Annotated in this window: 56 protein-coding genes, 3 tRNA genes and 1 riboswitch (1 of these 60 only partly in view); of the genes, 25 read left to right on the plus strand and 34 right to left on the minus strand. The window is 39.8% G+C overall.

Annotation, left to right across the window (positions count from 1 at the left end; genetic code table 11):
* Positions 1-107: 107 nt before the first annotated feature.
* Both GQR52_RS17075 and GQR52_RS17080 read right to left on the minus strand, forming a co-directional pair.
* Positions 108-2,285: a YgiQ family radical SAM protein gene (locus GQR52_RS17075; RefSeq protein WP_007580292.1), complete on the minus strand. Its 2,178-nt coding sequence runs from the start codon at positions 2,283-2,285 to the stop codon at positions 108-110.
* Positions 2,286-2,684: 399 nt separating this feature from the next.
* Positions 2,685-4,874 (minus strand): EAL domain-containing protein, encoded by a 2,190-nt coding sequence (locus GQR52_RS17080; protein ID WP_165729198.1) that lies wholly within the window; start codon positions 4,872-4,874, stop codon positions 2,685-2,687.
* A gap of 111 nt (positions 4,875-4,985) precedes the next feature.
* Between GQR52_RS17080 and GQR52_RS17085 the strand changes: the two genes are divergently transcribed.
* Together GQR52_RS17085 and GQR52_RS17090 are read left to right on the plus strand one after the other, a co-directional pair.
* Complete coding sequence (locus GQR52_RS17085) at positions 4,986-5,567, plus strand: SRPBCC family protein (RefSeq protein WP_007580289.1); 582 nt, start codon at positions 4,986-4,988, stop codon at positions 5,565-5,567.
* Positions 5,536-6,423, plus strand: a complete 888-nt coding sequence (locus GQR52_RS17090; protein WP_024590186.1) for a TIGR03899 family protein — start codon at positions 5,536-5,538, stop codon at positions 6,421-6,423. Before GQR52_RS17085 ends, GQR52_RS17090 begins: the two co-directional genes overlap by 32 nt.
* 33 nt (positions 6,424-6,456) lie before the next feature.
* Here GQR52_RS17090 and GQR52_RS17095 read toward each other — a convergent pair whose 3' ends face one another.
* The 10 genes from GQR52_RS17095 to GQR52_RS17140 all read right to left on the minus strand — a co-directional run bounded on the left by GQR52_RS17095 (position 6,457) and on the right by GQR52_RS17140 (position 15,332).
* Complete coding sequence (locus GQR52_RS17095) at positions 6,457-7,227, minus strand: TIGR04219 family outer membrane beta-barrel protein (protein ID WP_007580285.1); 771 nt, start codon at positions 7,225-7,227, stop codon at positions 6,457-6,459.
* Positions 7,228-7,230: 3 nt separating this feature from the next.
* The gene (locus GQR52_RS17100; protein ID WP_010554262.1) at positions 7,231-8,217 is read right to left on the minus strand and encodes a DUF2333 family protein; all 987 of its coding nucleotides are present in this window, start codon (positions 8,215-8,217) and stop codon (positions 7,231-7,233) included.
* Positions 8,218-8,225: 8 nt separating this feature from the next.
* A complete protein-coding gene (locus GQR52_RS17105; protein WP_081709148.1) occupies positions 8,226-8,738 on the minus strand; it encodes a copper chaperone PCu(A)C in 513 nt (170 codons plus the stop codon).
* Positions 8,739-8,814: 76 nt separating this feature from the next.
* The gene (locus GQR52_RS17110) at positions 8,815-9,141 is read right to left on the minus strand and encodes a hypothetical protein (protein ID WP_010554260.1); all 327 of its coding nucleotides are present in this window, start codon (positions 9,139-9,141) and stop codon (positions 8,815-8,817) included.
* Between the two features lie 172 nt (positions 9,142-9,313).
* The gene (locus GQR52_RS17115; protein WP_165729200.1) at positions 9,314-9,520 is read right to left on the minus strand and encodes a PspC domain-containing protein; all 207 of its coding nucleotides are present in this window, start codon (positions 9,518-9,520) and stop codon (positions 9,314-9,316) included.
* Between the two features lie 9 nt (positions 9,521-9,529).
* Positions 9,530-10,201: a PspA/IM30 family protein gene (locus GQR52_RS17120; RefSeq protein WP_165729207.1), complete on the minus strand. Its 672-nt coding sequence runs from the start codon at positions 10,199-10,201 to the stop codon at positions 9,530-9,532.
* Between the two features lie 243 nt (positions 10,202-10,444).
* Positions 10,445-11,377 (minus strand): tRNA dihydrouridine(20/20a) synthase DusA, encoded by a 933-nt coding sequence (gene dusA / locus GQR52_RS17125; RefSeq protein WP_024607445.1) that lies wholly within the window; start codon positions 11,375-11,377, stop codon positions 10,445-10,447.
* Between the two features lie 674 nt (positions 11,378-12,051).
* On the minus strand, positions 12,052-13,728 hold the full coding sequence (locus tag GQR52_RS17130; protein ID WP_240914490.1) for a methyl-accepting chemotaxis protein: 1,677 nt from the start codon (positions 13,726-13,728) through the stop codon (positions 12,052-12,054).
* Between the two features lie 56 nt (positions 13,729-13,784).
* Positions 13,785-14,249, minus strand: coding sequence for a hypothetical protein (locus tag GQR52_RS17135; RefSeq protein WP_165729211.1), 465 nt, complete (start codon positions 14,247-14,249; stop codon positions 13,785-13,787).
* A 462-nt stretch (positions 14,250-14,711) separates the two neighbouring features.
* A complete protein-coding gene (locus tag GQR52_RS17140; protein WP_165729212.1) occupies positions 14,712-15,332 on the minus strand; it encodes a MarC family protein in 621 nt (206 codons plus the stop codon).
* A gap of 95 nt (positions 15,333-15,427) precedes the next feature.
* Here GQR52_RS17140 and GQR52_RS17145 point away from each other — a divergent pair, with 95 nt between their 5' ends.
* From GQR52_RS17145 to GQR52_RS17155, 3 genes are all read left to right on the plus strand, one after another.
* On the plus strand, positions 15,428-15,865 hold the full coding sequence (locus tag GQR52_RS17145; protein ID WP_007580267.1) for a transcriptional repressor: 438 nt from the start codon (positions 15,428-15,430) through the stop codon (positions 15,863-15,865).
* A 75-nt stretch (positions 15,866-15,940) separates the two neighbouring features.
* Complete coding sequence (locus GQR52_RS17150; RefSeq protein ID WP_007580265.1) at positions 15,941-16,408, plus strand: chemotaxis protein CheX; 468 nt, start codon at positions 15,941-15,943, stop codon at positions 16,406-16,408.
* Positions 16,405-16,833 (plus strand): secondary thiamine-phosphate synthase enzyme YjbQ, encoded by a 429-nt coding sequence (locus tag GQR52_RS17155; RefSeq protein ID WP_165721147.1) that lies wholly within the window; start codon positions 16,405-16,407, stop codon positions 16,831-16,833. The genes GQR52_RS17150 and GQR52_RS17155 overlap by 4 nt, the downstream gene beginning before the upstream one ends.
* A 231-nt stretch (positions 16,834-17,064) precedes the next feature.
* On the opposite strand, the gene GQR52_RS17160 is transcribed toward GQR52_RS17155, so the two are convergent.
* From GQR52_RS17160 to orn, 4 genes are all read right to left on the minus strand, one after another.
* A tRNA-Gly gene (locus GQR52_RS17160) sits at positions 17,065-17,140 on the minus strand.
* A gap of 120 nt (positions 17,141-17,260) precedes the next feature.
* Positions 17,261-17,336 (minus strand) — tRNA-Gly (locus GQR52_RS17165).
* A 198-nt stretch (positions 17,337-17,534) separates the two neighbouring features.
* Positions 17,535-17,610: transfer RNA gene (locus tag GQR52_RS17170), tRNA-Gly, on the minus strand.
* Between the two features lie 183 nt (positions 17,611-17,793).
* A complete protein-coding gene (gene orn, locus GQR52_RS17175; RefSeq protein ID WP_165729214.1) occupies positions 17,794-18,339 on the minus strand; it encodes an oligoribonuclease in 546 nt (181 codons plus the stop codon).
* A gap of 121 nt (positions 18,340-18,460) precedes the next feature.
* Here orn and rsgA point away from each other — a divergent pair, with 121 nt between their 5' ends.
* Positions 18,461-19,519, plus strand: coding sequence for a small ribosomal subunit biogenesis GTPase RsgA (rsgA, locus tag GQR52_RS17180; protein WP_165729216.1), 1,059 nt, complete (start codon positions 18,461-18,463; stop codon positions 19,517-19,519).
* 15 nt (positions 19,520-19,534) lie between these two features.
* Entirely contained in the window at positions 19,535-20,401 is an 867-nt protein-coding gene (gene asd, locus GQR52_RS17185; protein ID WP_004336058.1) for an archaetidylserine decarboxylase, read from the plus strand.
* 400 nt (positions 20,402-20,801) lie between these two features.
* Here asd and GQR52_RS17190 read toward each other — a convergent pair whose 3' ends face one another.
* The 8 genes from GQR52_RS17190 to GQR52_RS17225 form a co-directional block, all read right to left on the minus strand.
* Entirely contained in the window at positions 20,802-21,551 is a 750-nt protein-coding gene (locus tag GQR52_RS17190) for a HesA/MoeB/ThiF family protein (protein ID WP_165729218.1), read from the minus strand.
* 20 nt (positions 21,552-21,571) lie between these two features.
* Positions 21,572-23,107, minus strand: a complete 1,536-nt coding sequence (thiE, locus tag GQR52_RS17195) for a thiamine phosphate synthase (protein ID WP_165729220.1) — start codon at positions 23,105-23,107, stop codon at positions 21,572-21,574.
* Between the two features lie 9 nt (positions 23,108-23,116).
* Positions 23,117-23,908 carry a thiazole synthase gene (locus GQR52_RS17200; protein ID WP_024592345.1) on the minus strand — a complete coding sequence of 264 codons (792 nt, stop codon included), beginning with the start codon at positions 23,906-23,908 and terminating at the stop codon, positions 23,117-23,119.
* 5 nt (positions 23,909-23,913) lie between these two features.
* Positions 23,914-24,108, minus strand: a complete 195-nt coding sequence (thiS, locus tag GQR52_RS17205) for a sulfur carrier protein ThiS (protein ID WP_002960781.1) — start codon at positions 24,106-24,108, stop codon at positions 23,914-23,916.
* A gap of 7 nt (positions 24,109-24,115) precedes the next feature.
* Positions 24,116-25,126 (minus strand): FAD-dependent oxidoreductase, encoded by a 1,011-nt coding sequence (locus tag GQR52_RS17210; protein ID WP_165729222.1) that lies wholly within the window; start codon positions 25,124-25,126, stop codon positions 24,116-24,118.
* 118 nt (positions 25,127-25,244) lie between these two features.
* Entirely contained in the window at positions 25,245-27,197 is a 1,953-nt protein-coding gene (gene thiC / locus GQR52_RS17215; protein ID WP_101163637.1) for a phosphomethylpyrimidine synthase ThiC, read from the minus strand.
* 143 nt (positions 27,198-27,340) lie between these two features.
* Positions 27,341-27,455, minus strand: a riboswitch (TPP riboswitch).
* A gap of 107 nt (positions 27,456-27,562) precedes the next feature.
* Complete coding sequence (locus tag GQR52_RS17220) at positions 27,563-27,961, minus strand: META domain-containing protein (protein WP_306344991.1); 399 nt, start codon at positions 27,959-27,961, stop codon at positions 27,563-27,565.
* Between the two features lie 126 nt (positions 27,962-28,087).
* Positions 28,088-28,486, minus strand: a complete 399-nt coding sequence (locus GQR52_RS17225) for an acyl-CoA thioesterase (RefSeq protein WP_165729224.1) — start codon at positions 28,484-28,486, stop codon at positions 28,088-28,090.
* An 84-nt stretch (positions 28,487-28,570) separates the two neighbouring features.
* Between GQR52_RS17225 and GQR52_RS17230 the strand changes: the two genes are divergently transcribed.
* A complete protein-coding gene (locus tag GQR52_RS17230) occupies positions 28,571-30,688 on the plus strand; it encodes a TonB-dependent receptor (RefSeq protein WP_206017538.1) in 2,118 nt (705 codons plus the stop codon).
* A gap of 394 nt (positions 30,689-31,082) precedes the next feature.
* Here the strand turns inward: GQR52_RS17230 and epmA are convergent, their stop codons facing one another.
* Positions 31,083-32,057 (minus strand): elongation factor P--(R)-beta-lysine ligase, encoded by a 975-nt coding sequence (gene epmA, locus GQR52_RS17235; protein ID WP_165729226.1) that lies wholly within the window; start codon positions 32,055-32,057, stop codon positions 31,083-31,085.
* A 59-nt stretch (positions 32,058-32,116) separates the two neighbouring features.
* Entirely contained in the window at positions 32,117-32,683 is a 567-nt protein-coding gene (gene efp / locus GQR52_RS17240) for an elongation factor P (RefSeq protein ID WP_024596699.1), read from the minus strand.
* A 41-nt stretch (positions 32,684-32,724) separates the two neighbouring features.
* On the opposite strand from efp, the gene epmB reads away from it, so the two are divergent.
* Complete coding sequence (gene epmB / locus GQR52_RS17245) at positions 32,725-33,738, plus strand: EF-P beta-lysylation protein EpmB (protein WP_165729259.1); 1,014 nt, start codon at positions 32,725-32,727, stop codon at positions 33,736-33,738.
* On the opposite strand, the gene GQR52_RS17250 is transcribed toward epmB, so the two are convergent.
* A complete protein-coding gene (locus GQR52_RS17250) occupies positions 33,735-33,944 on the minus strand; it encodes a hypothetical protein (protein WP_024600329.1) in 210 nt (69 codons plus the stop codon). The two genes, epmB and GQR52_RS17250, sit on opposite strands and share 4 nt — an antisense overlap.
* 82 nt (positions 33,945-34,026) lie before the next feature.
* Between GQR52_RS17250 and GQR52_RS17255 the strand changes: the two genes are divergently transcribed.
* Positions 34,027-34,317 (plus strand): prephenate dehydrogenase, encoded by a 291-nt coding sequence (locus GQR52_RS17255; RefSeq protein ID WP_165724764.1) that lies wholly within the window; start codon positions 34,027-34,029, stop codon positions 34,315-34,317.
* A 47-nt stretch (positions 34,318-34,364) separates the two neighbouring features.
* On the opposite strand, the gene GQR52_RS17260 is transcribed toward GQR52_RS17255, so the two are convergent.
* Positions 34,365-34,856, minus strand: a complete 492-nt coding sequence (locus GQR52_RS17260; RefSeq protein WP_165729228.1) for a DUF3016 domain-containing protein — start codon at positions 34,854-34,856, stop codon at positions 34,365-34,367.
* A 279-nt stretch (positions 34,857-35,135) separates the two neighbouring features.
* Between GQR52_RS17260 and galE the strand changes: the two genes are divergently transcribed.
* A complete protein-coding gene (gene galE / locus GQR52_RS17265; RefSeq protein WP_165729230.1) occupies positions 35,136-36,152 on the plus strand; it encodes a UDP-glucose 4-epimerase GalE in 1,017 nt (338 codons plus the stop codon).
* A gap of 649 nt (positions 36,153-36,801) precedes the next feature.
* Here the strand turns inward: galE and GQR52_RS17270 are convergent.
* Positions 36,802-37,482: a Fe2+-dependent dioxygenase gene (locus tag GQR52_RS17270; RefSeq protein ID WP_165729231.1), complete on the minus strand. Its 681-nt coding sequence runs from the start codon at positions 37,480-37,482 to the stop codon at positions 36,802-36,804.
* Between the two features lie 89 nt (positions 37,483-37,571).
* Positions 37,572-39,752, minus strand: a complete 2,181-nt coding sequence (locus GQR52_RS17275) for a TonB-dependent siderophore receptor (RefSeq protein ID WP_165729233.1) — start codon at positions 39,750-39,752, stop codon at positions 37,572-37,574.
* 217 nt (positions 39,753-39,969) lie between these two features.
* Between GQR52_RS17275 and GQR52_RS17280 the strand changes: the two genes are divergently transcribed.
* From GQR52_RS17280 to GQR52_RS17305, 6 genes are read left to right on the plus strand one after another with little or no spacing between them, the layout of a single operon-like run.
* Positions 39,970-40,743, plus strand: coding sequence for a DUF3450 family protein (locus GQR52_RS17280; protein ID WP_165729235.1), 774 nt, complete (start codon positions 39,970-39,972; stop codon positions 40,741-40,743).
* Positions 40,743-42,068 carry a MotA/TolQ/ExbB proton channel family protein gene (locus GQR52_RS17285; protein WP_165729237.1) on the plus strand — a complete coding sequence of 442 codons (1,326 nt, stop codon included), beginning with the start codon at positions 40,743-40,745 and terminating at the stop codon, positions 42,066-42,068. The genes GQR52_RS17280 and GQR52_RS17285 overlap by 1 nt, the downstream gene beginning before the upstream one ends.
* On the plus strand, positions 42,061-42,441 hold the full coding sequence (locus GQR52_RS17290; protein ID WP_002960812.1) for a MotA/TolQ/ExbB proton channel family protein: 381 nt from the start codon (positions 42,061-42,063) through the stop codon (positions 42,439-42,441). The genes GQR52_RS17285 and GQR52_RS17290 overlap by 8 nt, the downstream gene beginning before the upstream one ends.
* A 4-nt stretch (positions 42,442-42,445) precedes the next feature.
* Positions 42,446-42,850: a biopolymer transporter ExbD gene (locus tag GQR52_RS17295; protein ID WP_165729239.1), complete on the plus strand. Its 405-nt coding sequence runs from the start codon at positions 42,446-42,448 to the stop codon at positions 42,848-42,850.
* Position 42,851: 1 nt separating this feature from the next.
* Complete coding sequence (locus tag GQR52_RS17300; RefSeq protein WP_010555258.1) at positions 42,852-43,508, plus strand: energy transducer TonB; 657 nt, start codon at positions 42,852-42,854, stop codon at positions 43,506-43,508.
* 19 nt (positions 43,509-43,527) lie between these two features.
* Positions 43,528-44,949, plus strand: a complete 1,422-nt coding sequence (locus GQR52_RS17305; protein WP_165729241.1) for a tetratricopeptide repeat protein — start codon at positions 43,528-43,530, stop codon at positions 44,947-44,949.
* 475 nt (positions 44,950-45,424) lie between these two features.
* On the opposite strand, the gene zapE is transcribed toward GQR52_RS17305, so the two are convergent.
* A complete protein-coding gene (zapE, locus tag GQR52_RS17310) occupies positions 45,425-46,534 on the minus strand; it encodes a cell division protein ZapE (protein WP_165729243.1) in 1,110 nt (369 codons plus the stop codon).
* Between the two features lie 59 nt (positions 46,535-46,593).
* Here zapE and rsuA point away from each other — a divergent pair, with 59 nt between their 5' ends.
* The 3 genes from rsuA (at position 46,594) to GQR52_RS17325 (ending at position 49,108) form a co-directional block, all read left to right on the plus strand.
* Positions 46,594-47,292: a 16S rRNA pseudouridine(516) synthase RsuA gene (gene rsuA / locus GQR52_RS17315; RefSeq protein WP_165729245.1), complete on the plus strand. Its 699-nt coding sequence runs from the start codon at positions 46,594-46,596 to the stop codon at positions 47,290-47,292.
* Positions 47,293-47,411: 119 nt separating this feature from the next.
* Complete coding sequence (gene rluA / locus GQR52_RS17320) at positions 47,412-48,065, plus strand: bifunctional tRNA pseudouridine(32) synthase/23S rRNA pseudouridine(746) synthase RluA (protein WP_007585075.1); 654 nt, start codon at positions 47,412-47,414, stop codon at positions 48,063-48,065.
* A 92-nt stretch (positions 48,066-48,157) separates the two neighbouring features.
* On the plus strand, positions 48,158-49,108 hold the full coding sequence (locus tag GQR52_RS17325) for a DUF3530 family protein (protein WP_165729247.1): 951 nt from the start codon (positions 48,158-48,160) through the stop codon (positions 49,106-49,108).
* Here GQR52_RS17325 and djlA read toward each other — a convergent pair.
* From djlA to GQR52_RS17340, 3 genes are read right to left on the minus strand one after another with little or no spacing between them, the layout of a single operon-like run.
* The gene (gene djlA / locus GQR52_RS17330; protein WP_007585079.1) at positions 49,091-49,957 is read right to left on the minus strand and encodes a co-chaperone DjlA; all 867 of its coding nucleotides are present in this window, start codon (positions 49,955-49,957) and stop codon (positions 49,091-49,093) included. The two genes, GQR52_RS17325 and djlA, sit on opposite strands and share 18 nt — an antisense overlap.
* Before the next feature lie 31 nt (positions 49,958-49,988).
* Positions 49,989-50,645, minus strand: a complete 657-nt coding sequence (gene murU, locus GQR52_RS17335; RefSeq protein ID WP_165729249.1) for an N-acetylmuramate alpha-1-phosphate uridylyltransferase MurU — start codon at positions 50,643-50,645, stop codon at positions 49,989-49,991.
* Complete coding sequence (locus tag GQR52_RS17340) at positions 50,642-51,643, minus strand: phosphotransferase (RefSeq protein WP_165729251.1); 1,002 nt, start codon at positions 51,641-51,643, stop codon at positions 50,642-50,644. The genes murU and GQR52_RS17340 overlap by 4 nt, the downstream gene beginning before the upstream one ends.
* Before the next feature lie 111 nt (positions 51,644-51,754).
* Between GQR52_RS17340 and lptD the strand changes: the two genes are divergently transcribed.
* The 5 genes in view from lptD to apaG are tightly spaced (at most 30 nt apart) and all read left to right on the plus strand, a layout consistent with a single transcriptional unit that may run on beyond the window.
* Positions 51,755-54,007, plus strand: coding sequence for an LPS assembly protein LptD (gene lptD, locus GQR52_RS17345; RefSeq protein ID WP_165729253.1), 2,253 nt, complete (start codon positions 51,755-51,757; stop codon positions 54,005-54,007).
* Positions 54,008-54,037: 30 nt separating this feature from the next.
* Positions 54,038-55,333, plus strand: coding sequence for a peptidylprolyl isomerase SurA (surA, locus tag GQR52_RS17350; protein WP_007585086.1), 1,296 nt, complete (start codon positions 54,038-54,040; stop codon positions 55,331-55,333).
* A 2-nt stretch (positions 55,334-55,335) separates the two neighbouring features.
* On the plus strand, positions 55,336-56,328 hold the full coding sequence (gene pdxA, locus GQR52_RS17355) for a 4-hydroxythreonine-4-phosphate dehydrogenase PdxA (protein ID WP_007585088.1): 993 nt from the start codon (positions 55,336-55,338) through the stop codon (positions 56,326-56,328).
* Positions 56,325-57,131, plus strand: a complete 807-nt coding sequence (gene rsmA / locus GQR52_RS17360) for a 16S rRNA (adenine(1518)-N(6)/adenine(1519)-N(6))-dimethyltransferase RsmA (RefSeq protein ID WP_007585090.1) — start codon at positions 56,325-56,327, stop codon at positions 57,129-57,131. Before pdxA ends, rsmA begins: the two co-directional genes overlap by 4 nt.
* A protein-coding gene (gene apaG / locus GQR52_RS17365) for a Co2+/Mg2+ efflux protein ApaG (RefSeq protein WP_007585091.1) crosses the window boundary here: on the plus strand, positions 57,115-57,423 show its 5' portion. It continues 81 nt past the right edge of the window; the window shows 309 of its 390 coding nt (coding positions 1-309); the start codon lies at positions 57,115-57,117; the stop codon falls past the right edge of the window. Before rsmA ends, apaG begins: the two co-directional genes overlap by 17 nt.

Consider the following 57,423-nt stretch of genomic DNA (forward strand, 5'->3'; position numbering starts at 1 on the left):
GGGAATAACCACACTACATAGGCTCCGCCTTGCCTAAAAACCAAACATACTGCTGCAAATTCACCCACCAAAGATCAACACGCCCTAGTTATTAATAGATTGAATCACTAACGTGTACTTTGACGATTACCGCCTACTTTTGGTTTAGTGTTTGCCTTTTTAAATTGGCTAAAACCGGTATGTCGCGTTAGTGCAGGACGTCCGCCTTTACTGCCACCTTTACCTGCTTTTTCATCACGCCCTTCTTCAGGCACTAAACAGTTAGGCCCTTTACCAATTAAATTAGCTTTACCCATTTTACGCAGTGCTTCACGTATCATCGGCCAACCTGCTGCATCATGGTAACGTAAAATAGCTTTATGTAATCTACGTTGGCGAGCACCTTTAGGTACTGGAACAACTTCTGTATTGTTTTTTATATTACGTAAAGAGTTCATTTCTGTGTGGTAAATAGTCGTCGCATTAGCCATCGGTGATGGGTAAAAATTTTGTACCTGATCAAGCTTAAAGTCGTTTGATTTAAGCCATAAAGCCATGTTTACCATGTCTTCATCTTTTGTCCCTGGGTGAGCAGATATAAAGTAAGGAATTAAATACTGCTTTTTACCGGCTTCTTTAGAGTACTTATCAAATAATTCTTTAAATTGATCGTACGCCCCCATACCTGGTTTCATCATTTTTGATAATGGACCATCCTCTGTATGCTCTGGCGCTATTTTTAAGTAGCCACCTACATGATGCGTTACTAATTCTTTAACGTAACGCGGGTCGCGTACAGCTAAGTCGTAACGAACACCAGAAGCAATCAATACCTTTTTGATACCCTTAACTTCACGTGCTTTTTTGTATAAGTCTATTGTTGGCGTATGATCTGTATCCATATGCTTACAAATTTCAGGGTACACACATGATAAACGTCTACAGGTACTTTCTGCCTTTTTGCTCGTACAACGCAGTTTATACATATTTGCCGTTGGACCACCTAAATCAGAAATAACTCCAGTAAAACCGGGTACTTTATCTCTAATCTGTTCAATTTCTTCAATAATTGATTCTTGCGAACGGCTTTGAATAATACGCCCTTCATGCTCCGTAATTGAGCAAAACGAACAACCTCCAAAACAGCCGCGCATAATATTAACTGACGTTTTTATCATGTCGTAAGCAGGAATTTTAGAGTCGCCGTAACTTGGGTGAGGAATACGCTGATACGGTAAACCAAACACAGCATCCATCTCATGTGTTTCTAATGGGTATGCTGGCGGGTTTACCCAAATAGAACGATCGCCGTGTCGCTGAAACAGTGCTCTTGCACAACCAGGATTTGTTTCTTGATGTAGAATACGCGAAGCGTGGGCGTATAGAGGTTTGTTAACACTTACTTGCTCATAAGCAGGTAACTTAACGTAAGTTTTTTCCCATGGCTTAGGTCGCGCAGGCTGAACCATAATCGGTTTTGCAGCTTCTGCCTTTAAGTCTATACCCGCTTGTTTAAATTCAGATTTACTACAGCCAACATCATCAGCACCGTATGGATTTGGAATTGGATCAATTTTACCAATTTTATCTATAGCGGTGGAGTCACTTCCACGCCAGCCTGGTAAAGGTTCTTTTCTGATAACAGCCGTGCCGCGAATATCTTGAATAGTATCCATTGTTTCGCCTGCGGCAATACGGTGTGCAACTTCAACTAACGGACGCTCTGCGTTACCGTAAATTAAAATATCAGCTTTTGCATCAAACAAAATACTACGACGTACTTTTTCTTGCCAATAGTCGTAATGAGCTATACGACGAAGACTCGCTTCAATACCGCCAATAACAATTGGGATACCTTTGTATGCTTCACGGCATTTTTGCGAGTAAATCATTACGGCGCGATCTGGACGTTTACCACCTACGTTATCTGGCGTGTAAGCATCATCGTGGCGCATACGCTTTTCAGCTGTATAGCGGTTAATCATCGAATCCATGTTGCCAGCTGTTACACCAAAAAATAAATTCGGTCTGCCTAGTTCCATAAATGCATCTTTAGAGTCCCATGCTGGCTGGGCAATAATCCCCACTCTAAAGCCTTGCGCTTCAAGTACACGGCCAATTACCGCCATACCAAAACTAGGATGATCGACGTACGCGTCACCACTAATTATTATTATGTCACAGCTATCCCAGCCAAGTGCATCCATTTCTTCACGTGTAGTTGGTAAAAATGGCGCGGTGCCATAACATTCAGCCCAGTATTTAGGGTATGAAAATAAGGCGCGCTTAGCTTTGAGTGTGCTCATAATTGTGGCCGTAGAATAACAAAAGGCGCGAATTATACCCTACTAAATTGTTTATATATACAAAGTAGTCAAAGCATATCGCGCCTTAAATTCTAAATCGTTCATTAGGGCGTGTTGATCTTTGTGGATTGAAATTTGTTCAATCTAGGGGCGATTTAATCGCGGCGCGAGGTTTGTAACCTAGCGGGCTAAGTAAAAACCGAGCAACAAAGAGTTAATCGTCCCTAGAAAGAACCCAAAGGGCAGCGCATGTTTGGCATTTATGCTGCGTTATCGCCTATTTATGGGGAACAACCACACTACATAGGCTCTGCCTTGCCTAAATACCAAACAATCTGCTGCAAAATTAATCACAAAAGTTCAACACGCCCTAACTTAAATAATAATAAGTTAATCTTTTTAGCGTTTATTTATAAATTCTATTAATTCATTTTCAGGCATGGGTTTAGCATACATAAAACCTTGTACTTCATCGCATCCTAAATTTTTTAAGAACTGGGCTTGCTCTTGTGTTTCGACCCCTTCAGCAATCGTTTTTAAGCCCAACTTAGCACCAAGAGATATAACTAAGGCAGCAATAGCGCCAGTGTCGTCATTTGGTAAATCTTTAATAAATGCACGATCTATTTTCAACCGATCCAAAGGTAAACTTTGAATGTAACTCAGCGACGAAAAACCAGTACCAAAGTCATCAATAGCAACTTCCATTCCGAGTTCTTTTAGCTCGCTTAGCGTACTAATAACTGTTTCCAGCTCATCCATTACTACGCTCTCGGTGATTTCTAGTTCTATGTTTTTTGGCTTAACACCATATTTTAACAATGTATTTTTAACAGTTTGCGCATAACCTTTTACTTTAAACTGTGGAACAGACACATTAACAGCAATACAAATTTCTGTGCCCATATTTTCTAGGCGCTTTTGCTGTTGGCAAGCTTGTTCTAATACCCACTGCCCTATATCAACAATTAAGCCCGCATCCTCTGCAAGTGGCACAAACACAGCCGGCGATATATACACGCCATCACCTGCCGGCCAGCGTAATAATGCCTCACATCCAATTAGTGATAAGTCATCTAGTGAAAGTTGAGGTTGGTACCATACCTCTAATTTATTTCGAGCAAAGTCATGACGTAACTGCCTAATGATCCCTATCCGCCAAGCCATCTTATCTTGCATATCAATATTGTAATAAACACCTTCTTTATGCTTTGCTTTTTTAGCTTGGTCAAGTGCAATATAAGCAACTTTCAGTGTATCAATACCGCTACTTTGAAAGTCTTGTTGTTGGCATAAGCCCACTCTAAAATCGATAGGGAGTAAATGTTCTTCTGCGTAAAATGAAATACCTAATTGCTCATTCAACTTTTTTAAGTCAAATTCGTCTTGGCGAATAATAAAACCAAAAACATCAGCGCCAATACGTGATAGTAATTTAGCTGTTGGGTAATTTTCTCTTAACCTTTGCACAATGCCAATTAATACTTTATTGCCGACCTCTTGCCCTAAGCCGTTATTAATATCTGCAAAATTAACTACATCAAGTAATACAAATACATGATCGTTCACGTGTGGCTTTTGATAACTCACCACCCGCTCAATAAAGTTCGTACGATTTGAAATACCAGTAAGCACATCTTTATAAGCAGCATCTCTTAACTTTACAAATAACCTTATGTTATCAAGTGCTACACTTACATTAGTTAAGAAAATTTCAGCAAATTGCAGCTGTGCTTGTAAGGGAATGTGGTCGCACTCTATATATAAAGCCGCTTGTCGATGCTTACTTTTTAATATAAATGTTGAACTTGAGTCTATATGTTGGTGCTTTGACAAACCAAAACACGACTCAACTTGTTCAAATACTTTGCTATCAACATTAATTAATTTTTTACCAAAATAGCTTTCGTAATGCCCGCAACCACCTAAAACTTGAATAAAGTCATCGCCATCTAACTTACTGCAAACAAGCCCTCTAGGTGAACATTTTAAAATAATACTCATGTGCTTAATGATTTCTTTGCATAATTGCTTAACATCAGTAAGTCCTAAAATAGACTTTGATGCTGAAACAATCGTGTTCATTGCATCACTTTGATATTCAAGCTGACATACCTGCTCGTATGAGCGAATAGCGGTTATAAGCGAAGTTACTAACTTAGAACGAGTCAGCTCTGTTTTCGTTTTATAGTCATTTATGTCGTATTCTCGTATTACTTTTTCTTCTGGTGTAATACCTGCTTGCCCTGTTCTTAAAATAATTCTTACATGCTGATTATTTAATTCGTCACGCACCCTTTTTACAACCTGTAAACCGGCATCGTCAGTTTCCATAACAACGTCTAAAAAAATAACCGAAATATTTTTATTTTTAGCTAGCACTTCTATTGCTTCTGCACCCGAATAAGCATCGTGAAATCGCAAGCCAGCCCCTAAAAACTCAACGCCAGACAAAGCTAATTTTGTTACAGAATGAATCTCAGGTTCGTCATCAACAATTAAAATATCCCAAAACTTAGTCTGCTCAACAACAGCATCGTCTTCAAAATCTTGTTCAAAAAATAAAAAATCGTTTTGATCTGACGACATTCGCTCTCCTAAGTAGCAATCAATAAATTATTTTTGGTTTATAATCTAATTCATACTATAGTCGATTAATAAAAAGTTGTTGTATTTCAACTTGAAAAACTAATAAAAGGTGTGCTTATTAAACCATTAAAAATATTAATCAAATGCGTACTGTTATTACTATTAGTATTGGCACTGGTAGGGCTAATACTGCCTCAAAGTTATAGTGTAAATAAAACAATCGAAATTAATGCCAATCTTAAAGTAATAAAGCCGCTTATCACCGACTTTAGCCAATGGCAAAAATGGTCTCCATGGGAAAAAGTAGACCCCAGCATACGTTTTACTTTGGGCGAACCCAGTTCTGGCCTAGGGGCTCATCAGTCTTGGAAAGGAAAATGGGGGTATGGTGAAATGATCATAACTTCGGTAAGCCAAAATAAAGTCAGCTTCAACATACTTTTAAATGCTGAACATATTATTAGAGGCACTTTTAACCTTAGCGAGCAAAACGGTATAGTTACGTTAATATGTAATATTAAAGGTCAAACAACTGCTCCTTTAATATCTGGTTACACTGCAATTTTGAGCGAGTACGTACTCAGTAATACAGTTTCACTGGGTTTAAATAACCTTCAAACTGTTGCACAGCTTAGTGATCCACAAAGGATAATGCACAGTCATGACAGTCAAAACAGCACAGGCGAGAATTAATCTTGCCAACATCATCGAGTCCTTGCTTGGTTACCCTATAACAAAAGTAGGTAGTAACGGTGTACTACCTACTAACGAGCAAAGTTACGATATTAAGGGCAAAATTAAGCCGCTTTATCATATCAACAGTGAAAACTCTGTTTTAGCTCGCGCTCAAAAGCGCCAAGATTTATTACTCATTAAACAACAACAAAATATAGAATCAATTTTAGCAGTAGCTATGGGATTTTGCCCTGATGTAGCAAGTAGTAAACAGCCCGATGTTGATTGGGTAGAGCATTTTATAGCTCTGTGTGAAGATACTTCTAATGAATCAATGCAAATTTTATGGGCAAAAATTTTAACAGGAGAAACACTCAATCCTGGTACGTTTTCAATTAAAAGCCTACAAACTTTAAAGCATATGACACAGCGAGAAGCAGACTCTTTGCAAAAATGTGTGTCGCTCTCAGGCTATAACGAAAAAGACGACAGCCACTTTATATTACTCGGCTTTTACAAAAAACCATCGTTGTTTGATTTGCTACGAAAAGGCAATAAAGTATCTTTAAATTTAGGAAAAACGGGTATTAGCTTTCCTGATATTTTAACGCTCATGGATCTTAATTTACTGTATAGAAAAGAAATTGAATCTGCAGTGCTTAAAGCGGGGCAAGAACTTACCCTTTCATTTTTATCGCAAAAAGTAACGTTAAAAGCAAAGAGTAGTGATTTGGTATTAAGCTATTACAAATTTACTCAAACAGGTGATGAGCTATCTAAACTCATTAATTTCCCTGTCAATAAGGTCTATAAGCAGTTGATTAATAATGCGCTAGAGGGAGAGTTTGATTTAGCGTGGCACGCAATAAAATAATATGCCACGCTTCATTTAATTAGAAAATACTAATTAAAAATGAACCTGAATACCCGCAAATGGGCCAGATGCATCAATATCAGTAGTAATATCATCTACATCATCAAGTTCTAATACCATAGAGCGGTAACCGGCTTTAACAGCAACATCTACTGCTAGGTTATCAATAAGTTCCCACGCTACGCCTACTTGATAATCTTGTACTTTACTGTCGTCAATAGCCAAAAAGCTACCTTCAAAAAATACACTTAAACCAGTAAATGGTAAGCCAGCTTCGGCACGGCCGTATGCAAGAGGAACAAAACCAGAGAAGTCTTTGGTTTCGGTAAAGTTAGTACCACCATTTTGGGTAGTGCCGCTTACAACAATATCACCGTCAAACTGTTTAGCATTTAAACCTAGGTCTATTGAAATTAAGTCATTATCAAAAATTTCATAATAAAAAATATAATCAATATGCGTTAAATCACTTACCGTATTTACAGTAGAACCAACAACATAATCAGAACCATTAAAGCTAAATGTATCTGTAAGCAGCGCAGAACCATTTAACTCAAGCTCTGTATACTTTAATTTGATATTTGGTACTAACGGCACTGGGTGCTCAAGCGCCGCGTAATAACTTACAAAAGTCTCATCTTCAAAATTAAAATCTTGAGATGCATTATTTTTGTAAGAAAATTGGCCATCGTTATCTGACTTCCATCCATCAACACCTACGTATAAACCTAGTAGAGTGTCAGCTTGCGCTGCTGGTGCTAAACATGCCATTGAAAGGGCTGCTGCTAAACAATACTTTTTCATTTTTTATCCTTGAGCTAGTAGTTCGCTAAGTTCGATTAAAGCCGCATTGGCTCTAGAAATATAATTTGCCATAACTAAAGAGTGGTTAGCAACATAGCCAAAACCATTCCCGTTTAAAATAAGTGGGCTCCATACTGTTTCTTGAGTTGCCTCAAGTTCACGTATGATTTGTTGAACGCTTACACGTGCATTTTTCTTTTCAAGTACATCATTAAAGTCATACTCTATCGCTTGTAAAAAATGCAGTAACGCCCAAGTAGCACCGCGCGACTCGTAAAACACGTCGTCGATTTCTAACCACGGTGTTCTTACTTGCTGCTGCAGTGGAGCAAGAGTTGCTTGTTTATTAGATGAATTACCCGCTAAATCGGTGTTCACTTTTTCTTGGCCTACACTGGCACTTAAACGCTGACTTAAGCTACCTAAACGTTTTTCAGCTTCTTTAAGCCAACTACGTAAGTTATCTGCTCGTGCGTAAAATTGGCTATCGCGCTCATGCTCGTTAGCAATTTGTCCACGATATACCATTAAATAATCAATACCTTTTTGATACTCACCTTCAGCACTTGGCCATGCCCATGCTTCAGAGCTTATATTAAACTGTGGCTGCGCCTTTTTAAGTGCTTCATGCTCAGTAGACTGTGATTGCGAACGGCTAAAATCTTTTCGCATAGAAAGCGACAAATCACGCACCATTTCTAGCGCGCCATATTCCCACGCCGGCATATCATCCATAATAATACTTGGTGGTATTACATCATTTGATAAGTAGCCACCGGGTTTATCTAGTAAGGTATTTGCTACTGTAATTAATGTAGAAGTCGTTACATAACCCGTAACTATTTTTTCATTACGAAGCTGCGCTTGCTCTTTGGCGTTTGCAACAACATCAAAACGTGAAGGCTCAGTGCTCCAATAAACAGCAATTGCGTAAAATATGATAAGCAGTAAAACAACTATTCCTGCTATTTTTCCTTTGTGTTGCGACATGTGTACTCCTAGTGATGAGCGTGTTGAGTAGATGGTTTTGACTGCGTAGCTTGCGCTTCAAGCGACACGACTTGAGCATTAGTGAACAAGCGATTACCGTCACTAAAATATAGCGTGAGTTTGCGTTCTTGCCCTACTTTTAATGGCTCTTGTGGTTCAAATACCATTAAATGATAACCCCCAGGTTGAAAACTGACACTTTCGTGCGCTTTAATTTCAACTGATTCAACTTGTTGCATTTTCATCATGCCGTCTACATGTGAATGCTCGTGTATTTCAACACGCCCTAAGCCATCAATAGTTGCCTTAGTTAAAGTTGCTGCGGCTCCACTGTGATTTATCAGCGTTAAATAACCTACAGTTGAAGTACTGCCAGGTAAAAACTCTCTAATTTGCGCGTTAGTTACTTCGAGCACAGCCACATCAGAACCATGATCATGCCCTGAGTGCGCCGCCAACGATGACGAAAAAAAACTAAATATTAATGCAGAAGCCATCGAAAAACATAGTTTCGTCATCATTCTTATCCTTATGAAAACTTTAAATTACAGGCTAAATTTAACATAGTTAACCTATAATAGTCAGTCAAATTAAGGATTAAGAGGCTACTTTTTTGTTATCGGCAACAAGCCAGCACAACACTGCAACAAATAGTAACGGCCATGCAATCATTATAGATCCGAATAAAAGCGCTAAAACAGTCCCTGCTAATGCCACTACACCCGCACCAACTAATCCCATAGTAATTAAAGCCACTACAGCAACTACAGCAACAATTGCGGCCAAAGCACCTACAAGCTCAAGCCCAGCCCAGCTAATATCAGCAATCCATAACGGCAACTGCCAAGAATCAATCTGCACAAACGTTATTAAATCAGTAAACAGTAATAAATAGATAATTACACATACTGCCAAAGCTTTCATAGTAATTCTCCTTATACCAACCGGCTTATATATGAGGTCGATTTAACGATAAGAAAATTGCGCTATAACTAGGCAAAAATTTTTATATCTAGTTGTTCTAAATAAAAATTTTTAACAACGTTATAGAGTGATTTAATTCGTTAAATTGTTCAAATATTTATGCCTATTGGTATTAATACTCTTTATTTTCAAGGCAGCAATGCGCTATAAAATAACCAAGTGCAATTGCAAACGGAAAACTCAAAAATAATAAAATAGTAAATACGCGTGTTGCCCATACAGGAAAGTCCAATCTATGAGCTAAACCACTACACACACCCGATATTTTTTTATTTAGCGTATCTTTATACCAACCTCGTTGACGATTAAAGCTGTTCATAGCAATCTCCTAAGCAGTTTGTTTTAAATTAGTATTTAAGTCCGCTTTTAAGCGAGCCAGTTCAGCATCAATTTTTTCATTTTTAACTAACGACTCAATTTGGGCACTCATAGAGCTTGCTGTATCAGTCAGCTCATAAGCCTCTACTTGAGCTTCAACACGCTGCTCTATTTGTTCAAAACGAGACAACGCATGAGCTACTTTATCGCTTTGTAGTTGCGTACTGATTCGCCCTCTAGCAATAGCAACATTATGACGCTGCATTAACTGAGCTTGCTTAGTTTTAGCCATAGCCATTTTTTGCTGCAGACGCTCACAATCAGACTTAATTTTTGCAATAGACTCTTGCAGTGTTTCTAGTTGAGTTTGCTTCTTTTCAATGCTTTCGTTAACGCGCTGCTTTTCAAGTAAGGCAGACTTAGCAAGGTCATCACTGCCCTTCTCAACCGCACGTTCTGCTTTAATTTGCCAAGCTGCTAATTCTGTTTTTTTAGTATCAATTTGGCGATTAATTATTTTCTCTTCACACAATAAAGCGGCTGCTGTACTACGGCACTCATTCAACGCATCTTGCATCTCGGTAAGCATCAAGTTTAAAAGTTTTTCTGGGTCTTCTGCTTTATCAAGCATAGCGACAATGTTTGATTGAATTACATCATTTACGCGGTTAAATATTCCCATGGTATTCTCCTGTTGATTTTTAATTAATTTCAACAAGGAGAGTCCAAGAGTTGTGCCAAGTTCATCAAAAAAAAATAAAGCATTTAAAATCATAGTGGTAAATAACAAGCACTCTAGTTTTTAGTGACTTCCAGCTGAACAGCATAGAGTGTAATTGGCCAATAAATTATGCTTTTGACTAATATTTAGGATCAAAAAAGCCACTCGAAAGTGGCTTAAATTTAGAACTTTTAAAGCTTAGCTTTATTCTGGTACAAAGCTTAATGCTTTATCCATTACCGATAAATCAGCTTGCTTACCATGACCACTTTCAGAAAGATGGCGTCTAAAACCTCGTGCACCAGGCTGCCCCTGAAAAATACCGAGCATGTGACGTGCAATATGCCAAAAATTAGCACCCAAACGCATTTCTTCTTCAATGTAGCTGTACATTGAGCGCACTACGTCGTGGCGTGATTGTGTGTTTGCAGCATCACCATAAATTTTCTCATCAACGTCATTGAGCATAAATGGGTTACTGTAAGCTTCACGCCCAATCATTACACCATCAATATGTTGTAGATGTTCTAGGCTCTGCTCAATTGTTTTAACGCCGCCATTTAGGCTTAAGTCTAGCTGCGGATAATCTTTTTTAAGTTGATAAACACGTGGGTAATCAAGCGGTGGGACTTCACGATTTTCTTTTGGGCTTAAACCATTAAGCCATGCTTTACGAGCATGAATAATAAAATCATCACATCCTACTTTATGAGACGCTTCAATAAGCGCACATAAAAACTCATACGAATCTTGCTCATCAATACCAATACGCGTTTTAACAGTTACAGGAATACTTACTTCGTTTTTCATTGCTGCAACACACTCAGCAACTAATTGAGGCTCAGCCATTAAGCATGCGCCAAATCGACCATTTTGAACTCTGTCTGACGGGCAACCTACATTTAAATTTATTTCGTCATAGCCACGCTCACCTGCCAGTTTTGCACATTGCGCAAGCGCTTTAGGATCAGAGCCACCAAGTTGCAGTGCAACTGGGCCTTCGTGTTTATTAAAATGTAAGTAGTCGCCTCGACCAAATAAAATAGCCCCTGTGGTTATCATTTCTGTATAAAGCACAGTATGTTTAGTCATTTTGCGATGAAAAGTACGACAATGGCGATCAGTCCAATCAAGCATTGGTGCCACAGAAAAGCGTCTATCCAAAGTACATTTATTCAAAGCAAACCTCAGGGTATTAAAGTTATTAAGCACAGCTTAAAAGGCGCTGCATTTTACACAAAAGCCTAGCGAGCATCAATGTAAAGAAAACACCTAAAAACCAAAATAATAATCTACACCAATTAAAATAAACCATATGACTCTGCTAAAGCCCATTTACCTGTGAGGTTAAACTTTCAACAGCTATGTTTATTTTTAGGTAAGGCAAAGTCTACGTGATGTGGCTACCCCTATAAATAGGCGATAACGCAGTATAAATACCAAACAGATGTTGCCCTTTGGATTCGCCTTTGGGGCGATTTACCTTTGTAGCCTACATAGGTTTAGATTAGGGACATTAACAGAACACAAAAACTTTGCCCCGTTTTTTAGCGAGCCCACAAGGTTACAAACCTCACGCCGCGATTAATTCCCCTAGATAAAACAAATCTTAAAACTGAATATTTAACAGGCTCAATATATTAACGCGACTATTATTGATTAATTTGTCTGTGCGGCAATAATGAAACTAATACAACTGCAGCAAGACAAGCACATAACCATATTTCATAAAGCGATTATCTACCTTAGGGATATATTTTTTGACGAGCAATAATTCGATTCCATTAACGCCGCTAAGCCAAAAATATAATTTAAACTTTAAATTTATTTAAATTCACTCTTAAATTTGCGATGTATCGGGCAATACTTTCATTCGCTTCTGATGTATTTTTTGCACCTGTAGACGTTTCTATTGCAATGTTAGTAATATTAATCAGGTTTTGATTTATTTCACTTACAACAGCAGATTGCTCTTCTGCTGCGGTAGCAATCTGTAAGTTTAAGTCTGTAATTTCATTAACAGCGATGGCTGAGTTGGCAAATATTTCTGACGTTTGAGTACTTTTTTGCAGGCACTCGTCAGCACTATTAATGCCTTTATTCATACTAATAACCGCATTTTTAGCTTCGCTTTGTAAGCGAGTAACCAGTCCTTGTATATCAATGGTTGAAACCTGCGTTCGTTGAGCAAGCGCTCTCACTTCATCCGCAACTACTGCAAAGCCTCTACCAGTATCACCAGCGCGTGCAGCTTCTATAGCCGCATTTAAAGCAAGTAAGTTAGTCTGTTCGGCAATGCTTTGTATTGTGTCTAAAACACTACCAATGCTGTTCGTTTCAGTAACAAGGCACTCTATTACAGTGCTTGCTTCATCTATTTCTTGAGCTAAACGCTGAATAACAACTTTTGCTTGTGAAGCTTCTAATTTCCCCTTTGATACACGCTCTTTAACTGCTTCAGTTACGTCCGATGTATTTTGGGTATTACTAGCAACCTCTTGGGTAGTACAATTCATTTCCTCTACAGCGGTTGAAACCATTTCTGTCTCAGCTCTTTGCATTTCAACATTAACGACTGTTTCTTGCATTACAGTTACAGCAAACTTTGATGATTCATCTAATTGGGAGAGGTGTATATTAGCCTCGTTTATTGTTTCTCTTAGCATTAGTAAAAATTTATTAAATGCTCTCGCTGTATCTCCAGTTTCATCACCAGCGCTCTCGTCAAGTTTTAAAGTTAAATCACCATCGCCATCAGCTATTTCAATCAATCTATTTTTTAGCTTATTCACTGGTAAAGCAATTGCTCGACTGATCAAATATGATAAAGCAACGCCAACAATGACGGAGAATATAAATATATAAAGAATAAAATGAATACCTTGTTTTTCATCATTTTCAGCTTGGAGCGCTGAATTTAAGGTAAATTTTTGGATCTGGGACAGTAAAGCTATAAGCTTTTTATCGAATTTATCTTCCGCAACCTCTATTGATTTTACTTTATTACTCACACTAGAAACGGTCTGCGTTTTAGTCATCTCAATAACATCACTAATACTCACAGCAATACTTTGATACTCTTTATTTAAAAGCTTTAAATCGCTCGCGAGAGACTTAAAACTCAATTTCGCTTTTTCACTATGCAATTTATCAATTGAGTCAGTGACAAATTTTTCTGACTTATCAAATTCACTCTTAATTTTCTGTGTTAATGAAGTGAGTTTTTGCTCAATTTCTGCATTGTCACCCTCTGGATTTAAACTTACCTGTAATAAAGCTCGCTGAAATAATATTGTCTGTTCTAATTTATGCTCAGACATTTTAGAAAGCATATTGCTAAGCGGTATATCTCGCTCAGCTATATCAACTAGCTCTATACCAATTTTATTCATTTGTATTAAAGATATAACTCCGATCACAAACATTAGTAGTATTTGTGATACCCCTAGAAGGTATATTTTACTTGTAATAGACAATTTATTTAACATTTCAGACCTCTTAATAATTTAGGTTTAACCTAACTCTACAGTTACAAGTCAACACATTAAAAAGGTCTGGTAATAGCTAAACCCACAACAATTGCTTCTTCATTATCAATAAAATCAACAGCTATAGTGGGTGCAATTCCAAAATCTCCTATATGAAAATCATAAGCAGAACTTATGCGGTATAAATTTTCATTATGAGGGTGAGCTCCGCCAATTCTCTCCTCACCATAGCCCACACCTAAACGTATACTTTTGGTTGGATGATAATAAAGCGAAGCCAAAGCTACAGCAGTACCATCGCCATGATGAGCATCGTTTGTACGCTCAAATATCACCCCAGCGCCCCAACCTTGAGTAAACTTATATTCATATTCAACACCAAACGTAAACTCAGTCTCACTATCAAAATGTGTAGTACCAATAAAAAAACCAGGAATATGCTTTACCTCATCACTGGCTTGAGCAATTGGAGCTAAAAAAGTTAATAAACATACCGTGAGCTTTACAGTTTTATTTTTCATAATTTTCTCTTTTAAATAAGGAAACAAAAAAACTCCCACACTACATCACCGTCAGTATTCCTTATAACAAAGCTAAAATGTAATAACTAAATAAACTGTTAAAAAAAATTTATTTCATATGTGGGGCAATATCACTAGTAAATATAGGAAGGGTTGCTTACTTAGTAAAATTTTTTATGAAATCATTCAAGACTATAAATGACGCAGTTTTATTTATATGAAACATGCTTATTTTTGCTGGGTGGGGTAACTCTTATCACTAATCACGATAGCAACATAGATTGAGGGCTATATTAATACCTATTCTCTGTACAGCACTCTATAGAAAGAAGTAAGGGAACACTTAAAAAACGTTGAGAGGAAGCTACGAAGATATTAAGTCGTCATTAGATCATAATGATCGCCAAAAACCCAGAACAGCAATATAGCGTAACGCCTTGCACCTCTAAGTAGGGACTACTTTTAATTAAATACCTGCAAGCCAAAATAATGGGCTATGCCATTTAAAATATTGGTAATCGCAACCGAGCTTAAAATAAGCCCCATAATTCTACTTATTATACTTGCACCACTATCACCAATTAATTTATGTACATGCGTTGCAAGCAGTAACAAAACCAGTACAACCGCTAATACAGCAAGCATCATTGAAGACGTTAGTAATTGCTCAACCCAGGTATATTCTTCATTACGAGTCATTAATACGGCGCCTAACATAGCGCCAGGGCTCGCGATAGACGGAATCGCAAGCGGAAAAATAGCGGTTTCAGTGCTGTCGCGTACACTTTTAATTTCGGCTTCAGGTTTACTTTCACCAAATATCATTGAAAGCGCAAAAATAAGTAATATGATACCGCCGGCTATTTGAAAAGCCGAAAGTGGAATTTCAATTGCGTTAAGTAATTGCTCACCTGCGAGTACAAAAAATAAGAGCACTAATGCAGATACGCCTACCGCTTTAAATATAACTTTACGTTTAAATTTCTCATCATCACCACGTGTGACTGCAATAAATACAGGTACAGTGCCAATGGGGTCAATAACCGCAAAAAAGAAAATAAATATAGCCAATAGTTCGTGCATTACTGGGTTTCCTAGGTAAAAAGCGCTTAATAAAAACGCTGCAACTACAACACAGTATGTTAGTATATCACGGTAGCATAAGGATAAGAGTAATGATGAATATAGAATCACTCGTAAGTAAAGCAAAACAAGTTTGTGACAACCGTGGTGCGCGTTTTACGCCTATCCGCGAGAAAGTATTTCGTCTATTAGCCAGTGCACAAGGTGGTGTTGGTGCATACGATTTGCTTGAGCAATTAAAAGTAACTGAAACAGGTGCTAAACCTGCAACTATTTATCGTGCATTAGACTTTTTAGCTGAACTAGGTTTTATTCATAAAATTGAAAGCACAAATGCATTTATGCTGTGCCATCATTTTGATCATATTCACCCGGTACAATTATTAATTTGCGATACATGTGGCTTTGTTAAAGAATTACACTCGAGTGTAATTTCGCATGAACTTAATAATCTAGCTGCCGAAGGTGGCTTTGTCGTATCAGGGCAAACAATAGAAGCACATGGTAAATGTGAATCTTGCAGAGCATCATAATCCTTCAAAGTTATCCTTAGTGACTATACTCAAACTATATAGTCATTTCACAGAACAAATTTAAGAGTAGCCACTATGAATGTAGAATTCATCAATCCTTTTTTATCTTCTTTAATTAATGTTTTAAGCACTATGGCTCAAACTCAATTGAAGCCGGGTAAACCTCGCATTAAAACTGATGAGATAGCCTGTGGTGATGTATCAGGTTTGATTGGTATGGTTGGCCCGCAAACGCGAGGATCATTTTCAATTACATTTGATGAAGGATTAGCATTAACCATCATGGAGCGTATGCTTGGCGAACGCCCTGATACCATAGATGAAGAAGTTACCGATATGGTTGGCGAAATAACCAACATGGTAACTGGTGGTGCTAAAAATTTACTTGGCGAGAAAGGCTTCGACTTTGATATGGCAACGCCTATTGTGGTATCGGGTAAAGGTCATACAATTACTCATAAAAGCCAAGGTAAAAAGATCATCATGCCATTTAGCTGTGACGCAGGTAATGCAAACATTGAAGTTAGCTTCGATAAACTATGAGTTGGCAGCAAAAGCAAATTACATTAAAACCTCGCCTGCGAGGTTTTCATATAATTGATGGCGAAATATTATCTCAACTTCCTGAACTGGCGAGTTACAAAATAGGCTTGTTACATTTATTTATTCAGCATACCTCAGCGAGCCTTACAATAAACGAAAATGCAGATCCCACTGTTCGTATGGACATGGAAAGCCATTTCAATAAATTCGTTCCTGAGCGTCAACCTTACTACCGCCACGATTATGAAGGTGATGACGACATGCCCGCGCATATTAAAACCAGTACGTTAGGCTGCGAGCTAAGTATTCCTATTTCAAATGGTTATTTAGCGTTAGGTACATGGCAAGGCATTTATTTAGGTGAACATCGTAACTCAGGCGGAGCTAGACGTATTATAGCAACTATTCAGGGGGAGCTATTTTAACAAAAGCTTCAGGTTTCAAAGTATTAGCTCTTCTGTACCTCACTCATACCTCATAACTTCAAAGTACGACACCTTTCTTGTGGCGCTGAGCTCGCGCGAAGCGATAGCTTCTAACAACCAAAACTTCAATGCTGAATATTGCACATAGAATAAAGTAGATAAGAGAGATTTTAAATTATAATTTTATTTATGATTTTTAATATAGAAAATTTTGAAAGGATATAAAAAGATTGGAGCGGTACACGAGGCTCGAACTCGTGACCTCGACCTTGGCAAGGTCGCGCTCTACCAACTGAGCTAGTACCGCATTTTTACTTCTTTAGTTATTTTACGCTTAAGCGCGACAGGTCGCGTTCAACATTCTAGCAACTGAGCTAGTACCGCATTATATTTTCATTCAACACTACAATTTCTTTTGGTTAGAAATTGGAGCGGTACACGAGGCTCGAACTCGTGACCTCGACCTTGGCAAGGTCGCGCTCTACCAACTGAGCTAGTACCGCATTTTTTATTTCTTCAGTTATTTTACGTTGGTGCGCGACGGGTCGCGTTCAACATTCTAGCAACTGAGCTAGTACCGCATTTTTACTTCTTCAGTTATTTTACGTTGGTGCGCGACAGGTCGCGTTCAACATTCTAGCAACTGAGCTAGTACCGCATTATATTTTCATTCAACACTTCAATTTCTTTTGGTTAGAAATTGGAGCGGTACACGAGGCTCGAACTCGTGACCTCGACCTTGGCAAGGTCGCGCTCTACCAACTGAGCTAGTACCGCATTTTTTATTTCTTCAGTTATTTTACGCTTAAGCGCGACAGGTCGCGTTCAACATTCTAGCAACTGAGCTAGTACCGCATTTATTGATGGTAATTCAATCACTCAAACACACTAACCCCGCGTGGGTTATCGTCTTGAGCGGGGCAGGATTCTACAATAATACAGTCTGTTTGCAAGTGTTTTTTACAAATTAAAGAAAATTTCTCTATAGACTTTTAATTCCATAATCGAATCTTTAATGTCATCCAAAGCAAGGTGTGAGCCTTTTTTGTTCACTTTTGCAAGCACTTCTGGTTTCCAGCGACGTGCTAATTCTTTAATAGTACTCACATCAAGATTTCTGTAATGAAAGAAGTCTTCAAGCTCGCGCATATATTTATTCATAAAGCGGCGGTCTTGACCAATTGAATTACCACACATTGGCGAAGTGCCTGCTGGTACCCACTGCTTTAAAAACGCTAAAGTTTGCTCTACAGCATAGGCTTCATCAAAGGTACTTGCTTTGCAGCGAGCTGTTAAACCCGACTTACCATGTTGAGTAGTACACCACTCGTCCATGCCATTTAGTAATTCATCACTTTGATGAATAGCTATAGTTGGCCCTTCGGCTAATATATTCAGGTCTGCGTCAGTGACAACCGTCGCAATTTCGAGTATTTTATCGGTCTCTGGTTCGAGCCCTGTCATTTCAAGATCGAGCCAAATTAAATTTGATTTATTAATAGTCATAATTACCTAAGCGGTGCTTTCCTTTAGATCCAACGCATTTCGATATATCATATTAGCATCAACCGTCGAGCTAAAGCTTTTTTTAGGAAAAGCGACATTTAACTAAGGTTATAGGCCTCCAGTGGCAAAACAAAAAAAATTAAGTAAAGGCCAATCGCGTCAGATCAAGGCCAATCACCAAAAGCGCATTAATAGCGCAGACTCAAGACCGGCTAAAAAAGGGGCGCAAGAATGGCAAACCGATAACTTAGGTCAGGTCGAGAGCGCAATTGTGATCAGTCGTTTTGGCCAACACGCCGATGTCGAAACACAAAATGGCGATGTACTTCGCTGTAATATACGCCGTACTGTGTCTAATTTAGTATGTGGTGATGAAGTATTATTTCGCCGTGCCAAAGTAAGTGAGGGTGATTTAGCCGGTGTAATTGAAGCCACGCAAGAGCGTCGCTCGCAACTTACCCGCCCTGACTTTTACGACGGTGTTAAAGTTATTGCAGCCAACATTGACCAAATACTCATGGTATCGGCTGTATTACCCGAGTTTACACCCAGTATTATCGACCGTTATTTAATAGCCTGTGAAGATATGGGCATTGAGCCAATTTTAGTGCTCAATAAAACCGATTTAATTGACGAAGCAGGCCTTAACGAAATACAAAAAGTTCTCGATATCTATCGTAAACTTGATTACCAAGTACTCCTTGTTAGTAATATATCAGGCGATGGTATTGATAAATTAAAAGAAGTACTTGTTGATAAAAATAATATTTTTGTTGGCCAAAGTGGTGTGGGGAAATCAACCCTCGTTAATACTGTATTGCCTAACGCTGAAATATTAACTAAAGAAGTATCTGAAAACAGCGGCTTAGGCCAGCACACAACAACTGTTTCGCGACTTCACCATTTACCAAGTGGCGGTAACCTAATCGACTCGCCAGGTATTCGTGAGTTTGGTTTATGGCATTTAGATGTTGAGCGTGTAACGTGGTGCTTTAAAGAGTTTAGAGAATTTATAGGCGGGTGCCGCTTTAGAGACTGTAAACATTTAAACGATCCGGGTTGCATCGTTAAAGAAGCAGTAGCCGATGGAAGAATTTCTCAATTGCGCTTTGACAGCTACCACCGAATTTTAGAAACAATGGCCGATGGCCGTGCAGGCGCCCGTGCGCCTCGCGTATAATTTAGGAAAAATACTGTGAGTTTAGACAAATTTAAAATCGCAATGCAGTACGCAATGCCAAAACATTTTATTTCACGCGTAGTCGGCAAATTAGCTGCTGCAAAAGCGGGTGCTTTAACAACGACTTTAATTAAACTATTTATTAAGCAATATAAAGTAGATATGAGCGAAGCCCAATACCCAGATCCGGCTCATTATAAAAGCTTTAATGAATTTTTTACTCGCCCTTTAAAAGACGGCATGCGCCCAATGGTAGAAGATAGCAATATCATCATTCATCCAGTGGATGGCGCAATCAGCCAGCTAGGCGATATTGTTGACGGACAGCTAATACAAGCTAAAGGCCACGATTACAGCTTACAAGCGCTACTAGGCGGCTCACAAGATGATACAACACCATTTTTAGGCGGTAAGTTTGCCACTATTTATTTAGCGCCTAAAGATTACCACCGTATTCATATGCCAATTGATGGCACACTAAGCAAAATGATTTACGTGCCAGGTGATTTATTTTCAGTAAACCCACTTACAGCGCAAAACGTGCCTAACTTGTTTGCACGTAACGAACGTGTGGTAGCAATTTTTGAAACTGAGATTGGTCCGCTTGCAATGGTACTTGTTGGCGCAACAATTGTAGCCAGCATAGAAACTATTTGGGCAGGCACTGTCACGCCACCAGCAGGTAGCGATGTATTTAGTTGGAAATACCCAACCACTGGCGATAACGCTATCACGCTTAAAAAGGGTGAAGAAATGGGTCGCTTTAAATTAGGCTCTACTGTGGTACTAGCATGGGGTGCTGATAAAGCTGAAATACTGGATGACCAACTACCAGAAGTGGTTACTCGCTTAGGTACTGCGTTTGCAAAAATTAACGATTAAAATAAATCGTTAATTAGAAATAAAAAAACCGCGTTTATTTAAACGCGTTTTTTTTATTTTTGTAGGCGTAAAGCCTGCTTACGCGTAAAGCGCCGCTTTTAATATTTATAACTGATACTTTACTTACTTATTGGCTTCTCTAAAGCGCAGCGCCCTCTAAACCTCTTTGTGAATAAATCACTTAAAATCTTATTGCACTAAGAGAAGCAAAAGAGATGTAAATGAGAAGACATCTGGCATAGAAATTACGAGCTTTGCTCGTCACGCCAGCAAGCTGTGCATCTACAAGTTTGGTGTAAGAATTTTGATGTACTGTAGGCGTGAAGCTTGCTCACGCGAAAAGCGCAGCTTTTAATTCTTTAACGCCACATGTAATAACAGGCACAAGCCCCTCAAAAACCTATTTACCACACTCTTTACACTCTGAATCTTTAATCACTTTAAAGTGCTGCTGCTTTAAAGTAAGCGCATCAAACGTTATAAATACACATCCCTCTGCATGCCCCATTAATAAGTTGAGCGTAAGTTGCGCCTGCATAGAGCCTATTACACCAAGTAGCGGGCTAATTACTCCTGCGTTACTGCAATTTATAACCGGTGTAGCTTCGCTTTGTGGAAAAACACAGCCATAGCACGGGCTATCACTTTGCCTAAAATCAAAGCCCATTAACTGACCTTTAGTTACCAATGCAGCACCAGAAATTAACGGTGTTTTATTAGCAATACAATAACGATTAATACTATAGCGAGTACTAAAGTTATCAGAGCAATCAAGTACGATGTCGGCACCTTTTAGCATGTTAGCTGCATTATTCTCATCTAACTTTTGGCAATGCGTTACTATTTCTATTTGATTATTAAGACTCGCTAATACTTTACCCGCCGCAGCGACCTTGTTTTGCCCTAAGTGGTTTATTTTATAAAGCACTTGGCGCTGTAAATTTGAAAGTTCAACTTCGTCATCGTCAATTAAAATAAGCGTTCCAATGCCCGCCGCAGCTAAATACAAAAGTGCTGGGCTACCTAAACCACCAGCCCCCACTACTGCAACCGTTGAGGATTTAAGTGCTAACTGCCCTTCAAGCCCAACTTCTTCAAGCAACAAATGGCGGCTATAACGAAGGGTTTCTTTTTCGCTTAGCTCATTCACGTTTACCAGCCTTGTTAGTATTAATTTGCACTGCTTATGGCTACTTGCAGAGCACTTATAGCCTCTACGTAATTATCAGCCTCGGTAATCGCACGCACTACGGCAACACTGCCTACGCCGGTTTTCGCTACCTGCTCAGCACGGCTTAAGTCAATACCGCCTATTGCCACTGTTGGATAGCTTTGCATAAGCGGTACAAATTTGATCAGCTTTTCAAGACCTTGTATTTGCCCTGTCATGTCTTTTGTTGTGGTTGGGTAAATAGCACCAAATGCCATATAACTAGGGCGATAATTATGCGCACGCAGCATTTCATAAAAGCCATGAGTAGAAAGCCCAAGCCTTAACCCAGCGTCTTTAATTGCCGCTAAATTAGCAATCTCTAAATCCTCTTGCCCTAAATGCACACCATACGCACCATGCTTAATAGCTAGCTGCCAGTAATCGTTTATAAATACCTGTGCATTGTATTGCTTGCCCAGCTCAACAGCTAGCTTAATGAGCTCATCCAGCTCGTCTTGCGTTTTATTTTTAACGCGTAACTGCGCTGTTTTAATGCCTTGTTGTAAGCATTTTTCTAACCAATCGGTGCTATCAACAACCGCATATAAGCCCAGCGATTTACTTTCACAAGGTGCAAAATCAGCAGCCATATTAAAATCAAGCGGCACATCAAAATCTAGTTCATCGCCCAGCCAGCTACCGGGCTCAATTACTTGTGGGTAGTCAGCTAAATTAGTGGGGAACGATGTATGAGCAACCGGTCCAATCCCCTCGCCGTATCGAACAGACTGTTTTAGCCCTTGGTTTATATATGCCTTAGCTAAAATAAAGGCATCTTTTAATGGGTAGTCTTTAGCTAAACACGCAGCAATTACCGAAGCCATGCTACACCCGGTGCCGTGGTTATGCGGTGTTTGTATTTTTTGATTGCCTAACCAATATTCTTCACCACTTTGCGTATTACTATCAATACAATAATCAATGCAGTAGCCACTTGGGTAATCCCAATGTCCGCCTTTAATAACAACGGCTTTAGCGCCCCAACTTAATAGCTTATTAGCCGCTTCTTTTATTGCAGCTGGACCAATTAAATACACACCGGTTAATAACTGTGTTTCGTGTGTATTTGGAGTTATTACATCCACCAGCGGCAGTAAGCACTCTTTTATTGCGCTGACGGTATCTTCTTCTGTTAGTAAGTCACCGCTTGAGGCAATAGCGACAGGGTCATATACAATAACGGGAGGCACAGGCCACTTAGTTTTATAATGACTTATATGTTCGCTGATCAACTGAATTTGCTGCACATTGGCTAACATGCCAATTTTTATCACTTTGGCTTTCATATCTTTTTCAAGCGCTAGTAACTGCGATTCAATAATATCGGTAGACACTGCATTAATAGCCTCTACGCCTAAACTATTTTGTGCAGTAAGCGCCGTAATTGCCGTGCAGCCATGTACACCAAAACTTTGCATTGCTTTTATATCTGCTTGAATACCTGCACCGCCGCCAGAATCAGAACCGGCAATTGTCCATACTACGTTATTCATATTCTTTCCTTACTGCTGATGCCAAAATGGCATACCCATTGTTGGGGTTGATGGGGCTGCAACGTCTTTTTCAGGCATTGCTTTTGCTTGATATGCAAAGCGCCCTGCTTCAACTGCGGCTTTAAATGCGCGGCTCATAGTAATTGGGCAACCCGCCCCTGCAATGGCTGAATTTAATAATACCGCATCATACCCCATTTCGAGTGCTTGGCAGGCATGCGATGGCAAACCTAAACCGGCATCTACTATTAATGTGGTATCGGGTAAGCGCTCTCGAATAGTTTTTAAATTATAGCTATTTAACAAGCCTTTACCGGTGCCTATTGGCGCCCCCCACGGCATAAGCACCTCACACCCTAGCTCATTTAAGCGCTGGCAAAGTACTAAGTCATCGGTGCAATAAGGCAATACTTTAAAGCCATCATTAATTAATATTTTTGTGGCTTCAAGTAGCGCAAAAGGGTCAGGCTGTAAATTGTAATCATCGCCAATCAGCTCTAGCTTAATCCAGTCGGTGGCAAATACCTCTCGGCACATTTTTGCAAGCGTTATCGCTTCTTTAACACTGTGGCACCCTGCAGTATTAGGGAGTATTTTTAAACCGGTATTTTTTATTAACTGCCAAAAATCATCACCTGCCGCTGCACTTTGTTGGCGCCTAAGCGACACGGTTACAATTTCAGCGCCAGAGGCGACTATCGATTGGGTCATAATGTCGGGCGACGGATAAAGTGCAGAGCCTATTAATAAACGACTCTTTATTTGCTCTCCATAAATAGTTAAACAGTCTTTAGTTTGCATGAGCTTTATCCGCCTTGAATGGGTGACAGCAACTCAACACTGTCGCCTTCATTAAGTACATAGTTACTGTGCCGACTTTGTGGAATAAATTCGCCATTAACAGCCACAGCAAAAGGCGCGACTGCACCAAAACTTTGAAGTACCTCAACGAGTGCTTTACTATTAACATTAAGTAGCTCGCCATTAATTGTAATATTCATTCTACTCTCACTCTATTCGTGAAACTGCTTGCGCCACTAATGCCGGCGCCAACATATAACCATGTCGATACAAACCGTTAATGCTAATTACATTACCAACTTGTGATACTTCTGGGCGGTTATCGCTAAATGCAGGGCGTAATCCGGTTTGAATACTAAGTAGTCGTGCTTCGGCAAACCCGCTGTGTACGGTATAAGCCGCTGAAAGTAACTCAAGAGTTGAGCGCACTGTTGCGGCACCATTGTCTTGTGACTCTATTTCAGTCGCACCAATTACATATTCATGATTAGGTTTAGGCGCTATATAAATTGGATAACGCGGGTGCATTAAACGCACGGGCCTGATTAAACTTACCTCTGGTGCGTATAACCTTGCTACTTCGCCGCGCACACCTCTAAGCGGTTTATCATCTTGAGTATTTTTAGCACCAAGCCCACGGCAATCAATAATGTAATCAAATGGTCGATTGTTTATTTTATTGTCGCTAATGGTTACGCGCTGATTAAATACAAATTTTACTTTGCGTTTGTTGAGCTGTGCAAAGCTGGCTTTATAAAATGCTTGGTTATCAATTTGCCCCTCGCAGGGTAAAAATAAGCCTTGATTAAAGCGCCCTGCAAGTTCAGGTTCAAGCATTGTAATTTGCTGAGCATTTATATGCTCGGCAGTGTGATCAGCTAGCGGTTTTATACGCTGTGCAAAGCTTTGTAAATCGCCTTTGTCCTGCTGATGCGCAATGACCAACGTGCCTTGCTGCTGAAAAAAAACGTCACTTTCAAGCTCGGCAATAATGCTGGGCCAGCGCTTCATTGAATCAAGACCCATTAAAGCTAAATCAGCCTCACATAACACCGACTCAGCAAGCGGGGCAAGCATTGCTGCAGCCACTTTACCGGCGCTATTTGGGGTTTGCTCATCGTCTGCTTCAAACACAGTTACATGATGCAACTTACTCAGCGTAAGCGCAGCTAACCTGCCCGCTAAACCAAACCCAACCACCGCAATGTTATAAGACACGAAAACCTCCAAAGCAGTTATTAGTAGGTGCGAATTTACTTCGCACTTCTTCAATTTTTAAAGAAGCGAGGTATAAAACCTCACCTACGTCTGCATCTAACTTCTAGCGATAATTACTTTATACCGCTTTATGGTAAATCTCTGAGCCTGTTTGCTTAAACTCAGCTGACTTAGCTTTCATTTCGGCTTCTACATCAACCATTTTTATTTCAATAGCGTCGCCAGCGTTATTAGGATCAATACCACGTGTTTCTAAATCTTTAGCGTAATCGCGTACTTCTTGGCTAATTTTCATAGAGCAAAATTTAGGACCACACATAGAGCAAAAGTGAGCCACTTTGCCTGATTCTTGCGGCAGGGTTTCGTCGTGATACTCGCGAGCTCGGTCTGGATCTAAACCAATATTAAATTGGTCATGCCATCTAAACTCAAAGCGTGCTTTTGATAAGGCGTTATCGCGCTCTTGCGCGCCAGGATGCCCTTTTGCTAAATCGGCGGCATGTGCAGCTATTTTGTAGGTAATTAAGCCTTCTTTAACATCTTCTTTATTTGGCAGACCTAAATGCTCTTTAGGTGTTACATAGCAAAGCATTGCACAGCCGTACCATGCTATTTGAGCGGCACCAATACCAGAAGTAATATGGTCATACCCTGGTGCAATATCGGTCGTTAACGGGCCTAAAGTATAAAATGGCGCTTCGTCACAATGTTTTAATTGCTCGTCCATATTGGCTTTAATCATGTGCATTGGCACATGTCCAGGGCCTTCAATAAATACTTGTACGTCGTGCTTCCACGCAATTTTAGTCAGTTCACCTAATGTGCGCAGCTCACTAAACTGTGCTTCATCGTTGGCGTCAGCAATCGAACCAGGGCGAAGTCCATCACCGAGTGAAAAACACACATCGTATTGTTTTAAAATTTCACAAATGTCTTCAAAGTGTGTGTATAAAAAGTTTTCTTTATGATGCGCTAAACACCATTTAGCCATAATTGAGCCACCACGCGACACAATACCGGTTACACGTTTAGCGGTCATTGGTACGTAACGAAGCAGTACACCCGCATGAATAGTAAAGTAATCAACACCCTGCTCGGCTTGTTCAATAAGCGTATCGCGGAAAATTTCCCACGTTAAATCTTCAGCCACACCATTTACTTTTTCAAGCGCTTGATAAATCGGTACTGTGCCAATAGGTACAGGCGAGTTACGTACAACCCATTCGCGCGTTTCGTGAATGTAACGGCCCGTTGATAAGTCCATCACGGTGTCTGCACCCCAGCGGGTAGACCACACCATTTTTTCTACTTCTTCTTCAATAGATGAACTAACCGATGAATTGCCAATATTGGCATTAACTTTTACTAAAAAGTTACGACCTACAATCATAGGCTCTGTTTCTGGATGGTTTATATTATTTGGTAAAATAGCGCGTCCACGGGCTATTTCGTCGCGTACAAATCCTGGAGTGATAAATTCAGGAATACTCGCACCAAACGACTCGCCTTTATGCTGCGCCGCAAGTAATTCTTTACGAATCTCTGCACGCCCCATATTTTCGCGAACGGCTACGTATTCCATTTCAGGAGTAATAATCCCTTGGCGTGCGTAGTGCATTTGCGTTACGTTTTTGCCCGCGATACCACGGCGAATTTTTGGAAGGTGATCAAAGCGAATATGATCCAGCCCTTCATCTGCCATGCGTTGCTGCGAGAACTGCGACGTAACAGATTCAAGAACTTCGGTGTCACCACGGCTTTCAATCCATTGTTCACGAAATTTTGGTAAGCCTTTGCGTACATCTAGTTCAAAATTAGGATCGGTATACGGGCCCGACGTATCGTAAACACGTAGCGGATCATTTGACTCATAAACAGGGTTTTCATCTGTGCCACCAATAAACGTATCACTTAACGTAATTTCACGCATACCAACACGCACACCAGGTTGAGTGCCTTCAACGTATACTTTATGAGAATTTGGAAACGGTTGACCCGTTAAGTTATAAATATATTCAGACGCGGCAGCACGAGTTTCTCGGCGTGACGCTTTATTTGTAGTATTTGACATGACTTGCCTCATTGCTTAAGGGTTGTCTTGTCAGATATTCCGAGGAATAGAGAAAGATCGTAAAGTAGCGTACATACTACTTTGCAGCCTAAAATAAACAAAATCACTTTATTGTGCGCATAAAAAAAGACGCACAAGCGTCCCATTTTAGGCAGCTTGTTCCCTACGCAGGTATTAACCTGATCAGGTTCACGGATCCCGCTTTCGCGATCTCAGCCAAAAACTAATTACTTAGCTTTGGCACTCCGACAAGTATTGATATATAAATTCTGTTCGTTAATTTGAAGGTGTTACCCAACAAATCTGCGCTGAGTGTACGTCAGTTAAAAACTGCCCGCAAGGGGCTGTTTTTCAAAAACTTAAAATTATTTAGGGATAAACACAAATGTTTGCTCGCCTTGCATGACTAATTGCTGGCCTTGCATTTTAAGCTCGGCACCTTGCTTTAAGGCTTGTAATAACTGCTGCTCAAACTCATCAAGGTCTTCGCCGCACGACTTGCGCGTCATTCCTAATTTACTTACGGTAAGGTTACTTTCTTCAAGCGAGCCTTCACCAAAAAATTTGTTACAGCCAGCAAAACCGTTTACTTGCAGTGCTTCAATAAAGCTCATTGATGCATTAAACGAAGGTGGAATTGCTAAACCATCAACACGTGATAATTGCCATTGGGTGTATTTAAGCTGCTCACTGGTAACCGTCCCTGTTGATGCGCAACCAACACATAAACCGACTATAAGCATCGGTATTGCTGCTAATTTCATGCTACTACTAACTAATTGTCTAATTAATGTAATTGTAACAATATTTATGCCCTTTATCCGTTAAAAATGCATGTTTTAAATGTAAATTTTTGTTCTATGATAGTTCAAAAGTTATGCGATTAAGTACTAAGTTGCAGTTTTAAATACGTTATCTATTTGCTCAGGTAAAAACGGTCTACCTTTTTCATTAACAGACGTTCCTATAACCAGTGCATTAAGCATTACTTTTTCATCCCTTTTACGTATAACCGTTTGCTTAAACGCAAATTTTAAACGACTAATACGCTGCGGCTCCACAGCCACATAAAATTCATCACCTGGTAATAGTGAATGTTTATAGTCCATTTCGCTGCGCATCACGACTAGGTTAATTTTATCTTTCGCTAATTGAGCAAAATCAATACCGTGTGCGTACAAAAATTCATGGCGAGCATGCTCTAAATAATTAAAATAAACACTGTTATTTACGATACCTTGTAAGTCACATTCGTAATCACGTACTTTGAAGTCAACTTTAAAGGTCATATTAGTAATCCTGATTATTTAACGTATAATTGCCGCGTTTATAGCACATGTGTTTAAATAATTGCTACCATACGAGTCCCTAAAATGGAGTTAAGTAACCCAATGAACTTACGTTTGTCTTTAATTACTGCCGCACTTTTACCGCTGCTTGGTGCACCAATTGCAGCTAACGCTGATGATAGCGACCTAGAAAGAATTGTTGTAACCGGCGATTTTCAGCGCGAAAGCATTCAAACTTTAAGCGCGAGTGCGAGCTTATTCAGCGAAGATGAAATTAATCAACGTGGTGCAAGTTACTTAGACGAAATGTTAGGCAGTACCGCCAATGTAAATTTTGCATCTGGTGCGTCGCGTGGTCGTTACATCCAAATTCGTGGCGTGGGACTTCGCTCACAATTTGTAGACCCTATTAATCCATCTGTAGGCTTAGTTATTGATGGTATTAACTATTCTGGTCTTGGTGGCAGCTCATTATTATTTGATATAGACCAAGTAGAAATTTATCGTGGCCCACAAGGTACACGCTTTGGCGCAGACGGTATGGCCGGTATGATCCAAATGGGTTCAGCTAAAGCCACAAGCGATCCAAGCTTAAAATTACAAGTAGGTGCTGGCACATACAACACCCGCGAAGCAGGCATTGCAGCAAGCACAGGCTTAACAGATGACACTAGCGCACGCGTTAGCTACTTTCGCAGAAAGTCAGACGGTTACGTAGATAACCTGTACTTAAATGACGAAACACAAAATCAAGACGAACAAGTAGCGCGTTTTAAATTAAACAGCCAGCTTACAAAGCATTTAAATACTGAGTTAAACCTTCACTATATTGACATAAACAACAGCTACGATGCGTTTACGCTTGATAACAGCCGCAATAGTGTTGCTGATGAACCAGGGCAAGATAATCAAGAAAGCTACGCAATAGGTGTTAAGAATACTTATACGGGTTTTGACGCTTTTGATGTAAATCTAAACCTATCGGCTATCGATACCGAATTACTTTACAGCTTTGACGAAGACTGGGTATGTAACGATACAAGTGAGCCAAAGTTATGTGCTGCTGGCTTACATCCAGATGGATACAGCTCAACCGATCTTTACAGCCGCGATCGCGACGATCAGTCTGTAGATTTACAGTTTAATTCTAAAACGGGTAACTGGGTTGCGGGTATTTATTACCAAAACCGTGACGTTGATTTAGAGCGCCAATACACATGGTTAGCAAGCCCGTTTTCTTCAACTTACGAAACGAGTAACGTTGCAGTATATGGTCAAGTAGCGACTCCAATTGGCCCTAAAACAACATTAATTACAGGTTTACGTGTAGAGCAATACCAAGGCGACTACACCGATAGTAATGGCTTTATACAAGACACTGACGACGTAATGGTTGGCGGTAAAATAGCACTTGAATATCAAGTGATTGATCGCACTATGATCTACACCAGCATTACGCGTGGCTACAAAGCTGGCGGTATTAACTCAGAAGCGCTTGCTAAAGCCAAAGATGAAGGCTTAAACCTAAGCGCTGATTTTTTCCAGCAACACACCAGTTTCGACCCTGAATATTTATGGAGTGGCGAATTTGGTGTTAAAGGCTCATCGCTTGATGACAAATTTACGCTTCGCTTAGCTGCATTTTACATGCACCGCGACGATATTCAGTTAAAAGCATGGCAAGTAGAAGGTCAGCAATTTACCGGTTATGTTGATAACGCAAGTTCTGGTAGCAACTACGGATTAGAAGTTGAAGGTAGTTACCAACTAACTGATAATCTATTTTTAACGGGTAGTGCTGGTTACCTAAATACAGAAATAGACGACTTTGTAACGCAGTCAGGCTTAAACCAAGACGGCCGCGAACAAGCACAATCGCCTAAATATCAATATGCATTTACTGCTCGTTATAACTTTACCAGTGAGCTTTACGGTATGGTGGGTGTTGAAGGTAAAGACGATTACTATTTCTCAGATAGCCATAACTCACAAGCACCAAGCAGCAACTTAGTTAATTTAAGCTTTGGCTACGAAGCAGACATGTGGGCAGTTCGCGCATGGGCTCGTAACGTGTTTGACGAAACAGTCCCAACACGTGGTTTTGAATTTGGTAATGACCCACAAGATAGTTATGCAACGCATACATACACACAGCTAGGCGAGCCTCGTGTAGCAGGTGTTACGTTTACACTTAATCTGTAAAGCACAGCCGTTGGCTTTCAAATGAAAGCTTTCTGCAAGCAAATAAAAACACCGCGTTTAAATTAAACGCGGTGTTTTTATTTGTAGGTGAGGTTTTATACCTCGCTTTTTATAAAGTTAAATTACATGAACGCGAAATAAATTCGCACCTACAGGTTTGGCGTATATTGTTGGGTTTGATGTTTATTGTAAGTGAGGTTTTATACCTCTCTTTTTTATAAAGTTAAATTACACGAGCGCGAAATAAATTCGCACCTACAGGTTTAGCGTATGTTGTTGGGGTTGATTTTTATTGTAGGTGAGGTTTTATACCTCGCTTTTATAAAGTTAAATTACACGAGCGCGAAATAAATTCGCACCTACAAATATTCTACCTACGCCTACAGGCTAAGCATCACGCTCTTTGAACATCAAAAGCTATTACGTCTTTAATTTTCTCTTTATTTGTTGCGAGCATTACAAGCCTATCTATACCCAAAGCCACCCCTGCGCATTGTGGTAATCCATGATCTAGCGCTTTAATTAAACGCGTATCCATTGGCACTTGCTTTAAACCGTTGTTAGCGCGGTATGTGTTATCATCATTAAAACGTTTAGCTTGCTCACTGGCATTTGTTAGTTCGTTAAAGCCGTTAGCTAATTCCATATTTTTATAATAAAGCTCAAAGCGCCCTGCTACTCGCTCATCGTGTTCACAAATTTGCGCTAGTGCCGCTTGAGAAGCTGGAAAGTGATACACAAAGCATGGCTTATCTTGTCCTATTGTTGGCTCCACTTTCATACAAAATAATAATTGCAGTAAGGTATCTTTATGCGTTTCATTTTGGGCTATATCAGCAAACCCATGCTCACACGCAAGTTGCTTTAACTGCTCTATGTTCGCTGTTAGCGGGTCAAGCCCGAGTGCTTGTTCAAACGCTTTTTGATAGGTAAATCTAGTTGCAGGTTCAACATCTAAAACAAGCTGCATTAGCTCATCCATTTCATCCATAAGTGCAAATTCGTCAAAGCCTGGGCGATACCATTCCAGTATTGTAAATTCGGGATTGTGATGTCTACCCGCTTCTTCATTTCTAAATGCTTTACAAAGCTGAAAAATAGCGCCTGAGCCTGCTGCTAACAAGCGTTTCATAGCAAACTCTGGAGATGTTTGTAAAAACAGAGGAAGACCACCAGCATGGCCAGGGCCTACAAATGTGGTATTAAAACTGGCTAAGTGCACATCGGTTACACTGGCAGCACTTAAGCTTGGAGTTTCTACCTCTAAAACATCACGTGCATAAAAAAATTCACGGATGCTACGTAATATCGCTGCGCGTTGTTTTAGTGTTTCAATGCTTGCGCTTGGGGCCCAAAGATCTGCTGACATATTTTCTCCAAAAAAAATCCCAGCATTAAAGCCAGGATTTTATTAAACAACGTTAAAACTTACTTAACGCGGCTTACGTATTCACCATTACGAGTGTCTACTTTAATTACTTCGCCAATTTGTACGAATAATGGAACTCGTACCACAGCACCTGTGCTAAGCGTTGCTGGTTTACCACCAGTACCGGCTGTATCACCTTTAAGGCCAGGATCTGTTTCAGTGATCTCAAGCTCAACAAAGTTAGGTGGTGTAACAGCAATAGGGCTGCCGTTCCATAATGTAATTGTGCATAAGTCATTTTCAACTAACCATTTAACTGCATCGCCTAGTGCTTTTTCGTCAGCAGCAATTTGCTCAAATGTTTCGTTGTTCATGAAATGCCAAAATTCGCCGTCTGTGTATAGATACGCTAAATCTGTATCCATTACATCAGCACCTTCAACTGATTCACCCGATTTAAAGGTTTTTTCAAGCACCTTACCAGAGATAAGTTTACGGATACGAACACGGTTAAACGCCTGACCTTTACCAGGTTTTACCATTTCATTTTCTAAGATACTGCAAGGCTCGCCGTCCATCATAATTTTTAGGCCGCCCTTGAACTCGTTGGTGCTATAATTCGCCATCGTTTCCTCTATTTATATTTTTTCGAGTAATCTACATGCCAATGATACAAAGAAATGAAGCAAATTTGCATAAAAACTGGCAAAAAGAATTAGCAAATGTAGTTACCTGCCCAAAAACCTTGCTTAAAATGGTCGGTTTATCGAGCCAAGTCCATGAAAACGACCTAAAAGCCCGCAGTTTATTTCCGGTACGGGTGCCTATCCCTTTTATAAAAAAAATTCGTAAAGGTGACGCAAACGATCCGTTACTGCTACAAGTTATGCCACGCCATCAAGAATTTTTAACTAAATCAGGTTTTAATAAAGATCCCCTACTCGAGCAAGATAACGACCAACCAGGCCTGTTACACAAGTATAAATCGCGTGTTTTAGTGATGTTTAAAACCGGCTGTGCTGTAAATTGTCGTTACTGCTTTAGAAGGCATTTTCCGTATCAAGAAAACCAACTCAATAAAAAAAGTCTGCTAGAAACACTGAGCTATATAAAATCAGATAGCAATATAAACGAAGTGATTTTAAGTGGTGGCGATCCACTGATGGCCAAAGACGATGCAATAAGCTGGTTTTTGGATGAGCTTGAGCAATTACCACAAATTAAACGAATGCGAATACATAGCCGTTTGCCGGTAGTTATACCTGCGCGAGTGACCGATGAGTTATGTGAACGACTCGCAAAATCGCCGTTAAAGATTATTTTTATTAATCATATTAACCACGCCAACGAAATAGACGCTGACTTTAAAGCAGCCATGCAAAAGCTAAAACAAGCAAATGTCACGCTATTAAACCAAGCCGTTATTTTAAAAGATGTGAATGATACTGTTGATGCGCAAATAAACTTAAGCGAAGCGCTATTTGACGCAGACGTACTGCCGTATTATTTGTATTTGCTAGATAAAGTTGAAGGGGCGAGCCACTTTGATATTAATGAAGCGCAAGCAATAAAAATAATGGCAGAGCTATTAAAAGCTCTGCCCGGATTTTTAGTGCCTAAATTAGTAAGAGAGATCGGTGGTCAAAAAAGTAAAACACCTATCGATCTTAAGCTAATTTAAACATATATATTTACGTTATTACCCAGTGATGCAGTCGCCGATTTAGCCGGCGTTTGCGCACTTGACGATTGCGCTGCACCTTCAATAAGTGCAAGCGCTGCAGCGCCATCAGCTAATTGCTGTTTTTTAGACAAAGCAGCAGTGTAAAGCTCGCTGCCTTGGCCTGAACCAGACATAGCTGGTAAATTTCCACCTGATATATTCATAATTATAAGCCTTAATCAACCTGACTTTTAAATGTAATCCACGTATTATGTCGGCCATGCAGCACAAAGCTTTAGGAAAACCATGGATTCTATAATTGAACAACTCAATGCCAACTTAAAAATTGTTTATCGTCAGGCACTTGATGCTGACAAAAAACTCGACGAGCTTCAACAGCAAGGTCACGGTAAGTTTAAAGCCTTATTTACTGCCGATTCAGGCTTTAGCTTTGAAGCTAAACGTTTTAAGCCTTATGTTCTTGATGTAGCCGCTGATGTTGAAAGCTTATCTAACGATGGTTTTGATGAAGAAAAACTTAAAACAACCGTTATTAAGTTACAGCAAATACTCACGTTGTTAGCTACCTTTAAGTAAAGCTTAAAAACGAAAATGCCGCTATTTAGCGGCATTATTATTTTGAGTTAATCTAAACTTGGTAATATTTGCTCACCAAACCATTCTGTTAGTAAGCGTTTTTCGTAATAAAATGATTCGTCGCGACCCATTTTAATTTTATCCATAAAGCCCATGTCTTTAAGCTCTACGTCACTACCTTTACTTAATACTGTACCGTCGTTATCGGTTAACGAATAATTTAGCTTAATGCGTGGAAAGTAAATCGGTTTTACTACACGAATTTCGTCCATACCGCCATAACGTACATCACCTGCTAAATCTAAATCAGTAAACTCTACATTTAATTTATAATCTTTTGGCAATTGCTCAGCTAATTTAGCCATATGTTTTTCAAAACTTGCCGCAATATTTTTATGATATGAGCTCTTAGTTTGGTTTGACGCTCGCACATCACGATAATCATTAAAGTCATGCCATTTAACAACAGACTCACCCGCATGGGCAAGTGCAGGCAATGCAATACACATTGTTGCTGCTATTTTTTTAACTAAATTCATATCTTTCTCCAAAGAGGTAGACCAATCACAAAAGTGTAGACTGGAGTAAACCTAGCATTAGCTATTACTAGACTCATTTTAGCACTTGTTTATTAACTATAACTTAATCTTAAGTATAAAGTGTTACTTGTACTGAGTAAAATATAATCAAAAGTGCTTGATTTACCGTTATTAAAAAAAGATGTTATTTAAACTATAGAAATTACAGATAAAGCATGTAAATCACCTCTATTTATGGTGAAATTAACTCAATTGATAAAAGGTACCCACGGAGCTTTCATGACTATTTTAGTAACCGGTGGCGCTGGCTATATTGGCTCGCACACTGTTTTAGAACTTTTACAGCAAGGTAACGATGTTGTTGTTATTGATAATTTAAGTAACTCATCACAAGAATCTCTTGCACGCGTAAAAAAAATCACAGGTAAAGAAGCTACTTTTTACCAAGGCGATATTCTCGATAAACCCTTTTTAGATTCAGTATTTGCAAAACACACGGTTGATAGTGTTATACATTTTGCGGGTTTAAAATCAGTGGGTGAGTCGGTTGCAAAGCCCGTTGAATACTATCAAAACAATGTACAAGGTACACTTACGCTTGTTGATGCAATGCGCGACGCGGGTGTATTCAAGTTAGTATTTAGCTCGTCAGCCACGGTATACGGCGACCCTGCAAGCTTACCGATTAAAGAAGACTTCCCTGTAGGCGGTACTACTAACCCGTACGGCACATCTAAACTAATGGTTGAAATGATGCTACAAGATATCGCTAAATCAGATGAGCGCTTTGCGTTTGCTATTTTGCGTTACTTTAATCCAGTAGGTGCACATGAGTCGGGCTTAATTGGTGAAGACCCTAATGGTATTCCAAATAACCTTTTACCGTTTATTGCACAAGTAGCGGTAGGTAAATTAAAGCAACTCGCTGTATTTGGTGATGATTACGATACCATTGATGGCACAGGTGTACGCGACTATATACATGTAGTCGATTTAGCAATGGGTCATTTAAAAGCGCTTGATAAAATAGCCACTAGCACAGGCGCATTAGTTTATAACCTAGGTACTGGTAATGGTTACTCTGTACTACAAATGGTTAATGCATTTATTAAAGCAAGCGATCAGGCTGTACCCTACCAGGTTTCACCTCGCCGCCCTGGTGATATTGCTGCATGTTATGCAGCGCCAGAAAAAGCACTTAATGAACTTGGCTGGGAAGCAGTGCGCGGTATTGATGAAATGATGCAAGATACATGGCGTTGGCAGTCAAATAACCCTAACGGTTATAAGGGTTAAGTAAAGCAAGCTTCAAACTTAAAGTAAGTGCGCGGTATAAAACCGCGCCTACAGAGTACTTTAAATACCGAGTTCAATTTTATAGCTGTGTTGTAGGCGTAGAGCGCAGCTTTTAATATTTAAAACTGATTGTTACTTACTTTTGGCTTCTCTAAAGCGCAGCGCCCTCTTAGCCTCTTTGTGAATAAATTACTTAAAATCTTTTTGCACAAAGAGAAGTAAATGATAAGACACCAAAGCATATAAATTACGAGCTTCGCTCGTCACGCCAGCAAGCAGCGCGTCTACAAGTAATTTAACCACAGCGTAAATTTTGGCTGTAGGCGTTTAGCTTGCTCACGCGAAAAGCGCAGCTTTTAATATTTATAACTGATTGTTACTTACTCTTGGCTTCTCTAAAGCGCAGCGCCCTCTTAGCCTCTTTGTGAATAAATCACTTAAAATCTTATTGCACAAAGAGAAGAAAAAGAGGAGTAAATGAGAAGAGACCAAAACATAGAAATTACGAGCTTCGCTCGTCACGCCAGCAAGCTGCGCGTCTACAAGTAATTTCAGCACAGCGTTAAGTTTTGGCTGTAGGCGAAGAGCTTGCTCTCGCGAAAAGCGCAGCTTTTAATTACTTGCATCTAACATCTAACAAATTTCTTTGTTATGTCTGCGCCCACTGCCTTAACAAATTATGATAAACACCCGTTAACTGAATAATCTCTGGGCTATCTTCTACTTTGCTGCGCAAACTTTGAATCGACATATCTAAATCAAATAACAAACCACGTTTTTCGTCGCTGTTAATCATGCTCTGTAACCAAAAGAATGAGGCTAATCTGCGCCCACTCGTTACTGGCATTACACGATGTAAGCTCGTTGAAGGGTACAACACCATACTGCCTGCTGGCAGCTTTACGCTATGTGAGCCATAAGTGTCTTCAATAACAAGTTCACCGCCCTCATAGTCTTCGGGGTCATTAATAAATAACGTCATTGATACATCTGTACGAATTTTCACAGGCGTACCCGGCACTTGCCTGATTGCATTATCTACATGCACACCAAACGATTGCCCGCCTTGATAACAGTTAAATAACGGAGGAAAAATTTTTGCAGGAAGTGCTGCCGACATAAACAAATTACTGCGCGCAAGTGCTGCCATAATAATGTCGCCGAGCTCTTGGCATTCAGGGCTATTTTCAGGTAGCTGTAAGTTATTTTTTGCTTTGGTTGATTGATGCCCTGCGGTAATACTGCCATCGGCCCACTGCGCTTTAAGCAAAACCTCATGACAATAAGCCACTTCTTCTTTTGTTAATAGCTCTGGAATTTTAACTAGCATGTGCGCCCTCTCACATTTTTATCAAATAATTAAGGGCAGGTAATAGGCCTGCCCTTATATTTACTCATACTTTTTAATTTGTTTTAAAATTAAAAAGAGTAGCTTGCTGTTAGGCTAAACTTACGACCATCACCTGGTACAAAGTGCCCGCCACCTAGCTGATCAACGTAATCTTTATCACCTAAGTTTTCACCGTTAAACTGCAGGCTCAAATCTTTTGATATGTCGTACGCAACCATCAGGTCAAAAATAGTATAACCCGGTGCACGAGAACGTGTTGACGTAGTCCCGTTGTAACGCTCACCTACATATTGCGCACCTAAACCAAACGATAATTTATCCGACATATCGTACGTAGTCCAAACACTTGCGCTATTTTTAGGCGTACGAGCAAGCTCGTTACCAATTTGAGTTGCGTCGTCGCCTAATGCTTTAGTTACTTCGCTATCTTGGTAAGTGTATGAAGCAATTACAGTCCACTCTTTAGTAATTAGTCCAGTTGCTGAAAGCTCTAAACCTTGTACACGCTGTTCACCACCGAGTATTTCGTCACTTGAGCTATCTGCAAATGGGTCATCAGTACGGGCATTGGTTTTTTCAGTACGGAAAAGTGCAGCATTAGTTTGCAGGCGGCCATCCATTAGGCTCCATTTAGTTCCTAATTCATAACTGCGGCTTTCTTCTGCATCTAAATCAGCTGCATTTGAACGCGTAGATACCGTTAGGCTTTCAGCCGATGGGTTAAATGAATTACCTGCGCCTAAATATACACTGCCATTTTCTGTAGGTTTATAAACTACAGCTGCATTCCAGCTAAATAAGTCGTCACTTGTAGAAATTAAAGCGCTTGGGTCATTGTAATCGTTGTGATAATCCGTAGTGAAGCTATCAAAGCGAATTCCGCCTGTAACTTCCCATTGCTTGTTAAGTGTCACTGTATCAAATGCATAAATAGCTTGGTTTTTAGCTTTAGCTTCAATGCTTGTACCGTCACGGCCATACACACCCGTAAATGCAATTGTTGCATCAGGATTGTATAAGTCGTTGCGTATTCCATCTTCAATTAGGTTATCAGGTGTAGTTGCAACAAAGTTATGGCGTGTAAACGTTTCGTTTGCAAGTTCAACACCCACTACAACATCGTGAGTAAAGCCAGCAAATTCATAGTTACCAATTAAATCAACTTGAAGTGCAGCAAGTGAATTTTCTGTATCACGTGTTTTTTCATCTGCAAAGGTAATGTCAGTGTCTGTTGTAACCGAGAAATAACGCGGTGCAGTTGTTACCGATTCACGTTTAACTTTACCTAAACGACCTTGCACACGTAACGTAGTATTTTGAGAAAAATCATACTCATAACGAGCTGTTGTTGAGTAGGCTTCAATATCTTCATAATCACGGTAAATATTACCGTAAAAGTTATCAAAATCGACAGGAGAAGGTGAGCGCGCGCTATCTGCAAGTTCAGCTACTGGCGTATCACTGTAAACCCAAGGAATACCGTAATCTGGTAAATTGTCTTGGCGCTGATACTCTAGGTTTAAATCAAAACGGCTGTTTGTACCAAGCCCTGTTGCAAATGCAAACGCAACAGCATTTGTTTCATTCTCAACATGGTCACGACCTGCAACATCACCTTTATCAGTAAGAAGATTGATACGTAGTGCGCTTGTGTCGTTTACTTGAATGTTAGTATCAAAACGACCACGGTAATCGTTTTCTGTACCTAAACGTAGCGAAACGTCGTTAAAGTTGTCTAACTTCGCCTTTTTACTTTCTAAATTAACACTACCACCTGCTGCGCCACGACCAGAAACCGCTGAGCCTGGGCCTTTTGCAACTTCAACGGCTTCAATGTTGTAAATATCACGTGTGTAACCTGCAACATCACGAATACCATCTACAAAAATATCATTTGTTGCACTAAAACCACGAATCGACATGCTATCGCCAGTAGGTGAGCCACCCTCACCTGCAGCTAAAGAAATACCAGACACATTGCGTAAAGCATCACGTAAGCTATCTACGTTTCTATCTTTCATTACCGCTTGGTTAATTACCGTTACAGTTTTAGCTGTATCGAGTAGCGGTTGAGTGTATTTATGAGACGTTGATTTTTCAACAACATAGCTAGACTCAGTTTTAGTTTCTGCTTTAGTTACCGATAGTTCTTGAACATCCTGTGCACTTGCCCAAGTTGAAAGCGTTGCCGTAACAACCGCTGCAATTGGCTTTATGTAGGCATTTCCTTTATTCGATGGCTTACTCATGGTTACTCCGTAGTTTTTATTAAGCACTTAACTATTGTTAATTTAAGGTACATATTTAATTTCGGCGAAATCCTACCACCCAAACAACGCAATGTAAACGATAACTGTTATCAATTGCATTGTTATGTAAATTCCTATATTGTATACACACTCAAAAATTAACAGTAATTACGTCCTTGTAATTGCTTGTAGTAACTTTCAGGATTGTTGTTAAGTAATGCGAAGCTTAATTAAACCAATTAGCGTAGTTATCGCGCTTTGTAGCACTATGGCAGTAAAAGCCGACACTGTTAGTGAGCTAGAACAACTCGTTAATAAATGGCTACAAATAGAAAATCAAAACACAGAATTAAATACTCATTGGCTTGAACAAAAAAGCAGCATGGAGCAAACCTTAACGCTTCTAAATGCTGAGCAGCAGCAACTTAGCGAGCTTAATCAGCGTAGAAAAAAAAACACCAGTGAGCTTGCCCAAAAACGCGAACAGCTTGTTACCAAGCAATCAGAGCTTGAAAATGATCAACAGCAATTAAATGATCAACTAGCGCGTATTTCTCAGCAATTACTTTCATTACAAGTGCAACTCCCCCCGCCACTTTTAAGTAGTTGGAAAAACACCGGTGATTTAAGCGACTCACAGCTCAGTACAACTGACAAATTACAAACAGCGCTAAAAATGCTGACTCTACTTAATGATTTTCAACAACGTATTTCTATTCACGAAATGGCTATTAAGCATCCTGATGGGCAAGAAGTATGGGTAAAGCAGCTTTACTTAGGTGCAGCTCAAGCATGGTTTGTAAGCGAAGATTTAAGTTATGTAGGTATTGGTTTTCCAAATGACTTAGGTTGGCAGTGGGAATTTGACCCAAGCATTAATGCTGAACAAGTTGCACTGGGTATTGCTGTACAGCAAAAAAAGCGCGCTGCTGATTGGGTAACACTCCCAATATTAAGTTATGTAAATAAAAACCAGCAAGGGGCTAAATAATGGCTACTAACAGCATAATTGCAGTATTTAGCGCCACGGTTTTACTTTTTAGCGCAAACATTTCTTTTGCAGCCAGCAGTGATGATGCTAAACAAAGTATTTTAAGTGATATTAAAACAGCGCAACGCACTCTAAATAAAACTCAAAATAGTATTTCAAAAGAGCAAGCTACTCTTGCAAAGCAAATTTTTACCAAGCAGCAATCGCTCAGTAAATTGCGCGAACAAGCAGCCGTTAATCGCCGCCTAGCTGACGAAAACACATTAAGCCTTGATCAGTTACAAACCCGATTAGACACTTGGCAACAACAACAGCAATATCAATTAAACTTACTTAGCCGTTTTGTGCGCCAAAATACCAGCAATAGTGCTAGCAGTAACGAGTCGACTAATAACCAAAACGAGTTATTAAGCCGCGTTATATCGCAAATTAATAATCAAGAACAGGCACTTTATCCACAGTTTAAAAAACAATCGGTTGTGCTAAGTAATGGCGAATTAAGCCAAGCTAGTACCCTTCAAGTAGGGCCTGTTGCATGGTTTAGTACGCAAACACCTAAACTTATGGGTTTATTAAATTTGGATGATGAATCTAATGCATTAAAGGTAGCGTTAGTACAATCAACAAGTGACGATAACCCACTCGATAATACTTTAAAGCAAAACGGTGTAGGCTCTACATTACTTACTTTTGATCCTAGTTTAACGCACTTAGTGACTAGCCAAGCCCAACAAGAAAGTCCGCTTGAACACTTAGAAAAAGGCGGTTTATGGGCTATCCCTATTATTTTATTTGCCTGCTTTGCACTAACCATTGCGCTATTAAAAGCCGCGCAATTACTGCGTTTAAGTAAAATTAAAATGCACTCTCAAATGCAATTACAGCAATTTTTTAAAGCTGAAAATAGCAATGAATTTGCAGGCATGCAGCAGCAGTTATTTAACTTAACGCTGCAAAGCGAAAAAGGCCAAGTACGAGACGATCAATTATTTAATCAGTTAATTCACGATAAGCATAAACTCGATAACTTTATTGGCGCTATTGCCGTTACGGCTGCAGTAGCACCACTACTTGGCTTGTTAGGTACTGTTAGCGGCATGATTGAAACATTTAAAATGATGACCTTGTTTGGCTCAGGCGACCCAGAAGTTGTATCGGGCGGTATTGCACAAGCACTTATAACAACTGAATTAGGTTTAGTCGTTGCCATACCAGCTCTGGTATTAAATGCACTGTTATCGCGTAAAGCAAAAGCGTATTACAGCCAACTAGAAGGCTTTGCATTACAGCTAAGCCAACTAGAAAAAGGAGAAACCAATGTTTGAAAAAATCGTTAGTAACCCTATTTGCTGGTGTATTCTTTTACTCGCTTTATTTGTATACCAGTTAATTTTTCATGACTTACTGCACCTTAAACAATACCAAGCGCAGCGCAAAGGCTACTGGCAAGAGGTTAGCTCTATTTTAACGGCTGCTCTTCCGCTACTTGGTTTATTAGGTACCATTGTTGGTTTGCTTGATACATTTAAAGTAATGGCGCTGGGCCATAACGAGTTAATGAGTGACGCCATTGGTGATGCATTACTAACAACTCAATTGGGCCTTGTGTGCGCTATTCCTGCATGGTTAATGCAAGCTTACTTAGCGTATTCGCAGCGTAATCCTAAATTACATACGTTAAGTAAACAGTTAGGGTAACACTATGCAATCACGATTAAAGCACAAACTAGATCAAGAAGCGGGGCAACATATCGATATGTCGCCACTACTTGATGTGGTATTTATATTGCTAATATTTTTTATTGTTACAACCGTATTTGTACGCGAAAGCGGCGTTGAAGTTGATAAACCACAAGCCGTATCGGCCAGTCGCCTTGAGCAGCAAGTTATATTTTTAGCAATAACCGACTCTCAACAAGTATTTTTTGATGGTAGCCAAATTGGTGTCGCTGGTGTACGTAGTAGTGTCGAGCAAATGCTCAAACAGCAACAACGCCCTGTGGTTATTCAAGCTGATAAAACAGTACCTACAGAGTTACTTGTTCAAGTAATTGACGAAGCAAAGCTGGCAGGCGCGGCGCAAGTTAACTTAGCTACGAAGCAATAATATGCACACGATTGACTCGCCTCAAAAAACAAAAAACAATCGCCATCCACTTTTTGCATTTGGCCTTAGCCTCATTGTACTTAGTGCTGCATTACTACTTTTATGGCTTGGACAACTTGCAGAGCATCATATACAAGACAAAGTGGTTGTACGTGAGATTGCCATGGTGGCACTGCCACCTCCTCCTCCGCCATCAATATCGCAACAGCAAACAAGTGAGCCAATGCAAAGCTTAGCGGTAGAAGGTGCAGGCGCGTCTATTCAAGCCGTAAAAATTAAGATCAACAGCAATTTAAGTATTGTAAAACCCGATACACCTAGCGTAAAAGTAAGCGCGCCACAATGGCAATCAATGAGTGTAAATTGGGATGCATTTAGCTTAAATCAACTCGATGGTCTCCCCACTTTGCTTACTCCCGTCAAGGCCGTTTTACCAAAAAGCTTAACCCGCCGAGGTGTTGATGTATTTACTGTAAAACTCGATGTATTTATTGATGAAAGTGGCAAGGTAAGTTTAATTGAGGTAGTGCAAAATCCATATCCTGAACTTAAACCAGCTATCGACAAAATTATTAAACAAAGCCGCTTTAGTGCACCTAAAAAAGAAGGTGAAACCGTACGCGCTCGCTTTATTTGGCCAATCGAATTTAAACCTTAAGCCTATTAAAATGAAAAATATGAATATATTTAAAACGCTAAAACCATTAACTTCCGCACTGTTGACGACTGTAATGTGTTCATTACCTTTAGTAAGTGCAAGTAGCGTACATGCAAGCGCTGCCAGTGATACTAATGCGCCACTAAAAGTAACGTTATCGCCTAGCGATCCAACATGGCAGTTGGCTATAAATAATAAATTACTGGGTCCTACAGAGGTCCTTATTGAGCCGACCGAGCGCGGTTTTGCTCGCCAAGTGCAACCACTGTTACAAGCAGGTAATTACAGTGAAGTCGCTGCGCTATTTAAAGGTCGTGATATAAGCCAAGATAGCACTGCTTTAAACTTGTTACGTGCACAAGTTTTGCTTTCAACAAAGGACTTTAATAACGCTGAACTGGCTTACTTGGCGTGTTTAAAAGCTTCACCTGATTTAGTAAAAGCACACCAAGGTTTGAGCCTTTTATACATGCAACAAGCAAAGTATGACAAAGCACAAACACACTTAGTACGCACTATTGAACTTGGTCAGGCTGATGCACAAAGTTATGCGCAACTTGCTTATATACACGTGCAGCACAGCCAACCTTGGAGCGCAGTAGCGGCCTACCGCCAAGCGCTGATGCTAGCGCCAGAAACAAGCCAATATCAACAAGGGCTATTGTTTGCGTTAATTGAATCGGGTGATTTAAATCAAGCTAACGCATTACTAAAAGAATTACTCAATAAAAGCCCTGATAAAGCTGAACTTTGGTTGCAACGTGCACAAATAGCGTTACAACTTGATCAAAAAAAGCAAGCGCTTGCTGCTATTGAAGTGGCCTTAAAACTCAACCCTAAAGATACCAGCAACCAGCTTTTAGCAGCCCAGTTGCATTTAAGTGAAGGTAGCACTGAACGCGCTGTTAGTTTATTAAAGCAAAGTTTAAAACACGCCACTAAACAGCAGCAAGTTGAGGTTATTAATACCTCGATGCAAACTTTAGGCTGGCTTGTATCTCAACAAAAATGGGATTTAGCTAAAGATCTAATAGGCAGCGCAAAAAGATTAACTAAGCAACTACCCCGTGATGAACAAGCGCAGTTTTCTGTATACAGCGCACAAATTGCTATGCAACAAGGTAATACTAAACGTGCTCTTAAAAGCTTAAATAACGCACTTAAAATAAACCCGAATTTAGGTGATGCCCTACTTAGTTTAGCGAGTATTTATCGCAGTAAAAGCCAACTTACCCAAGCTAAACTTATGTATGTTCGTGCACAAGCCCTACCTGATTACCAACTATCGGCGTGGCTTGGATTATCGCAAATAGCGATTGATTCTAAAGACTACCCGAGCGCGCTAAAGCACCTTAGAAAAGCATTGCAAGCCAACCCACAACGCCAGGACTTAATTACTAATATTCGCGCCCTTGAGAATATAGTGCGCCAAGAGGGGTAAGTTTAAGCCGTGGCTAAACTTTCTTGTAGACACAACTTGCTGGCGTGATGGGCAAAGCTCGTAATTTCTATGCTTTAATGTTTTCTCATTTACTCCTCTTTGTGCAATAAGATCTTAACTGATTTATTCACAAAGAGGTTTAGAGGGCGCTGCGCTTTAGAGAAGTAAAAATACATAATTACTATTGTTTTATGTTTTCTCATTTACTCCTCTTTTGCTTCTCTTTGTGCAATAAGATTTTAAGTGATTTATTCACAAAGAGGCTAAGAGGGCGCTGCGCTTTAGAGAAGTAAAAATACATAATTACTATTGTTTTATGTTTTCTCATTTACTCCTCTTTTGCTTCTCTTTGTGCAATAAGATTTTAAGTGATTTATTCGCAAGGATTTTAAGAGGCATTGCATTTTAATAAGGCAATGAATAGCTATCAGCGCTTCTCACTTGAGCAAGCTCGTTTACAATATATATTAAAGCGTTACCAATTTTGCATTTCGACTATGCGTGATTGCGTGCGCGCATATTCAAAGCTCAACTTTTTACCTTTATACAAATGTTCAATGTCGGTTTGCGCATTTATCACTAGCAATTTATGGCAATCGTAAAACTCATCTACTAAGGCAATAAAGCGCCGTGCTTCATCGTCAAAAGTATGCTCATCAAGCATTTGTTTTTCGCGTTGGTAGCTATCTTCAATGCCATGCACAATAACTTTACCCGTTGCTTTAGCACCCATTTGCGGCACGTTCGATACATATAACACATCAAATTGCGTTGCTAAAAACATATAGTCGTTAGCACTGCGTGGGCCTGAACATAGCGCCATAAAATCAATCATCAAGGCATTATCGGCTCTTAATAAATAAGGTAAATTGCGCCCATGCACACTAACTGTGTTGCTGCATGTTACAGCCGGATACGAAGCTAAAAACCTACTTTCAAAATCGTGATTTGATAAATTAATAAAATAGTGACGACTGTTTTTACCATATCTAAAACGGTGATCGTCCTCCCCTGCCACGTTAATTATATGGCAATGGTTATTAATTAAATCGATAGTAGGTAAAAATCGCGCCCGTTGCAGGCCGTTGTAATAAAGTTGCTCTGGCTTTGCGTTCGATGTGGCCACCAGCACAACACCTTGTTCAAACAAGGCATTGAACAATCTGGCCATAATCATGGCATCGCCAATGTCGCTTACAAAAAACTCGTCAAAACATAGTACTCGAATATTTTTAGCCCACTGTTTTGCAATTAGGATTAGTGGATTTTTTTGACCTTGTAGCTGCGAAAGCTGGGCATGCACTTGTGCTATAAAATGATGAAAATGCAGCCGCTGCTTTTGCTCAATAGGTAGGTTTTTATAAAATAAATCCATTAACATGGATTTACCACGCCCTACGGGTCCGTATAAATAAACACCTTTTATTAAAGTCGATTTTTGCCACCACGATGTGTGAGCTTGAAGTTGCTCGCTTAGCGTATTTAAAGCTTCCACTGCATTTTGCTGCGCAGCATCAAAACACAGTTCACCTGTGTCTATTTTTGCTTGGTAAAGGCTTAAAATTTGTGTGCTGTGCACTGTCATGGTATTTCACTATCGGCTATAATCGCGCCCATTGTAGCCGACTAAAAATGTGAACCAAAATGAAATTCCCTTGCCGCTTAGATAAATTTATTAGCCACTTAGCTGAAATACCGCGTACCCAAGCTCGCGCGAGTATTAAGCGAAAAGAAGTAAGCGTTAATGGCGAAATAATTACCTCACATAATTTTCAGCTAGCCCAGCAAGATGAAGTACTGCACCAAGGTACGCCTTTGGTATTTTTAGGTAAGCGCTATTACATGCTAAATAAACCTGTTGGCTATGTATGTGCTAACAGTGACGAGCTACATAAAACCGTTTTTGACTTACTTGATGAGCCAAATATGAGCGACTTTCATGTGGCAGGTCGCCTTGATATAGATACCACAGGGTTAGTTATTATTACTAATGATGGCGATTGGTCACATAAAATTACGGCACCTAAAAGCAATAAATTTAAAACCTACCTCGTCGAAACCCAAGAGCCGATTACCGATGAAGCGCTTGAGCAATTACGAACAGGTGTCATGCTGCATAACGAAAAAGATTTAACCCGCCCAGCTATAGCAGAGAAGCTTGCTAATTACGGCCTGCGTTTATCAATAAGTGAAGGCAAGTATCATCAAGTTAAGCGTATGCTTTACGCGGTAGATAACAAAGTAGTTGAGCTGCATCGCGAGCAGATTGCGGGAATTACCCTAGATGAAAACTTGGCCAGTGGTGAATATCGATTATTAACAGCGCAAGAAATTAAGCTATAAAAGTGCTTTAAAGGAGCTAAGGCTTGGATTATTAGTTAAAACAATATAGCCAAACTTTTACTTGAGCCTTTTAACTTGCTCCACTAAAATAGCGCCCTTCAAAATTACTAAGGTCGGCCGTGTTAGTTAACTACAACCCCCCTATGAATCCGTATTTAACAATACTTTTTCAGGATGACGACTTACTGATAGTTAATAAGCCAAGTGAGTTATTAACTGTCCCAGGTAAAGATCCTAAACATGCCGACAGCTTAATTAATCGTGTTAATCGTGTTTTTCCAACAGCGAGAATAGTGCACCGCTTAGATATGGCAACTTCTGGCATACTGTGCCTTGCCATGAATAAAGCAGCGCACAGACATTTAAGTATGCAGTTTCAAGAGCGCGAAACAGCTAAACGTTACATAGCACGTGTATACGGACAACTTGAAGCTGAAACAGGATCAGTAGATTTACCCCTTATTTGTGATTGGCCTAATCGCCCAAAACAAATGGTTGATCACGACAGAGGTAAACCTTCGCTTACGCATTTCAAAATACTTGAGCGTGAAGAAAATGCAACCCGTGTAGAGCTAACTCCCATCACTGGTCGCTCGCATCAACTACGTGTGCATATGTTAAGCCTTGGTCATCCTATTTTAGGTGATAGACTTTACGCCCACAAAGAGGCACTTGCTGCCGCTCCTCGCTTACAATTACATGCACAAATGCTGCAATTAAAGCACCCAGTAACTGAGCAAGTACTTACTTTTGAAGCCGAATTAGAGTTTTAACAGGTTTAAATTTACTAGCTAATTCGCTCTATACATTAAACTTTTAGATAACCTTGCCGATACCTAACTAATTGTCATTAGTTAGGTGCGTTATGCTATTTCCACGGTTTTTAAAAGGGGCTTTTTATATACAGCTCAGCTGTGCCCTACTTTTAGCTAACCCCATCAGCGCAGCTGAACATATTGCTCCACCTAGCCTATCAAGTATTGAAAATAGCGATATTGAGCGACTACTTCCAAGCGATGAAATAAAGCCTATATTGGCGGGTGAAACAGAATTTTTAAGCCTTTACAGCGAGTATATGAGTAGTAATTTTAGAGGTATCGTAATACTTATACCCGACTGGCATTCTTCACCTACCAATAATTCAGGTATGAGCTACTTGCGCAAAGAGCTTAATAATTTAGGTTACAGCACCTACGCAATGACAGTACCCGACATTGACTGGCAAGCAAGTAAAATGGCCGAAGCAATGCCCAGCGAAGCCGAAGCTGCGCCTAGTAAAGCCGATGAACCTGCATCACCCGACACAGCAACAAGCGCACAATCACAGCCTGCAAAAATAAAAGAAGAACCTCATTACGTTAATGCAATTGAAAAAGTAACTGATGACGTGCTCGATAACTACAAAATAAATCTCATTTCTCGTTTTAATGCGCTGTATCAAACTGCAATGGAAGACTCGAGTAATATAGTGGTTATTGCACAAGGTACGAGTGCGGGTGTGTTGTTGGAGTACTATGCAGATTTTCCGGACGAGAGAGTTGAGGCGTTTATAAGTTTAAGTAGTTACCTGCCTAACACAAAGCGTAACGAAAGCTTGAGCCAAACGGCTTCACTTGTTACACCTGCCTTGCTTGATATTTACTATGCAAATGACAGCACAGACATCTTAATGAGTCTTAAAAATCGTCAGCGCTGGGTTAACCGAAATGCAAAGTTTGATTACCGCCAACGCCAGTTGTTTGGCCTGCGCGATCAACCCGATCAACACGCACGCCTAACAAAAGAAATAGACGGTTTTTTACGCCGACTTTTTTAAATACTCATAAGCAGCTTGAATATCTTGGCTCTTTTTAACAGCTAATTCCATCATGTGTTTTGGTAAACCTTGCGATACTAATTTATCTGGATGATGTTGCGACATAAGTTTACGGTACGCTACTTTTATATCACGCTGCGTTGCATCGCTACTTAAGCCTAATAACGCCAATGCTTGCGCACGGTTCATATTATTATTTGGCGGTACATGGTGGCCAGAACCTTCACGGTAACTACTACTTTGACCTTGGTTTTGTTGCTGCTGATTAAAGCGCTGTTGTTGCTTTCTAAAGTTAAACTCAGCTTGGTAACGTTTTAATACAAATGCAAAGTGTGTTTTAGAAATGCCTAGCTGTTTACTTACTTCTGCTAATAGTTGCTTTTCTTGCTCGGCTAGCACGCCATCAGAAAATGCCATCTGAATTTGTATTTCTAAAAATAACTGTATTAAATCGTTTCGTTTAGCAAAGCGTTCTTTAAAATCGTGTACTGTTTCTTTAAGTGAAAAGTCACTCTCTTTACCTGATTGAAATGCATGCTGTGCTTCACGGCGTTCTTCGCCTTTTAAGCCCATTTCATCCATAAACAAGTTAGCCGCTTTTATATGTACTTCGCTAACTCGACCATTCGATTTAGCAATGTGCCCCATGACAGCAAAGCAGCTTGAAAAGAATAAAGCTTGGCGCTCGTGAACATCGTCACCACTAAATAGACTAGAAAAGCCGCCTGCTTTATCAAAGTTATTTTTTAAGCTTTTATCAAATAAATGACCTAGGTATAAACCTAAAATGGCACCAAATATTTTGCCAAACATAAAGCCAAAACAAAAACCGAGAATTTTTCCCCACATCTATAATACTGCCTTTTTAAAAATTGAGTTATTACGCCTCAAGGCGCGTGTTTAATTGGTTTAAACGCTCTGGTGTACCAATATCATCCCACTGCCCTATATAGAGCTCAGTAGAGACTAAATGTTTATTTAGCTTTTCACGTAAAATAGGCCCTAAAGGGCGAATACCTTGCGTTAATCCTTTAAAAAAATCAGCCTGATACCGGCCAATCCCTGAAAATGTATATTTTTGGCTCTCGGCCGATAAATGGCTCAATGCAAAGTCGCCATCTGGATTGTGTGGCGGGTTTTCTATCAGCACTATGTGCGCCTCACCGGGTTGTAAATGAAGTTGCATTAGCGAACTTACATCGTAGTCGGTGTATACATCACCATTTACTACAATGAACGAGTCACCCAATAACGGTAATGCTTCAATTATACCGCCAGCCGTTTCAAGTCCACCTTCAACTTCTTGGCTGTAAAGTATGTTTACGCCAAACTGACTGCCATCGTTAAAGTAGTCTTTTATTTTATCACCTTGCCACGCAAGGTTTATTACAATATCGGTAATTCCGGCAGCTTTGAGGTTATTTATATGGTGCTCAATAAGTGGTTTTTCTGCCACTTTTAACATTGGCTTTGGCATATTTTGCGTTAGCGGCATCATACGTTTTCCGCGCCCTGCAGCTAAAATCATCGCTTTCATGAGCGCTCCTTTGCCAACTTTTCAGTCACTTTTGGCACTATGGTATTTTTTGTCCACTCACTCAATGCTTTAAGCTCTGGGTAAATTGCTGCTACTTCAATAATGTAATCAAGTGTCGGTAAAATATTATCTAAATAACCTGTTTTACCATCGCGTAAATACAATCGACAAAATATACCTGCAGCCTTTAAGTGGCGCTGTAATCCGGTTAAATCAAACCAATATTTAAACTCATCGAATGAAGTGTTAGCCAGTAAATTTTGAGCCGTAAATTCCTGATAAGCAAAATCAAGCAAGCTTGTTAACTCTTTTTGAGGCAGTTTAAAGTAGCAATCGCGTAGTAGCGATACTAAATCGTAGCAAAGCGGCCCGCGTAAAGCATCTTGATAATCTATAATTGCCCACTGGCCGTTACTGTTCATAATATTACGGCTATGGTAATCGCGATGAACGGTAACAGTGGGTTGCTCAAGCATGGCCTTTATTAATAGCTCTGAACTTGTGTTCCACATTACGTTTTGCTCTGCGCTTAGTGGCTCATTAATAAAGTCACTCACTAACCACTGGCTAAATATATCAAGCTCTAGTGTTATAAAATCTTCGTTGTACGCTTGCATAGCTGAAGCTGCCGGCGTTTTAGCCCACTGGGCGCTTAAGCTTATTAATGCTTTATAGTGCTCGGTGCGGTTTGCATCATCAAGCATATCGGCTAGGTGCGTACTCCCTAAATCACTCAGAACAAAAAAGCCCTGCTTTTCATCACTTGCAATAATAGTAGGAAGTAAAAAACCTTGCTCAACAAACACCTGATTTAGCGAAATGTAAGGTTCGTTATTCACTTTTTGCGGATCTGAGTCCATCACTATTAAATGCTTATTATCGTGATTTAAACGGTAATAACGGCGAAAGCTAGCATCACCTGTGATCGCGTTTAAAGTATGCGACTTGGCATTAAGGTGTATGTTTATAAATTGTTGTAAATTCTCAAAGCGTGTCATTTTATAAGATATCTATTTTTCACTAAGTTAATTAGGTCAATTACTGTAATTGCCATTATTTTCCTTTATTATGTGTATATTATATTAAACACACAGTATTAAGGTCGATAAATGAGCAAAACCTGGGGCATATTGATGCTAAGCGTAGTTAGCGCACCATCGCTTGCCGAAACTGAACTGGCACACAACCTTTGTGGCATTTCAATGCAAACCAGAGCTTGGCAACCGCTTGAAGGCCTTAACCTTGGTGAAGTTGATATTCAAGCTGATGATGTTGAGCTGCTTGGCACTCAAAGCGCTGAATTTACCGGCAATGTTGATATTAACACCCTTAAGATGAGTTTGTCCGCACAAACTGCGTTGATAGACAAACAGCGTGGTTTATTAAATGCAACGGGGCCAATTACTTATCAAGATTACGTGAGTAAAGTAAACAGCACCGGATTAAATGCCGATTTAAATAATTCAGAAGTCAGTTTATTAGGCGCCGACTACAGCCTAACCGAACAACAAGGTAAAGGCGGCGCTGAAAAGCTCACTGTTAATCAGTCTGGCCTATTACTCATGAATGCAAGCTTTACTACTTGCCCAAGTGACACCCCAGTATGGGAAATTGAGGCTGACGAAATAAACCTTTCACGCGAAGAAGGCTGGGGCGAAACATATAACGCCGTATTACGCATTCTCGATACACCGGTTTTATATTTACCTTATTTTACATTCCCATTAGATGAACGCCGTAAATCGGGGTTACTTACTCCAACTATTTCAAGCTCAGATAAATATGGCCTTGAAACAATTACGCCGTATTACTTAAATATTGCGCCTAATTTTGATGCCACTATTACGCCTCGTTATATGTCTAATAAAGGGCTGCAATTACAAACAGAATTTAGATACCTAACAGAGCAACACGAAGGCTTAGTAGGAATTGAATATTTAGATAGTGATGATTCAGAGCCAGACTTAAATGAACGCTATATGTTTCATTGGCAACAGCAAAGTTACCTAGGTGAAAACTGGCGCGCAAACGTTGATGTAACCAATGTAAGCGATGATAACTACATCACCGATTTAAGCTCAAATTACGCAAGTAAAACCGATACACAGCTGTATCGTACTGGCTCACTTACTCATTTGGGTGATACATGGCGCACCGATATTAAAGTACAAAACTTTGAAGTATTGGGCGATCACTTAGAGTCATATACTGCAATACCACAAGTTAATTTTACGCAAACTGCGCCTTGGCGTTTTGATAATTTTGATTTTAGTGTGTCTGGGGAGATTAGCCATTTTACTAATGATTCATCAGAAGTGGCCATAGACAACGCAACTCGTGTACACATAGAGCCAAAAGCCCGCTACAACTACGCAACGCATGCGTGGTCATTTTTATCTGAAGTGAGCTTGTTGCAAACTAATTATAAGCAAAGCGGAAACTTAACAGGCACGCAATACAGCGATACCGTATCGCGTACTATTCCTAAAGTACGTTTGTATTCTCAGCTTAATTTTGAGCGTGACGCATCTTACTTTTTTGAAGATGCTATACAAACGCTAGAGCCGCAAATTCAATATTTATATACACCTAATAAAGACCAATCAGACATTGGCTTGTTTGATACAACCAAGCTACAAGACGATTATTATGGTTTATTTAGAGACGTGCGCTTTTCAGGTGTTGACCGCATAGCAGCAGCGAATCAGTTTACTTTAGGTGCTACAACGCGCCTATTTGATAAAAAACAAGAAGAAGTATTTAATTTTAGTGCCGGCCAAATATTTTATTTAAGTGACGATGCCAAGCCAACAGAGCAAGGATTGAACTCAGACACTAATTATAATGCACTATTTGCAGCTCAAACCATGTTACATTGGCACCGCCGTTGGTACCTCGCTGGAGGTATTCAATACGATACAGATGGCAAGCAAATGGTACAGTCAAATGTAACACTTGATTATAAAGGTGATAATAATCAGCTAGTACAATTGAACCATCGCTATGCAAATGATGTCTCAGGAAATACAATCGAGCAAGCAGGTGTATTTACAAGTATTCCTATTAGCGACGAATGGCAATTTATTGCAAGCTATCATCGAGATCTTGAAAACAACAGAAGTATCGAAGTATTGAGCGGATTACAGTATGAATCATGCTGTTGGGCTATCCAAATTACTGGGCACCGCCAAATTGAAACAGATTTAAATCAATCAATAGGCCAAGAACAAGCAACTTTTGATTCAGGTATTAGTTTGAATTTTGTATTAAAAGGACTTGGCAGTAAAAGCCGTTATGATGCACAAAAATTATTACAACAAGGTATTTTTGGCTATCGTAGACCGTATTTTCTTAGTAACTAGAGTACTATCAGCAAGAGTAGTAAAAAGAATATGAATTTAAAAAAATTATTAACATCAGCAGTTTTAAGTGCCAGCCTTTGTCAAAGTGCAATGGCCGCACCAGTAGAAATAGATAAAGTTATTGGCGTTGTAAACCAAGGCGTAATTTTAAAAAGCGAAGTAGACACCATTATTAATCGTGTTAAAAAGCAAGCCGAAGAACAAAACCAGCAATTACCAAAAGATGAAACTCTTCGTGTACAAGCTGTTGAGCGTTTAGTTAATCAAGCCCTTATGATACAAATGGCTGAACGTATGGGGTTACAAATCTCAGACAGCCAACTCGATCAAACTCTTGCAAGCATGGCACAAGAGCAAGGCGGTACAATTGCCGATTTACGTCGTACTATTGAAGGTTCGGGCGAAAGCTTTCAAGCTTACCGTGAAGAAATTCGTAAAGAAATTACAACGCAGCAAGTAACACGTGCAAGCGTCGATCGCCGTATTTATATTAGCGAACAAGAAGTTGATAACCTTTTAAAAATTATGGAAACCCAAGGTCAAAGTGCTGAAGAGTACGACATTGGTCATATTTTAATAGATATCCCTAACGATGCGAACGCTGACGAAATTGCTGGCGCAAAAACACGCGCAGATAAAGTTATTGAGCTATTAAACGATGGCCAAGAATTTAAGCGTATTGCTATTTCATCGTCAAGCGGCTCTAAAGCACTTGAAGGTGGACAGCTTGGTTACATGGGTATTAACGAAATGCCATCGCTTTTTGCTGAAGCAGTAAAAGGCCAAAAGAAAGGCGCTATTGTTGGCCCTCTTCGCTCTGGTGCTGGTTTTCATATCATTAAAGTACAAGACGTTCGTGGTCTACAAGTTGTAGAAACAACAGAAGTGCGCTCACGCCATATACTAATTAAACCTTCAATTATTTTAAGTGAAGAAAAAGCACGCTCTATGCTTGCAGGCTTTGCAAAAGACTTACGCGCAGGAACTGCCGACTTTGGAAAGTTAGCTAAAGAGTACTCAGAAGATCCAGGCTCTGCACTTAAAGGTGGCGAGTACGATTGGACAGATCCAACTACCTACGTACCTGCGTTTAAAGATACATTGCTTTCTCTTAAGCAAGACGAAATAAGCGAACCGTTTAGAACACAGTTTGGTTGGCACATTGTGCAGTTACTTGGTAAACGTGTAGCTGATAAAACTGAGCTAGCTAAACGTAACCGTGCTCACGGTATGTTGTTTAACCGTAAATTTAAGGAAGAAAGTTTTAACTGGCAGCAAGAAATGCGCGAGCAAGCTCACGTTGAAATTTTCACAGCAGACCAATAAATATGACCTTAAGAATTGCTATTACACCGGGTGAACCCGCCGGTATTGGCCCAGATTTGCTACTCACGCTTGCTCAGCAAGCGTGGGATGTTCAACTTATAGCGATTGCCGATGGCAAACTATTAAAAGAGCGTGCAAAACATTTAGGCTTAACAATAAACTTAATTAAATTTGATGATAATGCCCCCGCCATCGCAGCACCTGCTGGCAGCTTGTATATTCATCAAGTTGATTTAGGGGTTGATGTAGAACTTGGCGTACTAAACGACGGTAACGGACAATACGTGTTAGATACCTTGCGTATAGCAAGCGAAAAAAACATGGATGGCACCTTCGATGCAGTCGTTACGGGCCCGGTTCACAAAGGCATAATTAACAAAGCAGGTATTTCGTTTAGTGGGCACACTGAGTATTTTGCGCAGCAATCAAATACTGCTGATGTAGTTATGATGCTTGCAACAGAGGGCTTACGCGTTGCACTTGTAACCACGCATATTCCACTGGCGTATGTATCGCGTGCCATTACACCAGAGCGTTTAACTAAAGTAGCGGGTATTTTAAATCACGACTTACAAACTAAGTTTGGTATAGAAAAACCACGTATTTTAGTGTGTGGTTTAAATCCGCATGCCGGTGAAGATGGCCATTTAGGTCGTGAAGAAATAGAAACAATCACGCCAACGCTTGAGATACTTAGAAGCGAAGGTATGAATTTAATTGGCCCACTACCGGCCGATACCTTATTTCAAGATAAATACCTATCTGAAGCAGATGCAGTGCTTGCTATGTATCACGATCAGGGATTACCTGTGCTAAAATACAAGGGATTTGGTAAATCGGTAAATATTACCCTTGGCTTACCATTTATCCGCACATCAGTTGACCACGGTACTGCACTCGATTTAGCAGGGACTGGTACAGCTGACGTTGGCAGTTTTGAATTAGCGATCCGCGAAGCAATTAAGCTCGCCCAAGAAAAAGCACAAAATCAATGACCGATAAAGTACATTTAGGACACCGCGCTCGTAAGCGTTTTGGGCAAAACTTTTTATTTGATGAATCTATCATCGACAAAATAGTCTCTGCGATCGATCCTAAACCAGAAGACAACCTAGTAGAAATTGGCCCCGGCCTTGGCGCAATCACTGAGCCAGTAGCCGAATTAAGCGGCCATTTAACGGTTGTTGAATTAGATAAAGATTTAGCGCAACGATTAATTGAACACCCATTTTTGGGTCCTAAATTAACCGTTAACCAAGGCGATGCAATGACGTTTGACTTTGCAAGCTTGGTTCGCGATGACAAAAAATTAAAAGTGTTTGGTAATCTACCTTACAATATTTCGACACCGTTATTGTTTCATCTTTTTGAATTTTCAGATCATATTGAGCACATGCACTTTATGCTTCAAAAAGAAGTAGTAAAACGCATGGTAGCAGGCCCAGGTAGTAAAACATTTGGCCGTTTAAGCGTAATGACTCAATACTACTGTAACGCAATGCCGGTTGTTGAAGTACCACCTGAATGCTTTAAACCAGCGCCAAAAGTTGACTCTGCGGTTATACGTTTAATACCTAAAAAGCCAGAGCAACGTACAGCAAAAAGCGTTAAAATATTAAACACAGTGTGTTTAGAAGCCTTTAATCAACGCCGTAAAACACTGCGTAACAGTTTAGGTAATTTACTAACTGCAGAAGAGCTTACTAGCATTGGCATTGATATAACGCTGCGTGCTGAGCGCTTATCTTTACAACAATTTATTGATATAGCTAACTGGATTTATGACAACAAGCAGTAATATTGGATCGCCTGTAAAGGTATCTGTAGAAACATTTTACGTAGAAGGTCAATCTCAACCTGAGCTTGAAAAATACGTATTTGCTTACTCAGTAACGATTAAAAACCATAGTTTATGTAGTGCAAAATTACTGAGCCGCTATTGGTTAATTACCGATGCAAATGGCAAAGAAGTAGTAGTAGAAGGTGAAGGCGTTGTTGGCGAAATGCCAGACATTGGTCCAGGCGAAAGCTATAAATACACCAGCGGTGCAATTTTAGATACACCTGTAGGCACAATGCAAGGCCATTAC

This window comes from Pseudoalteromonas sp. 31A1, assembly GCF_011378815.1.
Classification (GTDB): domain Bacteria; phylum Pseudomonadota; class Gammaproteobacteria; order Enterobacterales; family Alteromonadaceae; genus Pseudoalteromonas; species Pseudoalteromonas arctica.

What these genes read in the sequence shown, in the direction of transcription:
- GQR52_RS17075 (WP_007580292.1), bottom strand. Translation starts at nt 2,285, where the DNA reads ATGAGCACACTCAAAGCTAAGCGCGCCTTATTTTCATACCCTAAATAC.
- GQR52_RS17080 (WP_165729198.1), bottom strand. Translation starts at nt 4,874, where the DNA reads ATGTCGTCAGATCAAAACGATTTTTTATTTTTTGAACAAGATTTTGAA.
- GQR52_RS17090 (WP_024590186.1), top strand. Translation starts at nt 5,536, where the DNA reads ATGACAGTCAAAACAGCACAGGCGAGAATTAATCTTGCCAACATCATC.
- GQR52_RS17095 (WP_007580285.1), bottom strand. Translation starts at nt 7,227, where the DNA reads ATGAAAAAGTATTGTTTAGCAGCAGCCCTTTCAATGGCATGTTTAGCA.
- GQR52_RS17100 (WP_010554262.1), bottom strand. Translation starts at nt 8,217, where the DNA reads ATGTCGCAACACAAAGGAAAAATAGCAGGAATAGTTGTTTTACTGCTT.
- GQR52_RS17105 (WP_081709148.1), bottom strand. Translation starts at nt 8,738, where the DNA reads ATGATGACGAAACTATGTTTTTCGATGGCTTCTGCATTAATATTTAGT.
- GQR52_RS17110 (WP_010554260.1), bottom strand. Translation starts at nt 9,141, where the DNA reads ATGAAAGCTTTGGCAGTATGTGTAATTATCTATTTATTACTGTTTACT.
- GQR52_RS17115 (WP_165729200.1), bottom strand. Translation starts at nt 9,520, where the DNA reads ATGAACAGCTTTAATCGTCAACGAGGTTGGTATAAAGATACGCTAAAT.
- GQR52_RS17120 (WP_165729207.1), bottom strand. Translation starts at nt 10,201, where the DNA reads ATGGGAATATTTAACCGCGTAAATGATGTAATTCAATCAAACATTGTC.
- dusA (WP_024607445.1), bottom strand. Translation starts at nt 11,377, where the DNA reads ATGCTTGATTGGACTGATCGCCATTGTCGTACTTTTCATCGCAAAATG.
- GQR52_RS17130 (WP_240914490.1), bottom strand. Translation starts at nt 13,728, where the DNA reads ATGTTAAATAAATTGTCTATTACAAGTAAAATATACCTTCTAGGGGTA.
- GQR52_RS17135 (WP_165729211.1), bottom strand. Translation starts at nt 14,249, where the DNA reads ATGAAAAATAAAACTGTAAAGCTCACGGTATGTTTATTAACTTTTTTA.
- GQR52_RS17140 (WP_165729212.1), bottom strand. Translation starts at nt 15,332, where the DNA reads ATGCACGAACTATTGGCTATATTTATTTTCTTTTTTGCGGTTATTGAC.
- GQR52_RS17145 (WP_007580267.1), top strand. Translation starts at nt 15,428, where the DNA reads ATGAATATAGAATCACTCGTAAGTAAAGCAAAACAAGTTTGTGACAAC.
- GQR52_RS17150 (WP_007580265.1), top strand. Translation starts at nt 15,941, where the DNA reads ATGAATGTAGAATTCATCAATCCTTTTTTATCTTCTTTAATTAATGTT.
- GQR52_RS17155 (WP_165721147.1), top strand. Translation starts at nt 16,405, where the DNA reads ATGAGTTGGCAGCAAAAGCAAATTACATTAAAACCTCGCCTGCGAGGT.
- orn (WP_165729214.1), bottom strand. Translation starts at nt 18,339, where the DNA reads ATGACTATTAATAAATCAAATTTAATTTGGCTCGATCTTGAAATGACA.
- thiE (WP_165729220.1), bottom strand. Translation starts at nt 23,107, where the DNA reads ATGAATAACGTAGTATGGACAATTGCCGGTTCTGATTCTGGCGGCGGT.
- GQR52_RS17200 (WP_024592345.1), bottom strand. Translation starts at nt 23,908, where the DNA reads ATGCAAACTAAAGACTGTTTAACTATTTATGGAGAGCAAATAAAGAGT.
- thiS (WP_002960781.1), bottom strand. Translation starts at nt 24,108, where the DNA reads ATGAATATTACAATTAATGGCGAGCTACTTAATGTTAATAGTAAAGCA.
- thiC (WP_101163637.1), bottom strand. Translation starts at nt 27,197, where the DNA reads ATGTCAAATACTACAAATAAAGCGTCACGCCGAGAAACTCGTGCTGCC.
- GQR52_RS17220 (WP_306344991.1), bottom strand. Translation starts at nt 27,961, where the DNA reads ATGAAATTAGCAGCAATACCGATGCTTATAGTCGGTTTATGTGTTGGT.
- GQR52_RS17225 (WP_165729224.1), bottom strand. Translation starts at nt 28,486, where the DNA reads ATGACCTTTAAAGTTGACTTCAAAGTACGTGATTACGAATGTGACTTA.
- GQR52_RS17230 (WP_206017538.1), top strand. Translation starts at nt 28,571, where the DNA reads ATGGAGTTAAGTAACCCAATGAACTTACGTTTGTCTTTAATTACTGCC.
- epmA (WP_165729226.1), bottom strand. Translation starts at nt 32,057, where the DNA reads ATGTCAGCAGATCTTTGGGCCCCAAGCGCAAGCATTGAAACACTAAAA.
- efp (WP_024596699.1), bottom strand. Translation starts at nt 32,683, where the DNA reads ATGGCGAATTATAGCACCAACGAGTTCAAGGGCGGCCTAAAAATTATG.
- epmB (WP_165729259.1), top strand. Translation starts at nt 32,725, where the DNA reads ATGATACAAAGAAATGAAGCAAATTTGCATAAAAACTGGCAAAAAGAA.
- GQR52_RS17250 (WP_024600329.1), bottom strand. Translation starts at nt 33,944, where the DNA reads ATGAATATATCAGGTGGAAATTTACCAGCTATGTCTGGTTCAGGCCAA.
- GQR52_RS17255 (WP_165724764.1), top strand. Translation starts at nt 34,027, where the DNA reads ATGGATTCTATAATTGAACAACTCAATGCCAACTTAAAAATTGTTTAT.
- GQR52_RS17260 (WP_165729228.1), bottom strand. Translation starts at nt 34,856, where the DNA reads ATGAATTTAGTTAAAAAAATAGCAGCAACAATGTGTATTGCATTGCCT.
- galE (WP_165729230.1), top strand. Translation starts at nt 35,136, where the DNA reads ATGACTATTTTAGTAACCGGTGGCGCTGGCTATATTGGCTCGCACACT.
- GQR52_RS17270 (WP_165729231.1), bottom strand. Translation starts at nt 37,482, where the DNA reads ATGCTAGTTAAAATTCCAGAGCTATTAACAAAAGAAGAAGTGGCTTAT.
- GQR52_RS17275 (WP_165729233.1), bottom strand. Translation starts at nt 39,752, where the DNA reads ATGAGTAAGCCATCGAATAAAGGAAATGCCTACATAAAGCCAATTGCA.
- GQR52_RS17280 (WP_165729235.1), top strand. Translation starts at nt 39,970, where the DNA reads ATGCGAAGCTTAATTAAACCAATTAGCGTAGTTATCGCGCTTTGTAGC.
- GQR52_RS17285 (WP_165729237.1), top strand. Translation starts at nt 40,743, where the DNA reads ATGGCTACTAACAGCATAATTGCAGTATTTAGCGCCACGGTTTTACTT.
- GQR52_RS17290 (WP_002960812.1), top strand. Translation starts at nt 42,061, where the DNA reads ATGTTTGAAAAAATCGTTAGTAACCCTATTTGCTGGTGTATTCTTTTA.
- GQR52_RS17295 (WP_165729239.1), top strand. Translation starts at nt 42,446, where the DNA reads ATGCAATCACGATTAAAGCACAAACTAGATCAAGAAGCGGGGCAACAT.
- GQR52_RS17300 (WP_010555258.1), top strand. Translation starts at nt 42,852, where the DNA reads ATGCACACGATTGACTCGCCTCAAAAAACAAAAAACAATCGCCATCCA.
- GQR52_RS17305 (WP_165729241.1), top strand. Translation starts at nt 43,528, where the DNA reads ATGAATATATTTAAAACGCTAAAACCATTAACTTCCGCACTGTTGACG.
- zapE (WP_165729243.1), bottom strand. Translation starts at nt 46,534, where the DNA reads ATGACAGTGCACAGCACACAAATTTTAAGCCTTTACCAAGCAAAAATA.
- rsuA (WP_165729245.1), top strand. Translation starts at nt 46,594, where the DNA reads ATGAAATTCCCTTGCCGCTTAGATAAATTTATTAGCCACTTAGCTGAA.
- GQR52_RS17325 (WP_165729247.1), top strand. Translation starts at nt 48,158, where the DNA reads ATGCTATTTCCACGGTTTTTAAAAGGGGCTTTTTATATACAGCTCAGC.
- djlA (WP_007585079.1), bottom strand. Translation starts at nt 49,957, where the DNA reads ATGTGGGGAAAAATTCTCGGTTTTTGTTTTGGCTTTATGTTTGGCAAA.
- murU (WP_165729249.1), bottom strand. Translation starts at nt 50,645, where the DNA reads ATGAAAGCGATGATTTTAGCTGCAGGGCGCGGAAAACGTATGATGCCG.
- GQR52_RS17340 (WP_165729251.1), bottom strand. Translation starts at nt 51,643, where the DNA reads ATGACACGCTTTGAGAATTTACAACAATTTATAAACATACACCTTAAT.
- lptD (WP_165729253.1), top strand. Translation starts at nt 51,755, where the DNA reads ATGAGCAAAACCTGGGGCATATTGATGCTAAGCGTAGTTAGCGCACCA.
- surA (WP_007585086.1), top strand. Translation starts at nt 54,038, where the DNA reads ATGAATTTAAAAAAATTATTAACATCAGCAGTTTTAAGTGCCAGCCTT.
- pdxA (WP_007585088.1), top strand. Translation starts at nt 55,336, where the DNA reads ATGACCTTAAGAATTGCTATTACACCGGGTGAACCCGCCGGTATTGGC.
- rsmA (WP_007585090.1), top strand. Translation starts at nt 56,325, where the DNA reads ATGACCGATAAAGTACATTTAGGACACCGCGCTCGTAAGCGTTTTGGG.